Here is a 47,841-nt window from a genome sequence, read left to right on the forward strand (position 1 = left end):
GCGCAACCTCCGCCCACGGCCTCTGCCACGTCTGTCAGCCGCTCAGCGGTCCACGAGCCGGTCGAACTGGGTGGTGGTGTGCCGCAGATGGGCCACCAGCTCGTCGCCGACGTGCGGCTCCGGTGCGTCCGAGGGCACGAACAGGATGGACACCTGCATGTGCGGCGGCTCGGCGAACCAGCGCTGCTTGCCGCCCCAGACGAACGGCGAGAGGTTCCGGTTCACGGTGGCGAGACCGGCCCGGGCGACGCCCTTGGCGCGCGGCATGACGCCGTGCAGGGCCTTGGGGGCCTCCAGGCCGACCCCGTGCGACGTACCGCCCGCCACGACGACCAGAAAGCCGTCGGAGGCGGCCTTCTGCTGCCGGTAGCCGAAGCGGTCCCCCTTGGCGACCTTGGTGACGTCCAGGACGGCGCCGCGGTACTCGGTGGCGTCGTGGTCCCCGAGCCACAGCCGCGTGCCGATCCGGGCCCGGAAGCGGGTCTGCGGGAACTGCTGCTGCAGTCGCGCGAGTTCGTCGGCCTTGAGGTGGCTGACGAACATCGTGTGCAGCGGCAGACGGGCCGCGCGCAGCCGGTCCATCCAGCCGATGACCTCCTCGACGGCGTCGGAGCCGTCCGTGCGGTCCAGCGGCAGGTGGATGGCGAAGCCCTCCAGCCGGACGTTCTCGATGGCCGCGTGCAGCTGCGGCAGGTCCTGCTCGCTGATGCCGTGCCGCTTCATCGACGACATCACCTCGATGACCACACGGGCCCCCACGAGGCCGTACACGCCGTCCACCGACGACACCGAGCGCACGACCCGGTCGGGCAGCGGGACGGGCTCCTCACCGCGCCGGTAGGGCGTCAGCACCAGGAGGTCGCCGCCGAAGAAGTCCTTGATGCGCGCGGCCTCGTACGTCGTGCCGACGGCGAGGACGTCCGAACCCAGCCGGGTGGCCTCCTCCGCCAGCCGGTCGTGCCCGAAGCCGTAGCCGTTGCCCTTGCAGACCGGTACGAGCCCCGGGAACTGCTCCTGCACGTGCTTGTGGTGCGCCCGCCAGCGCGCGGTGTCGACGTAGAGGGTGAGCGCCATGGCCGGACCTGGGACCTTTCTCGGGGCTGCGGTTGTGGGGGAAGTGCGTCAGGGGTGTCGGAGACATGCAAGCACTGGACGGGACGTCAGCGGCGTGACATGTAGATGTCGAGGGCCTTGTGGAGCAGCTTGTTCAGCGGGAAGTCCCACTCGCCGAGGTACTCGGCGGCCTGGCCGCCCGTGCCGACCTTGAACTGGATCAGGCCGAAGAGGTGGTCGGTCTCGTCCAGGGAGTCGGAGATGCCGCGCAGGTCGTAGACGGTGGCGCCGAGCGCGTAGGCGTCGCGCAGCATGCGCCACTGCATGGCGTTCGACGGACGGAACTCGCGGCCGATGTTGTCGGAGGCGCCGTACGAGTACCAGACGTGTCCGCCGACGATCAGCATCGTGGCCGCCGAGAGGTTCACGCCGTTGTGGCGGGCGAAGTACAGCCGCATCCGGTTGGGGTCCTCGGTGTTGAGGGCCGACCACATGCGCTGGAAGTACGACAGCGGGCGCGGCCGGAAGTGGTCGCGCACGGCGGTGATCTCGTACAGCCGCTGCCATTCCTCAAGGTCGTGGTAACCGCCCTGGACGACCTCGACGCCCGCCTTCTCGGCCTTCTTGATGTTGCGGCGCCACAGCTGGTTGAAGTTCTTGTGGACCTCTTCGAGGGAACGGTTCGCCAGCGGCACCTGGTAGACGTAACGCGGCTGGACGTCGCCGAAGCCGGCCCCGCCGTCCTCGCCCTGCTGCCAGCCCATGCGGCGCAGCTTGTCGGCCACCTCGAACGCGCGCGGCTCGATGAAGTCGGCCTCGATGTCGCGCAGCCGCTTCACGTCCGGGCTCTGGATTCCGGCCTTGATGGAAGTGGCCTCCCAGCGGCGGATGATCACCGGCGGGCCCATCTTCACCGAGAACGCGCCCTGTTGCTTGAGGTGCGCCAGCATCGGTTCGAGCCACTCGGTGAGATTCGGCGCGTACCAGTTGATGACCGGGCCCTCGGGCAGATAGGCCAGGTAGCGCTTGATCTTGGGCAGCTGGCGGTAGAGGACGAGACCCGCGCCGACCAGTTCGCCGGTCCGCTCGTCGAACCAGCCGAGGCTCTCCGAACGCCACTCGGCCTTGACGTCGGCCCAGGCCGGAACCTGCATGTGGCTCGCCGACGGCAGGCTCTGGATGTACGCCAGATGCTGCTCGCGGCTGATCGTCCTCAGGGTCAGGCTCATTCGGGGCGCTCCTCGGGCTGGTGTGTCCCCATGGGTTCAGGGGCTCCGGCTCTCGCGCCGAAGCCTACTGCGCCTTTCGAGCGGCCTGACTGGGCGTGGGGAACCTGCGCCCCGGCCCGCGCGCAGCCGGGGCGTTCCGTCTGGGTTCGTGGGTGTTCCGGGTGTCCTACGGGACGCAGGGGACCCGGGGCGCCGCGGCCGGCGGCGCCGGCCGGGTCACCAGAGTCCGCCGAAGAGTCCGCCGTGCGCCATGCCGATGAAGAAGCCGAAGCCCGAGGCGCCGAGACCCAGGATCAGACCGAAGCGTTCACGGGTGGTCTCGGAGACCCACTGCCCGTACGCCCCCGTCAGGATCCCGACCAGTCCGGTCCAGGAGCTGAGCAGATGCAGGCTGTGGAAGAACGACGTGATGAAGGCCGTCAGTCCGAGCACCAGCGTCACCGCGAGCAGCGCGTCCTGGAGCGGATGGGGTCTGCCGTCGGTGGCGAAGAGAGATCCGGCGGTATTGGGTCGCAATGCCTGTGCCATACGGCACCTCCTGCGGAAGGCGGCGCATCGTAGCGCCATACACACCCGACGTGTACAGATTGACGGTCACCCACGCCGGATTTCAACCGGAAGCGCGTGTGCAGGTACTCTGTACCCTCTGCACCGGTGTCTGCCCAGGCCATGCCAGGGAGTCCGCCCAGCTCAGATCGAGGATGTCGCTCGCCGACCCTCGATTGTCAGTGGCGGCCGATACCGTTGCGTACGCATCACAACCCTCCTGCCACGGATCGACCGTGGCCGCTGAGTCCAAAGGAGGTGGGTTCCACATGCGTCACTACGAGGTGATGGTCATCCTCGACCCCGATCTCGAGGAGCGCGCTGTCTCCCCGCTGATCGAGAACTTCCTCTCCGTCGTCCGTGAGGGCAACGGAAAGGTCGAGAAGGTCGACACCTGGGGCCGTCGTCGTCTCTCGTACGAGATCAAGAAGAAGCCCGAGGGCATCTACTCGGTCATCGACCTGCAGGCCGAGCCTGCGGTCGTCAAGGAGCTCGACCGCCAGATGAACCTGAACGAGTCGGTCCTCCGGACCAAGGTCCTCCGCCCCGAGACCCACTGAGCTCACGCTCAGCTGATCTCGGGATTCCGAGTAGCAGCACCAGCAGCCAGCAGCAAACCCGCCGAGAGGTTCCCCCATGGCAGGCGAGACCGTCATCACGGTCGTCGGCAATCTTGTCGACGACCCCGAGCTGCGCTTCACCCCCTCCGGTGCGGCGGTCGCGAAGTTCCGTGTCGCGTCCACTCCCCGCACCTTCGACCGCCAGACGAACGAGTGGAAGGACGGCGAGAGCCTGTTCCTGACCTGCTCCGTCTGGCGTCAGGCGGCGGAGAACGTCGCGGAGTCGCTCCAGCGAGGCATGCGCGTCATCGTGCAGGGCCGGCTGAAGCAGCGGTCCTACGAGGACCGTGAGGGCGTCAAGCGCACGGTCTACGAGCTGGACGTCGAGGAAGTCGGCGCCAGCCTGCGCAGTGCCACGGCCAAGGTCACCAAGGCTTCCGGCCGCAGTGGCCAGGGCGGCCAGGGTGGTTACGGCGGCGGTGGCGGCCAGGGTGGCGGCGGCTGGGGTGGGAACTCCGGCGGCGGCCAGCAGGGCGGCGGCGCTCCCGCCGACGACCCCTGGGCGACCGGCGCTCCCGCCGGCGGCCAGCAGGGCGGCGGCGGTGGCGGTGGCGGCGGCTGGGGTGGAAACTCCGGCGGCTCCAGCGGCGGCGGCTACTCGGACGAACCCCCCTTCTAGACCTTCTGGCCCGGTTGTCCGGGCCGGGTCGAAGGCGGGTCGTATCCCAACTTCTTGATCACACAGGAGAAACACCATGGCGAAGCCGCCTGTGCGCAAGCCTAAGAAAAAGGTCTGCGCTTTTTGCAAGGACAAGGTCACGTACGTGGACTACAAGGACACGAACATGCTGCGGAAGTTCATTTCCGACCGCGGCAAGATCCGTGCCCGTCGCGTGACCGGCAACTGCACGCAGCACCAGCGTGACGTCGCCACGGCCGTGAAGAACAGCCGTGAGATGGCGCTGCTGCCCTACACCGCCCAGGCGCGATAAGGGAAGGGTGACCGACAAATGAAGATCATCCTCACTCACGAGGTCTCCGGCCTCGGCGCCGCGGGCGACGTCGTCGACGTCAAGGACGGCTACGCTCGCAACTACCTGATCCCGCGGAACTTCGCGATCCGTTGGACCAAGGGCGGCGAGAAGGACGTCGAGCAGATCCGTCGTGCTCGCAAGATCCACGAGATCCAGACCATTGAGCAGGCCAACGCGGTGAAGGCCCAGCTCGAGGGTGTCCGGGTTCGTCTGGCCGTTCGCTCCGGCGACGCCGGTCGTCTCTTCGGTTCCGTCACCCCGGCCGACGTCGCCTCGGCGATCAAGGCTTCCGGTGGCCCCGAGGTCGACAAGCGCCGCATCGAGCTCGGCTCGCCGATCAAGACCCTGGGCGCTCACGAGACGTCCGTGCGTCTGCACCCCGAGGTTGCCGCCAAGGTCAACATCGAGGTCGTCGCGGCCTGATCGCGTCGCTCGCCCGGCTCGTAGAGCTGGGAATCGGCTTGAGAGCCGAGAAGGGGCCGTACCCACCGGGTGCGGCCCCTTCCGCTTGCCTGTTTCACGTGAAACGCCTGCTGGGCGACGGTGGTTTCACGTGGAACGGTCAGCGGGTCGCACCGGTGATGACCCAGCGCCCCGAGCGCGCTCGCAGCCAGAGGGTGAGCATCCGCACGGTCATCATCAACGTCATCGCTCCCCAGATCGCGGTGAGACCGCCGCCGAGAACCGGTACGAGCAGTGCCACGGGGATGAAGACGGCCAGCGTGGCCACCATCGCCCAGGCCAGATAGGGGCCGTCTCCCGCACCCATCAGCACACCGTCCAGTACGAAGACGACGCCGCAGAGAGGCTGGGAGAGCGCCACCACGAGCAGAGCGGGCAGAGCGGCGTCCTTCACTGCCTGGTCGCCGGTGAACAGCGGCAGAAACAGCGGCCGGGTGACGACGACCAACAGGCCGAGTGCCACGCCCACGGCGATGCCCCACTCGACCATACGGCGGCAGACGTCCCGAGCGCCCTGGGCGTCATCGGCCCCCAGATACCGCCCGATGATGGCTTGTCCGGCGATGGCGATGGCGTCGAGGGCGAAGGCGAGCAGGCTCCACAGCCCCAGAGCGATCTGATGGGCCGCGATGTCGTCGTCCCCGAGACGGGCGGCCACGGCGGTGGCGATCATCAGAATCGCCCGCAGGGAGAGCGTGCGGACCAGCAAGGGGGCTCCGGCCTGGGCCGACGCCCTGATTCCGGCGGCGTCGGGCCGCAGGGACGCACCATGACGGCGGGCTCCCCGGATCACCACCGCCAGATAGACCACGGCCATGGCCCACTGGGCGACGACGGTGCCCCAGGCGGATCCCGCTATGCCGAGATCCGCACCGTAGACGAGCGCGGCGTTCAGCGCGCCGTTGGCGACGAATCCGCCGACCGCGACGTAGAGGGGTGTCCTTGTGTTCTGAAGCCCGCGCAGAACTCCCGTCGCTGCCAGGACGACGAGCATGGCCGGGATGCCGAGGGCCGAGATGCGCAGATAGGTGGTGGCGTACGGTGCGGCCGTGTCCGATGCGCCGAAGAGGGCCACGAGCGACGGCGCGCCGGGAAGGACGGCGATGATCACGGCGGCGCCCAGGGCCAGCGCCAGCCAGATGCCGTCCATGCCCTGCCGGATGGCGGCCGGGAGGTCACCGGAGCCGACGCGGCGGGCAACGGCGGCGGTGGTGGCGTAGGCGAGGAAGACGAAGACGCTGACGGCGGTCGTCAGGAGCGCGGAGGCGATGCCGAGTCCGGCCAGTTGGGCGGTGCCGAGATGGCCGACGATCGCGCTGTCGGCCATGACGAAGAGCGGCTCGGCGACGAGAGCGCCGAACGCCGGCACGGCCAGTGCGAGGATCTCGCGATCATGCCGTCGTCGGGGAGCCTCGGCGGGCGCGGGAGCCTGTGTCATGAGCACTAATCTAATCGTCCACAGGTAAGAGACGCAACTGCGCTACACCCCTTACTCGGCGTTGCGTCCCACTCCTTCTCGCGCGCCGTTCGAAGGGATCTTGGTCCGACCGGGCAACTTTTTCTTCTGCACAGCCGGTGGATGGGGAAATTGCAGGTCGGAAGGCTTGATCGAGAAAAATCGAGGGCTTGTTCACAGGCCTGTCCACCGGGTCGTGCACAGGTTTGGCGGAGTTCTCCACAGCATCCGGGCCGTCGTCCACACGGCCTGTGGATAACCAGATTGGCTGACGGTGCCCGCGGGCCTACCGTGGTCCGGCGCCCGCTCCGTCCGTCGGCCGGTGAAACCTCACAAAACCGACGCGCCACAACCGGAGTTGGGCCTCTCAATTGTCAGTGTCGTGCCGTAGAACAGATGCACGGCGAGGTCCGCTCGGCGGACGGGAGGAGGTGGCTCGGTGAGCATTTCCGAGCCCTTGGACGACCCGTGGGCCGACAGCGGTCCCAGTGATCGTCTGCCCGCCTCCCGTCGGCGAGACGGGGGCCGTGGCCGCGAGGAGCAGCACGAGCGGGGCCGGGACAGCGGCGACTGGGAGGGCGGCGGGACGCCTTTCGAGCGGGTGCCGCCGCAGGACCTCGACGCCGAGCAGTCCGTGCTCGGCGGCATGCTCCTGTCGAAGGACGCCATCGCGGACGTGGTGGAGGTCCTCAAGGGGCATGACTTCTACAAGCCGGCCCACGAGACGATCTACCAGGCGATCCTCGACGTCTACGCCAAGGGCGAGCCGGCCGACCCGATCACCATCGCGGCCGAGCTCACGAAGCGCGGCGAGATCAACAAGGTCGGCGGGGCCTCCTATCTCCACACCCTCGTCCAGACGGTGCCGACGGCGGCGAACGCGGAGTACTACGCGGAGATCGTCCACGAGCGGGCGGTCCTGCGCCGGCTGGTCGAGGCCGGCACCCGCATCACCCAGATGGGATACGCGGCCGACGACGACGTCGACGAGATCGTCAACCGGGCCCAGGCGGAGATCTACGCCGTCACCGAGCAGCGCACCAGCGAGGACTACCTGCCGCTCGGCGACATCATGGAAGGCGCTCTCGACGAGATCGAGGCGATCGGCTCCCGCAGCGGTGAGATGACGGGCGTGCCCACCGGCTTCACCGACCTCGATTCGCTCACCAACGGTCTGCACCCGGGCCAGATGATCGTCATCGCGGCCCGTCCCGCCATGGGAAAGTCCACGCTCGCGCTGGACTTCGCCCGTGCGGCGTCGATCAAGAACAACCTGCCGAGCGTCATCTTCTCCCTGGAAATGGGACGCAACGAGATCGCGATGCGTCTTCTCTCCGCCGAGGCCCGTGTCGCCCTGCACCACATGCGCTCCGGCACCATGACCGACGACGACTGGACCCGGCTGGCCCGCCGCATGCCCGAGGTCTCCTCCGCCCCGCTCTACATCGACGACTCCCCGAACCTGTCGATGATGGAGATCCGCGCCAAGTGCCGCCGGCTGAAGCAGCGCAGCGACATCAAGCTCGTGATCATCGACTATCTGCAGCTGATGCAGGCCGGTGGCTCGAAGCGTTCCGAGAGCCGTCAGCAGGAGGTCTCGGACATGTCCCGTAACCTCAAGCTGCTCGCCAAGGAGCTGGAGGTGCCGGTGATCGCGCTCTCGCAGCTCAACCGTGGTCCCGAGCAGCGCACGGACAAGAAGCCGATGGTGTCCGACCTGCGTGAGTCCGGCTCCATCGAGCAGGACGCCGACATGGTGATCCTGCTGCACCGCGAGGACGCGTACGAGAAGGAGTCCCCGCGGGCGGGCGAGGCCGACATCATCGTGGGCAAGCACCGTAACGGCCCGACGGCCACGATCACGGTGGCCTTCCAGGGCCACTACTCACGGTTCGTGGACATGGCCCAGACCTGATCCCGCGCCCCAGGGGAAATGAACTCGACGCCGAGGGGTGTTGCGGGTGGACTGGGCCCATGACGACACCTCAGGAAGGCCTGCTGGCCGGCACCCGGCGGGCGCTGCTTCACCGGATCGCCGTGGCCCAGTCGGAAGGCCGGGCCCCGTCGCTCGTCGCCGCGGTCGTAAGGGACGGGCAGACCGTGTGGCACGGGGCGCGGACCTCGGTCGAGGGGCACGCGCCGGACCAGGACGTGCAGTACCGGATCGGCTCGATCACCAAGACCTTCACCGCCGTCCTCGTACTGCGGCTGCGTGACGAGGGCGTGCTCGGCCTCGACGACCCGCTGGAGAAGCACCTGCCCGGCACCGGCGCGGGCGAGACCACCGTGGCCGAACTGCTGTCCCACACCGCCGGGTTGGCCGCCGAATCGCCCGGCCCCTGGTGGGAGCGCACTCCGGGCTCGCTGCGTCCCGGGCTCGCCGACGTCCTGGGCGACCTGACCGCTCCGTGCGCGGCCGGACGGCGGTATCACTACTCGAACGTGGGCTACACGCTCCTGGGCGCCCTGGTGGAAGAGCTCCGCGGGGTGCCCTGGGAAGAGGCGGTGCGCGGTGAGGTGATCGAACCTCTGGGCCTGACGCGCACAGGCGTCCGGCCCCAGGCGCCGGCGGCGGGCGGCTGGGCGGTGCATCCGTGGGCCGACGTCATGCTGCCCGAGCCCGTCGAGGACTTCGGGCGCATGGCCTCCGCGGGACAGCTCTGGTCCACGACCGGCGACCTCGCGCGCTTCGCCGCCTTTCTGGCGCAGGGCGACGAACGCGTGCTCGGCGTGGAGACCCTGCGCGAGATGCAGACGCCGTCCGCGCCCGCCGGGCCGGGGGATCTGGCCGAGGGAGCCACCTACGGTCTCGGGCTGCAGATCCAGCAGCGTGACGGCCGTCTGCTCGTGGGTCATTCCGGGTCGGTGCCGGGCTTCCTGGCGTCTCTCACCATCGGAGTGGCGGACGACGTGGCCGCCGTGGTGCTCGCCAACTGCACCTCCGGCCTCATGGTGTCCCAGGTGGCGTCCGATCTCGTACGCATCGTCGCCGACGCCGAGCCGCGCATCCCCGAGCCGTGGCGCCCGCTGCCGGAAGTCGACGCCGCCGTTCTGGAGTTGGCGGGGCAGTGGTACTGGGGCACGAGCGCTCACGCCTTGCGGGTCACGTCCGACGGCCTCGTCTCCCTGGGGCCGCTGTCGGGCGGCGGTCGGCGTTCCCGGTTCCGGCCGAACGGGGACGGCACCTGGACCGGCTTGGAGGGCTACTACGCCGGAGAGCTCCTGAGGGCCGTACGGCGGCCCGACGGGAGCGTGGACCACCTGGACCTGGGGTCGTTCGTGTTCACGCGCCAGCCGTACGACGAGGGGGCCGCAGTGCCCGGCGGAGTCGACCCCGCGGGATGGCGGGGAATCTCCGCAGCGCGATGAGAGCGGACGCGCCCTGTTTCACGTGAAACAGGGCGCGTCCCCGATGCAGTGTGCGCTTCCCGACGCCGGTCTCAGAGTTGCAGCTTGAAACCGACGTGCGAGGCCGTGAAGCCGAGCCGCTCGTAGAACCGGTGGGCGTCGGTGCGGGTGACGTCCGAGGTCAACTGGACGAGTTGGCAGTTCTCTGCGCGGGACTCCTCGATCGCCCACTCGATGAACCGTGTGCCCAGGCCGCTGCCGCGCTCGTCGGCGTGCACGCGCACCGCTTCGATGATCGACCGGGTCGCTCCGCGCCGGGAGAGGCCCGGAACGATCGTCAACTGCAGCGTGCCGACGACGCGTCCCTCGCGCACGGCGACGACCAGTCGCTGGTTGGGGTCGGCGGTCAACCGTTCCAGAGCGGCCAGATAAGGGCCCAGGTCGTCCGGCGACTCGCGCTGCGCGCCCAGAGGGTCGTCCGCGAGCATGCCGACGATCGCAGGAACGTCCTCAGCGACGGCGGCTCGTATTTCAAGATCTCCCATGGCGCCACCCTAGGACGATGGGGCGGCAGCGGGTGCTCCGAGCGACTCCACGACCCGGACCAGGGGGGCCAGTTCCGGGGTCTCCGCGGCCTCGTCGAGGGCCTCGCGCAAGGCGGCGTCGTTGGTCGGACGGGCTGCGGCGAGCAGCGTCAGGCCGGCTTCGGTGACATTGGTGTAGATGCCCCGGCGGTCGGTGGGGCAGAGGTAACGCTCGAGGAGTCCGCGGTCCTCGAGTCGGGTGACGAGCCGGGTCGTGGCGCTCTGGCTGAGAAGGACCGCGTCGGCCACCTGCTTCATCTGCAGATGCCCTCCGTCACCGTCGTGCTGCCGACTGAGCACGTCGAGCAGGGAGTACTCGCGCACGCTCAGGTCGTGTCCGGCTTGCAGGGCGCGTTCGATGTGGGCCTCGATCCTCCCGTGCAGCAGGGAGAGCGCGCACCAGCCCTGGGCGAGAGCGGTGAGCGCGGGGTCCGTCGCAGTCATGGGCGTTCTCCTCCGTCCCGAGCGGCCGACATCAGGATAGGGCAGTTCCGAGATAGTCGGCGGTTGCATATATCCCGCGTCTGCAACTATTGTGGCCGAGCGTAAAGAGCTTATGCAATCTTCTGGAAGGGGCTGCTCCTCGTGCCTCTCGCGCTTCTGGCTCTCGCGATCGGAGCCTTCGGCATCGGAACGACCGAGTTCGTGATCATGGGCTTGCTGCCCGAGGTCGCCGGCGACTTCGGGGTCGCGATTCCCACCGCGGGTCTCCTGGTGACGGGCTACGCACTCGGCGTCATGTTCGGCGCTCCGCTGATGACCGTCCTCGGCGCCAAGGCGTCCCGCAAACGGATGCTCATGGTGCTGATGGGCCTGTTCGTCGTGGGCAATCTGCTTTCCGCCGCCGCCCCGACCTTCGCCGTGATGCTGATCGGCCGTGTCGTGGCCTCCCTCGCCCACGGGGCGTTCTTCGGCATCGGATCAGTAGTCGCCGCCGCCCTGGTCGCCCCCGACAGGAAGGCCGGGGCCATCGCGATGATGTTCACCGGGCTCACCGTCGCCAACGTGGTCGGCGTCCCGCTGGGCACACTGGTCGGGCAGACGGTCGGCTGGCGGTTCACCTTCGCCGTCGTCGCCGCGCTGGGCGTCGTGGGGCTGGTGGGCATCGCCCGGCTCGTGCCCGAGATGCCGCGGCCCGCAGGCGTACGCCTGCGCCACGAACTGGCCGCCTTCAAGAACGCCCAGGTGCTGCTCGCCATGGCGATGACCGTCCTCGGCTTCGGCGGAGTCTTCGCGGCCATCACCTACATCGCACCGATGATGACCCACGTGGCCGGCTTCGCCGACGGGTCCGTCACCTGGCTGCTGGTCCTCTTCGGACTCGGAATGGTGGGCGGGAACCTCGTCGGCGGCAGGTACGCCGACCGTGCCCTGATGCCCATGCTGTACGTGTCGCTGGGCGCCCTGGCGGTCGTCCTGGCGCTGTTCACGCTGACCGCTCACCACAAGATCCTCGCGGCCGTCACCATCGTCCTCATCGGCGCTCTCGGTTTCGCCACCGTCCCGCCGCTGCAAAAGCGCGTCCTGGACCAGGCGCACGGCGCGCCGACACTCGCTTCGGCGGTGAACATCGGCGCCTTCAACCTGGGCAACGCGCTGTCCGCCTGGCTCGGAGGCATGGTCATCACCGCCGGTCTGGGCTACACGGCGCCGAATTGGGTGGGCGCGGCCCTGGCCGCAGGCGCTCTCCTCCTCGCCGTCGTCTCCGCCGCCCTGGAGCGCCGTGGCGATGTCTCCGGCCGGCCCGGCGTCCTGGTAGCCGAGGGCGCGGGCGACGGACGGCAGGCCGCTCTCCGGCACTGACCACTCGGTGTCCGCCAGCGTTCCTGCTCGCCCGCGCCTCAGCGTCGGTCAACCGGCGTGGTCAGCCGGCGGCCACGGTCAGTGGCGCGAAACGCCGGCGCCAGTCACCTGGCAGTTCCGGGATGCCATAGGTCATCACGGAGTTGAAGGCGACCGACTCCAGTCCCTGTGCCTTCGCCCACGCCAGCAGCTCCTCGTGCCGTACGTCGATGTCCGTGCGCAGCGGCAGGTCGGTACGGGCCGCGAGCGAGGACAGCAGGGCCTGTGCGGTCTTGGTGTCCCTGGCGATCAACGGGCCCACTACCTGTGTGTCCATGTTCGGCCAAGCCGCCGCGTAGCCGATGATCCGGCCGGCCTCCTCGGCGACCCGGAACTGATCGGCGAAGGCGGGCAGACGGGTGATCACGTGCGTACGGTCGGCGCCGAAGACCTCCTCGTCGAGACGCAGGACCGCGGGGAGGTCCTCGGCCGTCGCGGCACGTGTGGCGATGTCGGGTGCAGGGGTGGCAGCGGGGACGCGCGGTGTGAAGTGCCCGCGCAGCATTTCCGCCCGGCCCGTGGTCTTGAAGCCCAGTTCCTCGTAGAGCGGGCGGCCGTTCGGTGTCGCGTGCAGGGTCAGCGGCGTGGCGCCCATCAGGGAGACGATGTGCCGCATCAGGCGTCGGCCCACGCCTTGTCGGGCGTGCCGCGCGGCGACCAGCACCATGCCGACGGCTCCGAAGGAGGGATCGCCGTACGGTCCGTACTCGGTGACGACGCAGGCACTGACGATGCCTCCGTCAGGGTCGTCGATGCCGTAGCCCTTTCCCGCTGACAGAAGGAGGCCCCACTTGTGCTCCTCGCGCGGCCACCCCCGATCCTCGGACAAGTCGGCGCAGGCGGCGAGATCGCGGTGCGTCAGACGGCGGATGGGCAGATCGGCGAGGGAAGGAGTCGGCACGTCGTTCAGGCTGTCCGACCAGCGCTGTCGGCGTCCACTCGTTTCCCCGTGAGTACAGGTGCTTTTGGCCATACCTCATCCGGCTGCTCAGGACGAGCAGGTGTTTCACGTGAAACATGGAACGCGCGTCCAGCAGTACCGGATGCGGACATCAGCCGAGGTCGGGTGCGTGCATGGCGCGGACGCCCTCGATGTTGCCGTCGAGATAGTGCCGCAGTGACAGTGGCACCAGGTGGACGGAGGCGATCCCGACGCGAGTGAACGGCACACGGACGATCTCGTACTCACCCGCCGGTTCCTCGATCTCGGGTCCGTGCCGCTGCGCCGGGTCCATGGACTCCAGACGGCAGACGAAGAAGTGCTGCACCTTCACGCCGGTCGCACCCCCGTCGTCGCCGATGTGCTCAACGGTGTCCACGAAACAGGGCACCACATCCGTGATCTTGGCCCCCAGCTCCTCGTGGACTTCGCGGTGCAGGGCGTCCACGACGGTCGCGTCGTCCGGCTCGACCCCGCCACCGGGCGTGACCCAGTAGGGATCCACACCGGGCTTGGTGCGTTTGATCAGGATCAGGTTGTCGCCGTCAAGCAGTACGGCTCGTGCGGTGCGCTTGACCACGGGTCGGACGGTCATGGGAGAAATGTGGCCCGGCTGGTTCCACGTGAAACATCGTGATGCGTGACCGGACCGAGCCAGGCTGTGACATCGCCCGGAAATGGCGTCAGCGCCACCGGGAAATGCCGTCAGGTCCACCCGGCAGCGGCCGCCAGCAAGCGCTCGTGGGCCCTTGCCACCTGGGGCACTGCGAGTGTTCCGGTGCGCACGACCAGGACGTAGGTGCGCAGGGGAGGAACCGCCGGCTCGTGCAGTGCGACGACCTCACCGCGCTCGAGAGCGGTCGCGCACAGATATCGGGGCAGGACCGCCAGCCCTGCGCCCGCGATCGCGCAGGCGAGCACCGCGCGGAGGTCCGGGACGATGACGGCGCCCGAGGCCGCCGGCCGGGAGTCGAAGACCGCGGCCCAGTAGCGGGAGACCAGGGGAAGCGACTCATGGACCTCGATGACCGGAAGGTTCTCCAGCGCGGACGCGCCCTTGCGGCACAGCTTCCCGGCGTCGATCAGCTCGTCCCACTGGGGGGCGGCCACCAGGACGTGCTCCTCGTCGCACAGCGGGGTGGCCATGAGCAGTCCTCCGCGCGGCCGGACCGTGCTGATGACCAGGTCATGGTGCCCGGCCGCCAGGCCCTCCAGAACCTCTTCCGCGGTACCGAAGGACGCGCGCACGGCGAACCCCTGCCCGTCTTCGGGGGACGGCCCGGTGAGCGCGGGGAGGGCCCGCTCGGCGGTGAACTCAAGAGGCCCGGCAAGGTGCAGGGTGCGCTCGGCGGATTCGTCGTCCAGGCCCGTCTGAGCGATCTCCGCCAGGGCGTCGAGATGCGGGGCGGCCTTGTGGGCGAGTTCGTCGCCGACGCTGGTCGGGGTGACGCCGCGAGCCTGGCGCAGAAACAGCGGGCGACCCACCTGTCGCTCCAGAGTGCGGATCTGAGAGGTCACGGCCGGCTGGGACAGACCCAGCAGAGCGGCGGCGCGGGTGAAGGAGCCGGCCCGGTGCACGGTCACGAACGTGCGTAGCAAGGCCAGATCCATGGCGCCTCCTCCTCTTTCCCGATTCCCTCCCGGCTCTGAGGCAGGGCACAACTATAAATAAGTCGATAGGTCTCTGTCGCTAGAGTGATTGGACACTGACACAGAGTCAACTAGCCTTGTGGACGCGGTTCTTCGCGCGCAGAACCGCGGGCGGTCCGAGCCACGAGGGGGGAGGCTCGGACCGTCCGTCGCGGCCGGGAGAAGCCTGCAGGGGGTGCGCAAAGCGGTCATCGCGCCGATGCCTCCAGCGCACGCAGCACGTCCGCCACCAGGTCCTCGGTGTCCTCGGCCCCCACGGACAACCGGATGAACCCTTCCGGCACCGCGTCCCCGCCCCAGCGGCCCCGCCGCTCCGCGGTGGAGCGGACCCCGCCGAAGCTCGTGGCGTCGTCCACCAGACGCAGGGCCTCGAGGAAACGCTCGGCACGCGCGCGCGTGGGCAGCGTGAAGGAGACGACGCAGCCATAGCGCCGCATCTGCTGCGAGGCGACCTTGTGCGAGGGATCGTCAGGCAGCCCCGGATATCGCAGCCCGCTCACCTCGGGCCTCCCCCGCAGCGCCTCCGCCACGGCCAGCGCGCCGGCGCTCTGCCGGTCGACACGCAGCTGCAGGGTGGCGATCGACCGGTGCGCGAGCCACGCCTCCATGGGCCCCGGAATCGCCCCGACGATCTTGCGCCAGCGTCGTACGGCCGTCATGGGCTCGCCGCCGCGTCCGGTGACGTAGCCGAGGAGTACGTCGCCGTGCCCGGTGAGCTGCTTGGTGCCGCTGGCCACCGAGAAGTCGGCCCCGAGCGCCAGCGGCCGCTGACCGAGAGGGGTGGCGAGCGTGTTGTCGACGGCCACCAGCGCGCCACGCGCGTGTGCCGCCTCGACGAGTCGGCGGATGTCGCACACGTCGAGCCCGGGGTTCGACGGTGACTCGATCCACAGCAGCTTCGCGCCGTCGAGCAGGGCGAGTTGAGCGTCGCCGACGGTGGGCGCGGTGCGCACCTCGATGCCGAACGCCTCCAGCTGGGCGCGTGCCAGGGGCAGTGCCTGGTAGCCGTCGTCGGGCAGCACGACGGCGTCCCCGGCGCGCAGCTGGGAGAAGAGCACCGAGGAGATCGCGGCCATGCCGGAGGCGAAGACGAGCGTCTCGACGTCGTCCTGCCCCGGCGCCTCGAGCTCGCCGATGGCGTGCTCCAGGCGGGTCCACGTCGGGTTCTCGTCGCGTCCGTAGGTGTAGGGCCCGGTGGGCTCGCCCGGCAGGTGGAAATGGGCTGCGAACACCGGGCCCGGGAGGGTCGGCTCGTACTTCACGGGCTCGGGCAGCCCGGCCCGCACCGCGCGGGTGCCTTCGCCGTCGCCTCCCCGAGGGTCCCCGTTCGCAGCAAAATCGTTCATGCCACTCGTCCTTCCATGTTGTCCCGTACGGCGGCGAGCAGGCCGTCGCTCGCCTCCTCCACCATCTCAAGACACTCCTCGAAGCCGTCCCGGCCCCCGTAGTAGGGGTCGGGGACGTCGAGGTCGCCGTCGGCCGGGCCGGAGGAAGCGGACGAATCGGCTCCCCGGCGGCGGACGGCGTCCGGGAGGGCGTAGGACCGCAACAGCCGTACCTTCGCCGCGTCCTCCTGCGTGGGGGCGAGCCGGCGCAGGGCCCCGAGGTGGCCGGAGTCCAGGGCGATCACCAGGTCGAGGCGGACGAACCAGGAGGGCTCGAATCGCCGGGCCGTGTGGTCCAGGGCGTACCCGTGCCCCTCCAGGACGGCGAGGGCGCGCGGATCGGCGCCCTCGCCCTCGTGCCAGTCACCTGTGCCGGCGCTGTCGACCTCGACCAGTGCCTCGAGACCGGCGTCCGTCACCCGCGCGCGGAAGACCGACTCGGCCATGGGCGAGCGGCAGATGTTGCCGGTGCAGACGAAACAGACGCGGTAGGTCATCGACTGGTCAGTCCCCGTCCGGCAGGACGACGTTGAGCGCCCAGGACACGACCGAGATGATCAGGCCGCCCAGGACCGCGGTCCAGAAACCCTCCACGTGGAAACTCAGGTCGAGCGTGTCGGCCAGCCATGAGGTGAGCAGCAGCATCAGCGCGTTGACCACCAGGGTGATCAGACCGAGCGTGAGGATGAACAGAGGGAAGGTCAGCACCTTCACTACCGGCTTGACCAGGGAGTTCACCAGGCCGAAGAGCAGGGCGACGAGTATGAGGGTGCCGATCTTCTTGCCCGTGCTGTCACCGGTCAGGGTGATCTTGTCGAGCAGCCAGACGGCGACCGCCAGGGCGCCTGCGTTGGCGATCGTCTTGACTACGAAATTCTTCATGTGTCTGATCGTGGCAGAGAGATCGGCAACGAGCACCGGACGAGGGCGGACTAGGTCGATGAAGGCATTCCGGTTGGATGAACTGGAGGCGGAGCGCGCCGCCAACGACGGGGCCTACCTGCAGTTCCTGCGCGAACGGAACATGTCGGTCGGGCTGTACGCGCTCGACGCCGGCACGCATGATCCACAGAACCCGCACAATCAGGACGAGGTGTACTTCGTCGTGAGCGGTCGGGCGTCGATCACCGTCGGCCTGGAGACCACGCAGGTGGCGCGCGGCAGCGTGGTGTACGTCCCGGCGGGCGTCGCCCACAAGTTCCATCACATCAGTGAGGACCTGCGGGTCCTCGTCGTGTTCTCGCCGCCGGAGGGCTGACCGTCTCCGCCTCGCAGCCGAGCCCGGGCCTCGGGGTTCCCTAGGGGATCGGTCAGGGGAGGACAAGGGGTGCGAGGCCCCCGCGGGCGCCCCTGCCGGCCCTAGCATCGACGGCAGGACATCGAAATGATCCGGCCCGACAGAGGCGCCGGACGTCGACCGAAGAGGATGAGGACCAGGGCGATGCAAGAGATCTTCTCGGGACTGCCGTGGTGGGTGAAGTGGGTTGCGGTGCCGGTCATCGCCCTCGTGGTGTTCGGCGGGCTGATAGCCAGCGTCGTCGGGTTCGTGATCGGCCTGCTGTTCAAGCTGCTGGTCTTCGTCGCGCTGGTCGGCGGACTGATCTACGTGGTGCGGAAGTTCCTGTCGAGTTCGTCCTCGCGCAGCAACTGGTGAGCGGTGCGGGGCGCGGGAGACCGGCGACCGGTAACACGATTCGCCGGTTCCCTCGCCCGGGGGAAGTTTTCCTGACAGCCCGTCTGCATGCGGTGGCAGCCGGTTAAAGTCCGGAACTCGACGCGGGGACGACCCCCGCGAGCGGCGTACACCCCCACCCGTGTTCCCCGCACGGACCGCCCCCTCGCCCTTCGAGAGTGACCCTTGGCCATGGTTGACACCGCATCCGCAGAGCCGCACGCGCCTCCCGACCAGCCGCGCGCACCGGCGCCTCCCCTTCAACGCCCGCACCCCGGCGTTCCCGAGCAGCCGCATCCGGCGGCCACCCTGATCGGCTCGGTTCAGCGCGCCATGCGGCTGCTGGAATCCGTCGCGGAGCACGCATACGGGGCCCCGGCCAAACAACTGGCCCGGGAGACCGGTCTGGCGCTGCCCACGGCCTACCACCTGCTTCGCACGCTGGTGCACGAGGGCTATCTGCGCCGGGACAAGGGACTGTTCTTCCTCGGCGAGGCCGCCGAGCGGCTCGGCAGCAGCGGAGCAGCGCAGAAACGTCGCAGCACGGTCGCCGACACGCTCGCGCAGTGGCGCGATTCGATCGGTGTGCCGGTGTACTACGCCCGCTACCGCGAGGGCGAGATCGAGATCATGTGCGTCTCGGACACCCCGGGAAACCCGGCGGTGGAGGAGTGGGCCGACTTCCGCGAGACCGCACACGCGCACGCCATCGGCCAGTGCCTCCTGTCCCAGCTCGACGAGGACACCCGCCGCGACCACCTGGGCCGCTATCCGGCGCAGTCGATCACGCCGTACACCGTGCGGGACAACCACACACTGTTGCGGCGCCTGGAACGCATGCGGCGCATGGACCCCGTCGTGGAGCGCCAGGAGTACGCGCTGGGCACGGTCTGCGCCGCGATTCCGATCACCGTGGGCACCACGGCGGCCACCATGGCGATCTCCCTTCCCGCCCATCACGCCGACCGGTTGCTGCCCGCGGCCCGGGAACTGCAGAACGAGGTGGGGCGGCTTCTGGGGTCGCTCGCGATCTCTATCAGTATCTGAAAACTCACTCCTTGTGATCTGTTGTGTACTTTCTGCAAGATGCGTGCAGTGTCAGATGGTCCATTCCCGGCCAGTCGACGGCAAATGACGGGGTAAGGCGATGCGCGAGTCCGTGCAGGCAGTACAGGCAGAGGTCATGATGAGCTTCCTCGTCTCCGAGGAGCTCTCTTTCCGCATCCCCGTGGAGCTGGGGTACGAGTCGTGCGATCCCTATGCCGTGCGGCTCACCTTTCATTTGCCCGGCGACGCCCCGGTGACCTGGGTTTTCGGGCGTGAGCTGCTCATCGACGGGGTCGGCAGGCCGTGCGGGGAGGGAGACGTCCGGGTTTCACCCGTGGAACCCGACATGTTGGGCGAAGTTCTGATCCGGCTTCAGGTCGGCGGCGACCAGGCGCTCTTCCGCTCCTCTGCGGCCCCGCTCGTGGCGTTCCTCGACCGCACCGACAAGGTGGTGCCGCTCGGCCAGGAGGGTGCGCTCGCCGACTTCGACGCTCATCTGGACGAGGCGCTGAACCGCATCCTGGCGGAGGAGCAGAACGCGGGCTGAGGCGACGGTGGCGGGCGGTGCCGGACCGGGGTGCCTCGCTGCGGACGACGTTGCGCAGTAACGGTTCTTCGTCTTCTGGCGGCGCGTGCAGCAGAGCTACGAGCGCCGCCGGTCCGGACGCCGCCGGTGCAGGGGCGGCTCCCGGACCGGCGGTTCGATCAGTGCTTGCGCCGTCGGCCCCGGCCGCCGCGGGCCGGAGCCGAACCGGCGGGCGCCGCCCCCGCCGAAGCCGTCGCCCCTGCTGGAACCGTCGTCGCCGCCGGAGACGCACTCTGAGCCGTCACGGGCGCCGCTCCCGAGGACGGGCGGTCCGCGGCGACCACGAGGGCCGCCAGCGCCGTCGTCACGGGCACGGAGGCGACCAGGCCGATCGAGCCAACCAGCGTCCGCACGATCTCCTCGGCGACCAACTCGCTGTTGGCGACCGTGCCCACGCTGCTCTGCGCGATCGAGAAGAGCAGCAGCAGGGGCAGCGCCGCACCCGCGTAGGCGAGAACGAGCGTGTTCACCACGGACGCGATGTGGTCCCGGCCGATGCGGATGCCGGCGCGGTACAGGGCGCGCCAGCCCATCGAGGGGTTGGCCTCGTGCAGTTCCCAGACCGCCGACGTCTGGGTGACGGTCACGTCGTCGAGGACGCCGAGCGAGCCGATGATGATGCCGGCGAGCAGCAGACCGCTCATGTCGATGGACGGGTACAGGCCGTGGATCAGGCCCGTGTTGTCGTCGGTGTTGCCGGTCAGGAAGGCCCAGTCGATGAACAGCGAGCCGAGGACGCCGATCAGCAGCAGTGAGATGAGCGTGCCGAGCACCGCGACGGAGGTACGGGCCGAGAGGCCGTGACAGAGATACAGCGCGATCAGCATGATGGCGCTCGACCCCACCACCGCCACGATCAGCGGATTGGAGCCCTGCAGGATCGCGGGGAGGACGAAGAAGTTCAGCACCATGAAGCTGATGGCCAGCGCGATCAGCGCCATGACGCCGCGAAGCCGCCCGACGACCACGACGGCGACGGCGAAGATGATGGCCAGCAACGCCATCGGAACACGGCGGTTCACGTCGGCGACCGAGTACTGGAGGTCCTTGGGCGCGGAGGGCTCGTAGGCGACCACGACCTTCTCGCCCTGTTCCAACTGCCGTGACTGGTCCGGCTGGACGATCTCGGTGAACGTGCGTCCCTTGTCGTCGCCGGTGTCCACCCGGATGGTGGCCTTCTTGCAGGTGCCCCTCGCCTGCTGCTGGGCGGAGGATCCCTCGGCCGTGGAGGTGTCCCCGGTGGGGGTGTCGCCGGAGGCGTTCACCGACGCGCAGCTCACGCGCAGCACCTTGGTGACCGTGGCCTGCTGCGTCTGCCGGTCGAAGCCGACGCCGGTGCGCTCGTGCGCGGGGGCGCCGCCGGGCCACAGCACCACGAGGCCCACCAGCACCGCGGCGCCGAACGGGATCAGGATGGCCGCGATGACCTTGCGCAGATGCTGGGAGACGGGGGCGGCCGGACCGTGGCTGTGACTGTGACCGTGCGTGTGCCCGGCTCCAGGCCCGTGTCCGCCGCTCCCGTGTCCGCCGCTTCCCCGGCTGCCGTCGGCGACGGAATCGGCGCCGGTGTCGGCGCCGTGACCGTGGTCGGCGTCGTGACCGTGGCGGGAGGCATGGCCGTGACCGTGGCCGGGCCCTTGAACCTCGCCGTGGCCGTGCCCCTGAGGACCGCCGGGGCTGCGCCCTTGAGCGTCGTCGGGGCGGTGACCGTGGCCGCCGTCGTGCCCCTCGCCGGGACTGTTCCCCCAGCCGCTGTGACGAGGCGCCTCGGCGAACGGGTCTCGGTCGGCGCCGGGATTCTGCCCGTACCCGGGGGGCTGCCCCGGCGGGTTGCCGCGTGCGGAAGGGGCGTGCCCGTAACCCTGCACAGGAGTGCCGCCGGCACCTCGGTCCCGGCCGTCCGGAACCGCACCACGACTCTGGCGACGCAGACCGCTCAGGCCCCCCAGACCGCCGGCGTATCCCGGAGGCCGATCAGGACCGGAGCCGTGGGGCCGCTCGTGAGGGCGACCGCGGTCGGCACCGCTGTCGTCGACACCGCGGTCCCCTCCGGGGCCGCGTCCGAGGCCTGGTTCGAAGCCGTTGCCGGCACCGGCGCCAGGGCCATTGCCGGGACCGTTTCCGGCGGCAGGCCGACGGGGCGGCTCAGACGGCGGGTACGGGGGCTGGTGTGTCGTCACCGCCCGATCATCGCAAGAACGACAGAGGCCCACTGTTCACCGCGCCACATGAGCCGCTAGCGTGGAGCCACCTTTGCACACGCGGGAGCTCGGAGCACCGGGCTGAGAGGACGCTGACCTCCGTCTTCGCGATGTTTCACGTGGAACGTCTCTCGAATCGAGTGATGTTTCCCATGAGCGTCGGGAGACGGTAGCCGCTGCGTCGACCGCCGAACCTGTTACCGGGTAATGCCGGCGTAGGGAGTAGGTCTCATGACCAACAAGGACGCACGCACGCCTGCCTCCACGCAGGACGTCACCAGCGAGAACGCGGTCGACGTCGACGGTGTGGAGGACGGGAGGTCCATCGGCTGGCACAAGGGGTATGTCGAGGGCGATCGCCCCGACCTCCGGGTGCCGGTCCGACAGGTGCACCTCACCAACGGCCGGTCGGTCACGCTGTACGACACCTCCGGCCCGTACACCGATCCGGCCGTCGAGACGGATGTGCGCAGGGGACTGCTCCCGCTGCGCGAGAACTGGATCATCGCTCGTGGCGACACGGAGGAGTACTCAGGCCGTCCCGTCCGTCCGGAGGACGACGGCATCAAGCACACCTCGCCGCGCGGAGGTCTGCGCAACCTCGACGCGGTGTTCCCGGGCCGCCCGCGTCTGCCCCGCCGTGGCCGGGACGGCAAGGCCGTCACTCAGCTCGCGTACGCGCGCCGGGGGGAGATCACGCCCGAGATGGAGTTCGTGGCCATCCGGGAGAACGTCTCGCCCGAGGTGGTGCGCGACGAGATTGCCGCAGGCCGGGCCGTACTGCCGGCCAACGTCAACCACCCGGAGATCGAGCCGATGATCATCGGCAAGCGGTTCCTGGTGAAGGTCAACGCCAACATCGGCAACTCGGCGGTGACGTCCTCCATCGAGGAGGAGGTCGAGAAGATGACCTGGGCGACCCGTTGGGGCGCCGACACGGTCATGGACCTGTCCACCGGACGCAACATCCACACCACGCGCGAGTGGGTGCTGCGCAACTCCCCGGTCCCCATCGGCACGGTGCCGCTGTACCAGGCGCTGGAGAAGGTCGACGGCCGCGCCGAGGAGCTGACCTGGGAGATCTACAAAGACACGGTCATCGAACAGGCCGAGCAGGGCGTGGACTACATGACGGTCCACGCGGGCGTCCGTCTCCCGTACGTCCCGCTCACCGCCAACCGCAAGACGGGCATCGTGTCGCGCGGCGGCTCGATCATGGCCGCCTGGTGCCTCGCCCACCACAAGGAGTCGTTCCTCTACGAGAACTTCGAGGAACTCTGCGAGATCCTCGCCGCTTACGACGTCACCTATTCGCTGGGCGACGGGCTGCGGCCGGGATCCATCGCGGACGCCAACGACGAGGCCCAGTTCGCCGAGTTGAGGACACTCGGGGAACTCAACAGGATCGCCAAGCGTTTTGATGTACAGACGATGATCGAAGGCCCGGGGCATGTCCCGATGCACAAGATCAAGGAGAACATCGACCTTCAGCAGGAGATCTGCGATGAAGCTCCGTTCTATACGCTCGGCCCGCTGACGACGGACGTCGCGCCCGCCTACGACCACATCACCTCCGGCATCGGCGCTGCGATGATCGCCTGGTGGGGGACCGCGATGCTGTGTTACGTCACCCCCAAGGAACACCTCGGTCTGCCCAACCGCGACGACGTGAAGACCGGCGTCATCACCTACAAGATCGCCGCCCATGCCGCCGATCTCGCCAAGGGTCACCCCGGCGCGCAGGAATGGGACGACGCGCTGTCCGACGCCCGTTTCGAATTCCGTTGGGAGGACCAGTTCAATCTCGCCCTCGACCCGGACACGGCACGGGAGTTCCACGATGAGACCCTTCCGGCCGAACCCGCGAAGACGGCGCACTTCTGCTCGATGTGCGGGCCGAAGTTCTGTTCGATGAAGATCTCTCAGGACATTCGTCGGACTCACGGTGGCAGCAGGTCGGAGATCGAGGAGGGCATGGCGCAGAAGTCCAAGGAGTTCGCGGAGAGCGGGAACCGGGTGTATCTGCCCCTCGCCACCTGACGGCGACGGACGACGGACGACTCGGGCTGGCCTGGGGCCCGGGCGCGGTTGACCGACGTTCCCGGTCGGGGAGGCTCGCCCCGGCCGGGGACCGGGGGCGGGCCGCGGTGCTTGACTGTGCTCATGACTGCGCGATCCATGAGCAAGGGCGCCAACCTGGCGGTCGACTCGCCCGCCGTTCGTGTGGAACTCAGCTGGTCCGAGGGGTCCGGGGGGCCGGACGTCGACGCCTCGGCGCTGTTGCTGACCGCCGACGGACGGGTGCGGGGCGACGGTGACTTCGTCTTCTACAACCAGCCCCGCCACGCGTCCGGCGCTGTCCGGCACCTCGGCAAGCAGCGCGCCGGCGGCTTGACGACCGACACCGTGGAGGTGGACTTCGGCGCCCTGGAGAGCGTCATCACGCGGGTGGTGCTGTGCGCGTCCGCCGACGGCGGGGTGTTCGGGCAGGTCACCGGTCTGACACTGCGGGTGCTGGACCGGGACGGGCGATCGGAACTGGCTCGCTTCGCGATGCAGGCCGACACGGAGACGGCGTTCATCGGCGGTGAGCTGTACCTGCGCGAGGGTCGCTGGAAGATCCGGGCGGTCGGGCAGGGGTACGCGTCCGGACTCGCGGGACTGGCCACCGACTTCGGGATCACGGTCGACGAGGAGCAGGAGGAGGCGCCCGCTCGGTCGAGCAGGCCGCCTCATGCCCCGGCCCCGGACGCGCTCGGGGCCGGGAGCCCGGGGACGACGCCAGGGGTCGGGAGCCCGGTCACGCCCCCGACCCTCCCGCAGGCCTCACCGGCGTTCGTGCGCCCGGGCGGGCCGGAGGCGGGAGCGGCTGCTGCCGGGCCGTCGGGTCCCCGCCTGACCAAGGAGGAGGAGCGGCTTCCTGTGGACATGCGCAAGCGTTTGTCGCTGCGCAAGGAGCAGGTCGCCGTGAGCCTGAGCAAGCGAGGGGCGGCCGGGATCACGGCCCGGGTCGTGCTCGTCCTCGACGCCTCCGGTTCCATGGCGTTCCTGTACTCCCGTGGCGTGGTGGCCGACGTCGTGGAGCGGATGGCGGCCGTGGTGGCGCAACTGGACGACGACGGCGAGATGCAGGCCTGGACGTTCGCCAGCGAAGCCGCCCGCCTCCCCGATCTGCGTCTGGGGGACCTGCCCGAGTGGCTGCGGCTGCATGTGCGCGGGGGAGAGATGAGCCTGTTCCGGCGCGGCAAGAAGCCCCGCAAGGGGTTGGAGCCCGGGCAGGTCGACATGCGCTCGGTCGGCATCCAGAACGAGGAGCAGAAAGCGATCGCGCAGGTCAGGTCCTACGTCCGGGAGAATCCGGCGCCCGTTCCGACGCTGGTGCTGTTCTTCTCCGATGGTGGGGTCTATCGGGACGCGGCGATCGAGCGGGAGCTGCGGGCGGCGGTCGAGGAGCCGATCTTCTGGCAGTTCGTGGGCCTCGGCCGGTCCAACTACGGGGTTCTGGAACGGTTCGACACGCTGCCCGGCCGTCGTGTGGACAACGTGGGGTTCTTCGCCGTCGACGACATCGGCAGCGTCCCCGACCAGGAGCTGTACGACCGGCTGCTCTCCGAGTTCCCCAGCTGGATCAGGGCGGCGGGGCAGGCCGGCATTCTCTGACGGCCTTCCCGCCGTCGGACGCCCCCGGACGCGCTCTGGATGCGTCCTGGGTGTCGCCCCGTCGTCGGCACGCGCTCCCGTCGCCGGGCGGCGCACCTGTCGGCGCACCTGTTGGCGCACCTCTCGGCGGGCGGCCGGGTTCGCCAGGGGCGCGGCCGGACTCACTCCTGTCCGGACTCCCTCCTATTCCGGCTGGTGGTCCGGCCCGCCGAAGTCCGGGCTGGTGTAGTCGGGGCTGCTGAAGCTGGGCCGTGAGCCGGCCGAGCGGCCGTCGTCGGGGCTGCTGAAGCCCGGGCGGTCGTAGCCGATCTTCGGGAGACGGCTGACGGGCGCGGGCGGAACCGGGTCGCTGTGCACCGGGGGCACCGCCCCGGGAGTGCTCAGGGCCTCCTGAAGGAACGGCAGGATGCCGCGCTCCAGCAGGGCTTCCCGCCAGGCCTCTCTGGCCTGGTCCACCTCCTCGCTCAGTTCGCCGTACGGTCCGGCTTCCAGGGAAGGCCGGTTGCGCAGGGCGGTGATCAACAGCGCGACGGTGGCGACGAGGATCGCGGCCGCGGCCACGGCCCCGAAGGTCCAACCGGCCGTGAGCATCGTCCGGGCGAAGGCCTGTTGGGGGTCGAGCACGCTGAGGATGTAACCGACGAGGAGGAATATCGCCGCGGCGGTAGCGGCGAGGACGGGGGTGAGGACGGCGGCGACCGCGCCGGCACCCGCGGCTTCGGCGGCCTGGGCCGCCTCCCCCATGCTGGTGGCGAAGCCCATCGCGGTCGCGCCCGGCTCCGCGGGGCCGGTCCCGGCCGCTGACGACGGGCCCGACGGGGTGGCCTGGATCGTCGGCGGCGCGGGATGGCGCAGTTCCTCGCGGATCTTCACGTAGTGCTGGTACTCGGCCGCCGCGGCCACCGTGATGAGCGCGGAGGCGTTGAGGGCCATGGTGCGCAGTTGTTCGGAGTTGAGCCGTTGTCCGACTGTGGACAGTTCCGGGTGGTGTGGGGCGGAGCGCAGCGCCTCGTCGAGGATCCGCTCGTATTCCTGGCGGTCCTCGCTGTGCAGGTGCTGCGGAACGCTGTTCATGTGCATCCCCCGATGCTCCGTAGGGCTTGGGGCTCGCATGCCAACGAGCCGTCGGGCAGAAACGGAGGGGAGCCTGCTACGGATGAACCGATGGTAGAGCGGCGACGGCATGGCGTGACAGGGGGTTTGCCGAAATTGGCCCCTGGCCTGCGGCGCGGACGGCGCGTCGGGAACGGGCCGGGTGACGCACCGCAAGCGGACGGTGACGCTCAGATGCCCAGGGGCAGTTGCTGCACCAGGAGCTTCCCGGCCATCGTCACGCCGCCGTCCATCGCGATGGCCAGCCCGTCGGCGTAGACGTGCGGTCCCTCGACGTGCGGTCCGCGGTTGTCCTCGCCCTCCTCGGAGCCGACTTCGCCGAGCAGATAGGGAATCGGGCTGTGGCCGTGAACGATGCGGGTGCCGCCGTACGTATCGAGGAGGGAGCGCACGGCGTCGGCGCCGCCCTCGTCGCGGAAGGAGAAACGCTTCGTGAACTTGCGGAACAGATCCCACACCTCGTCCGCGTCGTTGCGCGTGATGGTTTCGCGGACGGTGTCGTTGACCGCCTCGATCGAGTCGCCGTAGTCGAGGTAGGCGGTGGTGTCGGAGTGGACGAGCAGATGGCCGTCGACCTCCTCCATGGCGTCCAGACGGGACATCCACTGCAGATGGTGGTCCTGGAGCCGGTCCATGTCGTACTTCTGGCCGCCGTTGAGCAGCCAGGCCGCCTGGAAGGTGGCGGTGCCCGCGCCGGAGTTGACCGGGGTGTCGCCGAACCGCTTGGCGCCGAGCAGCAGCAGCTCGTGGTTGCCCATGAGGGCCTTGCAGTACCCGCCGGCCGCGGCGGCTTCGGCGGACAGCCGCATGACGAGGTCGATGACGCCGATGCCGTCCGGGCCGCGGTCGGTGAAGTCGCCGAGGAACCAGAGGCGGGCGGTGCCCGCGCACCAGTTGCCGGCCGCGTCGACGAGGCCCTTCTCCCGCAGGGCGGCGAGCAGGTCGTCGAGGTAGCCGTGCACGTCGCCGACGACGAACAGCGGGCCCGGGCCGGTCGCGGCGACCGGCGCCTGGACGGCCGCCGGGTCCACGGCCACCTGGAGGGTGTCGCCGCGACGGTTGATGACGGGCAGGTCGCGCTGGGTCGGCGTGTAGCCGTCCGGGTGCTCGAGCGGCTCCTCGAGGGGCGGTGCGGCGTTCCCGGGATGGGTGTCGTGGTCGTACGGACCGGTCTCGTTGACGTACGCGGGCACCCGGAAGTCGCGCAACGTCGCCGTCCGCTCCACCTCGGGTCCCTGACCGGCCCCCTGAGTCATCAGACCCCTCCACCATCGCGCCGCATCTGCACCCTTCGGGCTGCCTGGTCGCAGCGGCCCGGGGTGCCGTGCGCCCATCATAGGAATGCGGATCGCGCCGTGTGATGACCCAGGGGTGGGGAATCGAGGCGGGGCTCCGGTTCGTCGTGGCTTTCGCCCCGATTGGCCCGGGCTTCGGCAGTCCCCGCCCGTCCCGCGCACACCGTGTCCGCACCTGCGCACCGTCGGTGGACTCCCGCCGGTCGGCGGGGTGGGCGCTCGTCGGGGACCGGGGTGAGGGGCGTCGCGCCGGCCGCGACGCGTGTGACTTCGGTGACTGCGGAGGAACCGCAGAGGAACCGCAGAGGACGGGCGCGGGGCGTCGGGGAGTCGCCGGGGTCCGCCGCGACGGCCCGGCCGGGACCGTGGCCGTCGCCCGACGGAGCTCGGGCACTGCGATCGTCCGAGCCGGCCGTCGCCTCGCGGAAAACGCCCATACGTGCTGTTTCCTCAACGGAGTTGACGCGGTGCGGTCTCTCGGCGGGCCGCCCCGCTCACCCCTTCTCCGGCGCCCTGGGCGGGCTGACTGTCGTGCGTGGCGGGCGGCGCTGGGACGAGGTTCGCACCATCAGCTCGGTCGGCACCACCTGCTCGACCGTCTGCTCCGACTCCACGCCCTCGATGGCGTCGATGAGGAGCTGCACGACCGCCGTTCCGATGCGGCGCGGTTTGAGGGAGAGGGTGGTGACGGGCGGCTCGGTGTTGGCGTACACCGTGGACTCGCTGCAGCAGACGATCAGCAGCTCCTCCGGCACGCGCAGCCCGTAGCGGCGTGCGGCGGCGAGGAGGTCGGTGCCGTTGGGGTCGAACAGGCCGTAGACCGCGTCGGGGCGGTCCGGGCGGGCCAGCAGCCGGTCGGCGGCGACGGCGCCCGCGCACGGGTCGTGGGCGGGGTAGGCCTCGTAGACGGGGTCCTGGCCGACCCGCTCGCACCATCGCAGGTACGCGCTGGTGGAGAGGTGGGTGTAGGTGTCGGTGGTGGTGCCCGTGAGCAGGCCGATGCGGCGGGCGCCGGCGTCGGCCAGATGGTCGAGGATGTCGAGGACGGCCGCCTCGTGGTCGTTGTCCACCCACGCGGTGACCGGGAGCGTGCCGGCCGGACGGCCGTCGGAGACGACCGGTAAACCCTGCCGGACCAGCTCGCTGACCACCGGATCCTGGTCGGAGGGGTCGATGACGACCGTGCCGTCCAGGGCGACGTTCGACCACACGTCGTGGCGCGAGGTCGCGGGGAGGATGACGAGCGCGTAGCCGCGGGCCAGCGCGGCCGACGTGGCGGCGCGCGCCATCTCCGCGAAGTACGCGAACTCGGTGAAGGTGAAAGGTTCATCCCCGTACGTGGTCACGGTCAGGCCGATGAGGCCCGACTTGCCGGTACGGAGGGTTCGGGCGGCCGCGGAGGGGCGGTAGCCCAGTCGGTCGGCGACCTCGCGGACATGGCGTCGGGTGGCGTCGGGGAGCCTGCCCTTGCCGTTGAGGGCGTCCGAGACGGTCGTGATGGACACTCCGGCGGCGGCGGCCACGTCCCTGATGCCCGCCCGGCCCGGCCGGCTGCCTCGGCGTGAGGTTTCCGCGCGGCTCACCTGGTGCTTCCCTGCTGCTGTCATGGCGAGCCGATAGTAGGGCTCATTCGATGGGGTAGGGCGGACGCATATGCACACATTGACAGGCACGTTTCTGCAAGGCGTTAGGGGGTCAAGTGCACTAGAAACAAAGTCAGTTGGCGGTTTGAACCCCAGGACGTGGCGTGTCGGCACGGATGAGCCTGCCAACGCACCGATGTTTCGAAGAGGTCTCAACTCACCTGCACGAGGGATGCGCGCCACGGCGCGAGCCACCGGCGCATAGATATATGTGCGGCGCGCCCCTGGGCGTCCGCCCATTCATCCTCCTTTGTCCGCAGAAGTCGCGGACGTCCCCGTGTCCCGAGGCGGCCGGGCGGGGGCCGTCCGCTCCTGCCCCGTCGCCGTCACCGGCTCCTCACCTGTACGCACCGGGGCCGAATCCTCATAAGGTGAGCAGTATTGAAGCCGGTGGTGTCACGAGGAGGACTGCGGTGAGCGAGACGAGCCCCAAGCTGCGCGCCGAGCTGGAGGGTATCCCCACCTACAAGCCGGGCAGGCCGGCTGCGGCGGGCGGTCCCGTGGCCTACAAGCTGTCCTCCAACGAGAACCCCTATCCGCCGCTGCCCGGGGTGATGGAGAGTGTGACGGCCGCGGCCGCCGCCTTCAACCGCTACCCGGACCTGGCCTGCACGGCTCTGGTCAACGAGATCTCCGAGCGCTTCGGCGTCCCCACCGCCCATCTGGCCACCGGCACCGGTTCGGTCGGCGTGGCCCAGCAGCTGGTGCAGGCGACCTCCGGCCCGGGCGACGAGGTGATCTACGCCTGGCGGTCCTTCGAGGCGTACCCGATCATCACGCGGATCAGCGGCGCACGGGCGGTGCAGGTGCCGCTGACGCCGGGGGACGTGCACGACCTGGACGCGATGGCCGACGCGATCACCGACCGGACGCGGCTGATCTTCGTCTGCAACCCCAACAACCCCACGGGCACCGTCGTCAGGCGGGCCGAGCTGGAACGTTTCCTGGACCGGGTGCCGCGGGACGTGCTGGTCGTGCTCGACGAGGCCTATCGCGAGTTCATCCGCGACCCCGAGGTGCCGGACGGCGTCGAGCTCTACCGCAAGCGCCCCAACGTGTGCGTGCTGCGGACCTTCTCCAAGGCCTACGGCCTGGCCGGTCTGCGGGTGGGATTCGCCATCGCCCACGAGCCCGTCGCGGAGGCGCTGCGCAAGACGGCGGTGCCGTTCGGCGTCAGCCAGCTCGCCCAGGAGGCGGCGATCGCCTCGCTGCGCGCCGAGGACGCGCTGCTGGGCCGGGTGGGCTCCCTGGTGTGCGAGCGTCTGCGGGTGGTCGAGGCCCTGCGCGCGCAGGGCTGGACGGTGCCCGAGACGCAGGCCAACTTCGTGTGGCTGCGGCTGGGCGAGCAGACGGCTGCCTTCGCGGGGGCGTGCGAGCAGGCCGGCGTCGTGGTGCGGCCGTTCCCGGGCGAGGGCGTGCGGGTGACGATCGGCGAGAACGAGGCGAACGACATCTTCCTGAAGGCGGCGGAGGGCTTCCGCAAGGAGGTGTAGCCCCGGCCGGGGCGTGCGTTGCCGTTCTCCGTGGCGTATGAGCTGGTCAGGTGGGGTGCGGGGGGTTTCCGTGACAGGGCGGGGACCCCCCTTCTCATGTCGAAAGTCCGTGCGGCATAATGGCTTGTGAATGTGAACGCATTCACAAGCGTGAGTAAGGAGCGGCGACGTGGACCTGGCTTTGGCGCCGGAGACCCTGGCGCGCTGGCAGTTCGGCATCACCACCGTCTACCACTTCCTCTTCGTCCCCCTGACGATCTCCCTGGCGGCCCTGACCGCCGGACTGCAGACCGCCTGGGTGCGCACGGAGAACGAGAAGTACCTCAGGGCGACGAAGTTCTGGGGCAAGCTCTTCCTGATCAACATCGCGATGGGCGTCGTCACCGGCATCGTGCAGGAGTTCCAGTTCGGCATGAACTGGTCCGACTACTCGCGCTTCGTCGGTGACGTCTTCGGCGCCCCGCTCGCCTTCGAGGCCCTGATCGCCTTCTTCTTCGAGTCCACCTTCATCGGTCTGTGGATCTTCGGCTGGGACAAGCTGCCGAAGAAGATCCACCTGGCCTGCATCTGGATGGTCTCGATCGGCACGATCCTGTCCGCCTACTTCATCCTCGCGGCCAACTCGTGGATGCAGCATCCCGTGGGCTACCGGATCAACGAGAAGAAGGGCCGGGCCGAGCTGACCGACTTCTGGGCCGTGCTCACCCAGAACACCGCGCTCGCCCAGGTCTTCCACACGCTGTCGGCGGCCTTCCTGACCGGTGGCGCCTTCATGGTCGGCATCGCCGCCTTCCACCTGTACCGCAGGAAGCACATCCCGGTGATGAAGACCTCACTGCGGCTGGGCCTGGTCACCGTCGTCATCGCCGGTCTGCTCACGGCGGTCAGCGGCGACGTCCTCGGCAAGGTGATGTTCAAGCAGCAGCCGATGAAGATGGCGGCCGCCGAGGCGCTGTGGGACGGCGAGGCGCCCGCTCCCTTCTCCGTCTTCGCCTACGGCGACGTCGAGAAGGGCCACAACACGGTCGCCGTCGAGATCCCGGGTCTGCTGTCCTTCCTCGCGAACGACGACTTCAGCTCCTACGTCCCCGGCATCAACGACGTGAACAAGGCCGAGCAGGAGAAGTTCGGGCCCGGCGACTACCGGCCCAACATCCCCGTCGCCTACTGGGGCTTCCGCTGGATGATCGGCTTCGGCATGGCCTCGTTCACGATCGGACTGGCCGGACTGTGGCTCACCCGCCGCAAGTTCCTGCTGCCGCAGCACCTGAGGGTCGGCGAGGACGAGGTGCCGCACGTGGTGCTGTTCGGGAAGAAGGCGCTCGGCCCCAAGCTCACGAGGCTCTACTGGCTGGTGGCGATCTGGACCCTGGGCTTCCCGCTGATCGCCAACTCCTGGGGCTGGATCTTCACCGAGATGGGCCGCCAGCCCTGGGTCGTCTACGGCGTCCTGCAGACCCGGGACGCGGTCTCCCCCGGAGTCTCCCAGGGCGAGGTCCTCCTCTCGATGACCGTCTTCACCGCGCTGTACGCCGTCCTCGCCGTCGTCGAGGTCAAGCTGCTGGCCAAGTACGTGAAGGCCGGCCCGCCCGAGCTCACCGAGGCCGACCTCAACCCGCCCACGAAGATCGGCGGCGACTCCCAGGACGCCGACAAGCCGATGGCCTTCTCCTACTAGGCCGAGGGAGCTGCACAGTCATGGAACTGCACGACGTCTGGTTCGTCCTCATCGCCGTCCTGTGGACCGGCTACTTCTTCCTGGAGGGCTTCGACTTCGGGGTCGGGATCCTCACCAGGCTGCTCGCCCGCGACCGGCCCGAGCGGCGGGTGCTCATCAACACCATCGGGCCGGTCTGGGACGGCAACGAGGTGTGGCTGCTCACGGCGGGCGGCGCGACGTTCGCCGCCTTCCCCGAGTGGTACGCCACGCTCTTCTCCGGCTTCTATGTGCCCCTGCTGCTCATCCTGGTCTGCCTGATCGTGCGCGGCGTCGCCTTCGAGTACCGGGCCAAGCGGCCCGAGGAGAACTGGCAGCGCAACTGGGAGACCGCGATCTTCTGGACCTCGCTCCTCCCGGCGTTCCTGTGGGGCGTCGCCTTCGGCAACATCGTGGGAGGCGTCAAGATCGACCGGAACTTCGAGTACGTGGGCGGTGTCGGGGACCTGCTCAACCCGTACGCGCTGCTCGGCGGTCTCGTGACGCTGACGCTCTTCACCTTCCACGGGGCGGTGTTCACGGCGCTGAAGACGGTGGGCGACATCCGGGTGCGGGCGCGGAAGCTGGCGTCGAAGGTCGGCGTCGTCACCGCCGTCCTCGCGCTGGTGTTCCTGACCTGGACGCAGATCGACAGCGGTGACGCCAAGAGCCTGGTGGCCCTTGTCGTGGCGGTCGCCGCGCTGATCGCGGCCCTCGTGGCGAACCAGGCAGGACGGGAGGGCTGGTCGTTCGCCCTCTCCGGCGTGACCATCGTGGCCGCCGTGGCGATGCTCTTCCTGTCGCTCTTCCCGAGCGTGATGCCGTCCTCGCTCAACGAGGACTGGAGCCTGACGGTGACCAACGCCTCGTCGAGTCCGTACACCTTGAAGATCATGACCTGGTGCGCGGGCGTCGCCACTCCGCTCGTCCTGCTGTACCAGGGCTGGACGTACTGGGTGTTCCGCAAGCGGATCGGCACGCAGCACCTCGCCGAGCCGGTGCACTGAATCCGGCGTAGCCCGGGAGTAGGCGGTGTTTCACGTGAAACACCACCTATGAGGGAGAGAGGGTGTGTTTCACGTGAAACACACCCGCTGAGAAGAGGGTGTTTCACGTGAAACCGATCGACCCGCGTCTCCTGCGGTACGCCCGGGCCACCCGTGCGTTCCTGGTGGCGGTCGTCGGCCTGGGCGCTGTGGGGGCGGCGCTGGTCATCGCGCAGGCGATGCTGATCGCCGAGGCCGTGGTCGGAGCCTTCCAGCACGGCATGACGGTCACAGAACTGCGCACCCCGCTGGTGCTGTTGGCGGTCGTGGCCATCGGCCGTGCGCTGGTCGCCTGGCTCACCGAACTCGCCGCGCACAGGGCCAGCGCCGCCGTGAAGTCCGAGCTGCGGGGCAGGCTGCTGGAGCGGGCCACCGCCTTGGGGCCCGGCTGGCTCACCGGCCAGCGCACGGGTTCTCTGGTCGCTCTCGCCACGCGTGGTGTGGACGCGCTCGACGACTACTTCTCGCGCTATCTGCCGCAGCTCGGTCTGGCGGTGGTCGTGCCGGTCGCGGTGCTGGCGCGGATCGTGACCGAGGACTGGGTGTCCGCCGCGATCATCGTCGGGACCCTGCCGCTGATCCCGGTCTTCATGATGCTGATCGGCTGGGCCACGCAGTCGCGGATGGACCGTCAGTGGCGGCTGCTGTCCCGGCTGTCGGGACACTTCCTGGACGTCGTCGCCGGCCTGCCCACGCTGAAGGTGTTCGGGCGGGCGAAGGCGCAGGCCGAGTCGATCCGTCGCATCACCGGGGAGTACCGGCAGGCGACCATGCGGACGCTGCGGATCGCCTTCATCTCGTCGTTCGCGCTGGAGTTGCTGTCGACGCTGTCGGTGGCCCTGGTCGCCGTGACGATCGGCATGCGGCTCGTGCACGGCGAGATGGACCTGTACGTCGGGCTGGTGATCCTCGTGCTCGCCCCCGAGGCGTACCTGCCGCTGCGGCAGGTCGGAGCGCAGTACCACGCGGCGGCCGAGGGCCTCGCGGCCGCCGAGGAGATCTTCGAGGTGCTGCAGACGGCGGTGCCGGAGCCGGGCACGGTCGCGGTGGCCGGAGGCGGCCTGGCCTTCGAGGAGGTGACCGTCCGCTACCCCGGACGGACCGCCGACGCCGTCTCGTGCGCCTCATTCGCCGTCCGGCACGGCGAGACCGTCGCGCTGGTCGGGCCGAGCGGTGCGGGCAAGTCGACCCTGCTGAACACGCTGCTGGGCTTCGTTCGGCCGGCCGAGGGCCGGGTGCTGGCAGGGGGGGTCGACCTGGCCGAGGCCGACCTGGAGCAGTGGCGCTCACAGGTCGCGTGGGTGCCCCAGCGTCCGCACCTCTTCGCGGGGACGATCGCCGAGAACGTCCGGCTGGCGCGTCCCGACGCCGACGACGCGGACGTGCGACGGGCGCTGGCGGACGCGGGGGCGCTGGAGTTCGTCGACGGCCTGCCTGCGGGGATCGGCGCCGTGCTCGGTGAGGACGGCGCCGGACTGTCGGCCGGACAGCGTCAGCGGCTCGCGCTGGCCCGGGCGTTCCTCGCGGACCGTCCTGTGCTGCTGCTGGACGAGCCGACGGCCGCGCTCGACGGGGAGACCGAGGCGGGGATCGTGGCAGCCGTGCGGCGACTCGCGGCCGGACGGACGGTGCTGCTGGTCGTGCACCGACCGGCGTTGCTCGCGGTGGCGGACCGCGTGGTGCGGCTGGAGCCGGCCGGGGCCGGGGCCGACACCGAGGTCGGGACCGGGACCGGGATCGACACCGAGGTCGGGACCGGGACCAGGGCCGGGAGCGGGACTGGCATCGGCTTCGGAGCCGGGACGGGCGCGGCGGCCGGGGAGATCGCGCGCGGACGCCCGGAGGCCGCGCCCGACCTGGGCGCGATCGAGCCGCACCGCGACAAGAACGGCGCAAGGAACGGCGACGGGAGCGGCGACGGGGAGGGCGATGACGACGGCGACGGAGTGCTCGCCCGGATCCGTGCCATGGCCCGGGCGAGGCGCGGGCGGCTCTCCCTCGCGCTGCTGCTGGGGAGCCTCGCCCTCGGCAACGCGGTGGGCCTGATGGCCACCTCCGGCTGGCTCATCTCACGGGCCGCACAGCAGCCGCCCGTGCTGTACCTGATGGTGGCTGTGACGGCGACCCGCGCCTTCGGCATCGGACGGGCGGTGTTCCGCTACGCCGAGCGGCTCGTGTCGCACGACGCCGTGCTGCGGATGCTGGCCGACACCCGGGTCGCCGTCTACCGGCGGCTGGAGCGGCTCGCGCCCGCCGGGCTGCGCACGACGCGTCGCGGCGATCTGCTGTCGCGACTCGTCGCCGACGTGGACGCCCTCCAGGACTACTGGCTGCGCTGGCTGCTGCCCGTCGGCGCGGCTGTCGTCGTCTCGACGGGGTCCGTCGCCTTCACGGCGTGGCTGCTGCCCGAGGCCGGTGCGGTGCTCGCCGCCGGGCTGCTGACGGCCGGGGTGGGCGTCCCGCTGGTCACCGGAGCGGTGGCGCGCCGGGCGGAGCGTCGGCTCGCCCCCGCCCGGGGCACGCTGGCCGCCCGCACCGCCGACCTGCTCGCGGGCACCGCCGAACTGACCGTGGCAGGCGCCCTGCTCTCCCGCACCGCCGGGGTGCGTGCGGCGGACTCCGTGCTCACCCGGATCGCCGCACGCACCGCGACCGCCACCGCGCTCGGCGACGGACTGACCGCGCTGGTGTCCGGGCTGACCGTCACGGCCGCGGCACTGGTGGGCGCCGAGGCGGTCGCGGACGGGCGACTGGCCGGCGTGACCATGGCGGTGGTGGTGCTGACGCCGCTGGCCGCCTTCGAGGCCGTCCTCGGACTGCCCGCGGCCGTGCGATACCGCCAGCGGGTGCGCCGCAGCGCGGAGCGGGTGTTCGAGGTGCTGGACTCCCCCGAGCCGGTGCGTGAACCGGAGCGGCCCTGCCGGGCGCCCGCGTCGCCGTTCCCGCTCGTGGTCCAAGGGCTGGCCGCCCGCCACGCAGGGCAGGACCGGGACGCGCTCACCGGTGTCGACCTCACGCTGACACCGGGGCGCCGGATCGCCGTCGTGGGAGTGTCCGGCTCAGGCAAGACCACGCTTGCGCAGGTGCTGCTGCGGTTCCTGGACCCGGGCGCCGGCTCGTACACGCTGGCCGGGGTGGACGCGCGCTCACTGGACGGCGACGACGTGCGCCGGTTCGTCGGGCTGTGCGCCCAGGACGCGCACCTCTTCGACAGCTCGGTCCGGGAGAACCTGCTGCTGGCGCGCAAGGGGGCGAGCGAGGCGGAGCTGAGGGACGCGCTGGCGCGGGCCCGGCTGCTGGAGTGGGCCGACGGCCTGCCCGACGGGCTCGACACCCTGGTGGGCGAGCACGGAGCCCGCCTGTCCGGCGGACAACGGCAGCGGCTGGCGCTGGCCCGGGCGCTGCTCGCCGACTTCCCCGTCCTGGTGCTCGACGAGCCCGCCGAGCATCTCGACCTGCCGACCGCCGACGCGCTCACCCATGACCTGCTGGCCGCCACCGCGGGCCGTACGACCCTGCTCATCACCCATCGGCTGGCCGGCCTCGAGGAGGTCGACGAGGTGGTCGTCCTGGACGAGGGGCGGGTCGTGCAACGCGGCCGGTACGCGGAGCTGACGGCCGTGGCAGGCCCGCTGCGCCGCATGACCGAGCGGGAGGAAGCCGCGGAACTCCTGGCGGCGGCTCGGTGACCGGACGGCTGTGACGCGAGCGGCCCGCGCGGACGGCGCGGCCTGTGCGGGCGGCCTGTGCGGACGGCCCGTTCGTGTCCGTGTGTCCGCCGGCGAGGGCTAGCCCCGCTCGGCGAGCAGCCGCTCGATGACGACCGCGACCCCGTCCTCGTTGTTGGCGACGGTGTGCCCGGAGGCGGCAGCGAGGACGTCCGGGTGGGCGTTGCCCATCGCGTACGACCGGCCGGCCCAGGTGAGCATCTCGACGTCGTTCGGCATGTCCCCGAATGCGACGACCTCCTCGTGGGAGATGCCGCGCTCCGCACAGCACAGGGCGAGCGTGCTGGCCTTGGAGACGTCGGGGCCGCTGATCTCCAGCAGGGCGCTGGGGCTGGAGCGGGTGACGTTGGCCCGGTCGCCGATGGCCAGCCGGGCGACGGTGAGGAAGGCGTCGGGGTCGAGGGTGGGATGGAAAGCGAGGATCTTCAGCACCGGCTCATCGGCGCCCGGCGCGTCCGGGGCGAGCAGCTGTTCGGCCGGAGCGAGGTGGTCGGGGATCTCCATGTGCATCTTGGGGTACTCCGGCTCCTGGTAGAAGCCGTAGGTCTGCTCGACGGCGTACATGGTCCCGGGCGCGGCCTCGCGCAGCAGCCGGACGGCGTCCAGCGCGTTGTCACGTGCCAGCTCGCGCACCTTGACGAACCGGTGGGCGCCGGGGCCGCCGTGCAGGTCGACCACGGCGGCGCCGTTTCCGCAGATCGCGAGGCCGTGCCCGTGGACGTGGTCGCTGACGACGTCCATCCAGCGGGCCGGGCGGCCGGTGACGAAGAAGACCTCGATGCCCGCCTCCTCGGCCGCGGCGAGGGCGGCGACCGTGCGCGGGGACACGGACTGGTCGTCGCGCAGCAGTGTGCCGTCGAGATCGGTGGCGATGAGCCGCGGCGGGAGGGCGGCGGCCGGGGTCTCGGGCTGTCGAGTCGCTGAGGTCACCGGGCCATTCTCCCGTACATGCCCGCACGACCGTGCGAGGGCCCGCCTGGCTGCGGACGGGCGCGCCTGCAGGGCGGGCAGGCCTGCGGAGCCGGTGGGGCGCGGTCGGTCCGATGCCGGGCGTGGGCGCGGTCGCGTCCCCGGGCCTGACCGGGCGGGCGGCTGTGGTGCTGCTGGGGCGGGGCGGGGCGTCTGCGGAGCCGACGTAGGCTCGGGGGTATGAACCTGCGGCTGAGTACCGTGATCCTGCCCGTCGACCGTTGGCACGAGGGAGGCCGGGCCAAGTGGCGGCGTGCCGAGGAGCTCGGCTTCCACGCCGCGTACACCTACGACCACCTGTCCTGGCGTTCCTTCCGGGACGGCCCCTGGTTCGGGGCCCTGCCCACCCTGACCGCCGCCGCCACGGCCACGGACCGTCTGCGCCTGGGCACCCTGGTGACGTCACCCAACTTCCGCCACCCGGTGACCCTGGCCAAGGAGCTGATCTCGCTCGACGACGTCTCGGGCGGCCGGGTCACGCTGGGCATCGGCGCGGGCGGCAACGGCTTCGACGCCGAGGTGCTGGGCCAGGAGGCGTGGACGCCGCGGGAACGCGCGGACCGTTTCGGCGAGTTCCTGCCGCTGCTCGACCGGCTGCTGACGGAGGACGCGGTGAGCCACCGGGGCGTCCACTACTCCGCCGAGGAGGCCCGCAACATCCCCGGCTGCGTCCAGCGGCCCCGGCTGCCCTTCGCGGTGGCCGCGACCGGGCCGCGCGGGCTGAAGCTGGCGGCCCGGTACGGGCAGGCGTGGGTGACGACGGGCGACCCCAAGCTGTACGAGTCGGGCACCCCGGAGCAGTCGGACGCGGCTCTGCTGGGCCAGCTCGACAAGCTCGGCAAGGCGTGCGCCGACGTCGGGCGGGACGTGGCGGAGCTGGACCGGATCCTGCTGACCGGGTTCACGCCGGACCGGGGCAGGCCGCTGGAGTCCGTGGAGGCCTTCGTCGACTTCGCGGGGCGTCACCGCGAGCTCGGCTTCACCGAGATCGTGGTGCACTGGCCGATCGCGGACTCCGACTTCGCCGCCGATCAGGCCGTCTTCGAGAACATCGCTGCCGAGGCGCTCACCCGCCTGGGCTGAGGAAGCGGGCGCCGGGGCGTCGGGACGCCCCCGCGCGCCCCCACGCCCCGCCGTCCCGGCGCTCCCGCTCACGGCGCCCCCGCGCTCCCGCTCACGGTGCTCCTGGCCTCAGTTCAGCCAGCCCTTCTCGAGCGCGATGAGCGCGGCCTCCACGCGGTTGGCGGCGCCGAGCCGGCGCATGATGACCGCAAGATGCTTGCGGTACGTGCGCACGGACACGCCGAGGCGACGCGCCGCCGTCTCGTCCTTGTCGGCTTCTCTGAGCATGACGAGGATCTCGCGTTCGATGTCGGACGGCAGGTCCGTGTCCTCGCCGGGGAGTTCCTCCGCGGCGGCCCACATGCGCTCGAAGAGCGTGACCAGGGTGGCCACCAGGCCGGGCTCGCGCACGAGCAGCGCTCCCACCGCGGTGTGGGCGGGGTCGATGGGGGTCAGCGCGGCCGCCCGGTCGACGATGATCACGCGCTCGATGGGGTGGTGGGAGACCCGCACCTCGGCTCCGTGCGAGACCAGGTCACGCATGTAGCTGAGGGTCGTGTCGTGCTGCAGGATCGCGGACCCCATGATCATGCGCATGCGCACGCCGCGGCGCAGCAACCGCATGTTGATCGGGTGCGACACGGCGATCGACTCCTCGGTGAGGCGTCCCATCGGCTCCGTGGTCAGGTCCTCGGTCCGGGCGAAGAAGGTCAGCTCGTCGATGGCTTCCCGGACCGCCTCGATCCCGTGCAGCTGAGTGATCATCCGGCTGTGGTCGTCGGTGTCCGCGCGGGGCGAGGGAGCGGCGGTCAGGCGCTCCCGGAACAGGGACTCGATGACCGAGTGCCGGGCGGCCTCGCCCTCCAGGTCCTCCCGCAGCCGGCGCAGGCGGCCGTCGATCAGGGCGTCCACGGCCCGGGGCGGCGGGACCGGGCGTATCGCACCGTGGGTGTTCCGGGTGGCGAGCCCCAGTGCGACCAGCCGTTCCAGGGCCGGCTGCTCCGACGACGCGGCCTCGTCCCGACCGGGCTCCTGGGAGCCGGCCGCGGACGCCGACGAGTCGTGACGCAGCAGAGCGCGGTATGACCGCTCCTCCTCGTCGTTCACTCCTAGGAACGCGAGCAGATTGCCCATGTTTTCCCCCTGTTTGATGATCGATCACACCGCGGTCCCTGGAATCCTCAGACCCCCGTACTCGACTGTCAACGAAGGGTTGACGTCAGACGTCCCCCCGGTTGCGTATCGGATGCGCGCTCGGCCCGGGGGCGGGTCCGGCGGGACGGGAGAGCCGCTGCAGCTTGAGGAATCCGAGGGTGCAGCAAGCTGCGCGCAGATGGCCTCCTTCCGCCCCCCGCCAGACGGCAGAGTCGTTCTCGCAAGGAAGCACGAACACCGCAGAACGAACACCGCACAACGAACGCCGCATCGAGCATCCGAGGAGACATCCCGTGAACCGTTCCACGTCCCGCAGCGCGCTGTCGTCCCGTCGTCGTGGACACGTCGTCGCCGGTCTTCTGACCGCGGTGACGATCGCCCTGGCCGGCCAGGGAACGGCCGCCGCCGCCGAGCAGCCGGCGCAGAGCCGGACGGCGACGGAGACCGTGGCGGCGCAGGGGACCGTGGCGGCGCAGGGGACCGGGAACGGGGCGGCGTCCGCCGCCGGCCTCGGCGGGCTGCTCCACATCCTCGGCGGTCTGCTGCCCGGCGGGACGCTGCCGAAGAACAACAACGACTGGCAGTAGTCCGCGGCCGAGGCCGACCCGACCCGACCCGACTCGACTCGACGAGGAGAACCCGAAGCCATGACCGACTACTCCGTGCTCCTCCCCTGCGTCCCCCGCCGTCTGGAGCAGGCGCTCCCCTTCGCCGGACTCGTCCGGTGGACCGGGGCGACCCGTCTCTGGCAGGGACAGGCGATGGTGATGGAGCCTCATCAGACCTTCACCGGTCTGGCCGGGGCCGGGTTCCGGGTCCCGACCGGCTTCGGCGTCACGCTGATGCCGCTGCGCCACCCGTACGAGGCGGCCCTGCAGGCGCGGTCGGTGGCGCTGGCCACCGGGGAGCCGGTGATCGCGGGCTTCGGTCCGGGTTCGACGGCCTTCCAGGAGAACATCCTCGGAGCGCCGTACGAGAAGCCGCTCCAGGCGGCGCGGCAGTACGTGACGGCGGTGCGCCGTCTGCTCGACGGCGAGACGGTCGTCATGGACGGTCCGCAGCTGACCTTCCGCGGGCAGCTGGCTCCCGTCGCGGCCCCCCGGGTCGACGTGGGTCTGGGAGTGCTGAGGCCGGCGATGGCGCGGCTGGCGGGCGAGGTGGCCGACGTGGTGATCACCTGGCTGACGCCGCCCGGATATCTGCGGGACGTCATCCTGCCCGCGGTGGCCGAGGGCGCCGAACGAGCGGGGCGGACGTCACTGCCCCGGGTCGTCGCCATGGTCCCGACGGGACTGGAGAAGGAGGGGCGGGAGGGCGCCGGGCCCGAACGGCTGGCGCTGGCCGGCAACGCGGCGCACATGCAGGCCCCGCACTACCTGGACATGCTCGGCCGGGCGGGAGTCGACGTGGGCTCCGGGCGGCTCGAGGACGTGGCGCGCGGCGTCGTGGAGACCGGCGCGTTCGCGGGCGGCGATCTGCCGCAGGCGGTCAAGGCGCTGCGGGCCTACGAGGACGTGGGGGTGGACGAGATCGTCCTGAACACCACCGCCGTGTGCAAGCTCTTCGGCGCCCAGGAGTCGCTCGCGGACCTGTCGGCGATCCTGCGGGCCGTGTCGGCGCCGCACTGAGCGACCGCTCGCCGTCGGCTGCCCCGGCCGACCCGCCGTTCGGCGTCGGCTGCCCACAGCCGGCCGTCCGTCGGCCGACCGCTCCGTCGACAGGCGTTCGCCGCCGGCCGTCGCCCGGTCGCTCATGACCGGCGCCCCCGCGTCGCCGCACCCGATTCCCTGCTGCTCCGAGGCAGAGGGGGAAGCAGACCAGCAAAGGATTCTCTGGCATGGACATGACTGAACGTGGGCGTCTGAAGCAGCACCTCATCTCCTGGGCCACCGCCTCCCCGCTCGAAGAGCCCTCCGGCGCAGGCGTCGGCACGCTCGTCCTGGCCGACGCGGCGCACATACCCGCCGTCACCGTCGCCGGACTCGTCGGCCCCCGCACCCTCCTCCTGGCGCCCGACGACGGCGCCGGCGACCTCGCCCCCGCCGTCGGCTACCAGGGCAGCCTCACCGAGCCCGGCGACGAGTTCTCCAACGGCCAGGACTTCTTCCTGCAGACCCACGCCTACGCCGCCAGCCCCTTCATGACCGTGTTCGGGCCGACCGTCGTCCGCGTCTTCGACCGACACGACTTCGAGGTCTTCCTCGCCGACGCCGACCGGGCGCTCACGGAGGGCGTGTTCCCCGAGTTCCTGCTCACCTCCTCGGTGCTGCTGGCCGACCCGGCCGCCCTGAGCGGCGCCGACGACCCGGCGGACGGACCGGCCCTGCGTCTGTACGCCGACCGCGACGGACAGGTGTCCACCAGTCCCACGGGAGCGGTGCTCGGCACGGTCGACGACAGCCTCGACGTCCTCGCCGAGCGCTTCGTCCGGGCCGGGAACGGCGCCGCCGCGCTGGACGCGGCACTGCCGGCGCAGACCCGGGCCGAAGCCCTGCGCAGCCGCCCGTTCCTGGCCCGCTACCTCGCGGCGGTCGCCGCGCTGCGCAGCCTCATGGCACGCGGAGCGTTTGGACTGAAGGTCTCCGGGTTCGGTCACCGGCTGACGCCCGGGCTCGCCGTGCGCGGCGACGACCTGGCGGACCCCGCGCTGCCGATCGTGCTCTACGGGGACGAGGACTCCTACGTGGTGGCCGGCAGCCGGCTGTTCGCCGTCGACCGGCGGGCCGCCCGGAGCCTGGAGTGTCTGCTCGCCGCCTCCGGAGCGGTGGGCGACCGCGTCCCCGCCGACCACGTGGAACAGTTGGCAGCCCTGCTCGCCTCGCACGGCCTGGAACTCCCCGTACCGGTGCGCGTCCCGGCGGCCGCCCGATGAGCGCCCCGGCCATGCCCCTCACGACGGCCGAAGGAGGCGTCCTCGCCGCCCGCCGGACGGCGGAGCTCGGCGACAGGGTCCGCGTCTGCGGCCTGTACGACGCCGCCGGCGCGCCGGTCTACCACGACCTCGCCACGTACGACGACCCGGAGACCCGGGCCCTGCTGACCGCCGTGCGGACGACGCCCGGCCCCGTGCTCGACCTCGCGGCCGGCTCGGGACGCTTCACCCTGCCGCTGCTCGCCACCGGCCGGGAGGTCACCGCCCTCGACCTGTCCACCGACATGCTGGCGCTGCTGAGGACCCAGCTGGACCGGGCCCCTGCGTCGATGCGGGCCCGCTGCACCGTGGTGCAGGGCGACATGTCCCGCTTCGACCTGGGACGCAGCTTCCCGCACATCCTGCTCGGCACCACCTCGCTCTCGCTCCTGGACGAGGACGGCCGCGCGGGCCTGTACCGCAGCGTCCTGGCGCACCTGGCCGAAGGCGGCCGGTTCCTGCTGACCGTCCTGGAACGGGGCGACGGCGACGGACCCGACGAGACGGTCGTCCGGGTCACCGGCGCCGGCGGCGACGCCTACGAGCTGTACGAGCACTGGCCCGCCGGCGCCGACAGCCGCACCGTCACCCTGTTCCCCGCCGACCCGCCGCAGGACGACAGCCCCGTCACCGTCTGCACGGACCGCGTGGCCGTCCTCGACCGTCCCCGCATCGAGGAGGAACTCGCCGCGTCCGGCCTGACGGTCGCCTCCCGCCGGCTCCTCTCGCCGCCCGACGAGCGTCACCGCGTGACACTCCTGACCACGGAAGCCTCCCGATGACCGCGCTCTGGCCCTACCTCATACCGCCCTCCAGCCACGGCGACGACAGCCTCTGCGCCGTCGGCGCGGCCGGACACCGCGTCACCTTCGCGGACGGCAGCACCGCCCTCGACGCCGACAGCGGACTGTGGAACGTGAACCTCGGCTACGGCAACGCAAGGATCGCCGAGGCCGTCGCCGAAGCCGCCGCACACGCCTCCTACCTCGGGGCCTTCCGCTTCGAGAACAGCTACGCCCGTCGCGCCGCAGAAGACCTGCTGCGGGTCTGCGGGCCCGACCACTACGCCCGGGTGCTCTTCTCCACCGGCGGCGGCGTCGCCAACGACGCGGTCATGAAGCTGGCGCGGATCTACCACGCCGTGCAGGGCCGGCCCGGACGCAACCTGGTGGTCGCCCTGCGGGGCAGCTTCCACGGACTGACCTTCGGCGGCTTCGCCCTGACCGGCGAGGACCTGGGCCAGCGGGTCTACGGAGTGGACCAGCGGCTGATCCGCCACGTCACCCCGAACGACACGGCCGAACTGGGCCGGCTGATGACCGCCCTCGGCGGCCAGGTCGCCGCCGTCGTGGTGGAACCCGTCGTCGGCACCGGCACCGTCCCGCTCGACGAGACGTACGTGGCCGAACTGGGCCGGCTGCGCGACGAGCACGGCTTCCTCCTGGTCGCCGACGAGGTCGCCACCGGCTTCGGCCGCACCGGAAGCTACTTCGCCTCCGAGAGCTGGCCCGGCCTGCCCGACGTGCTCGTCACGTCCAAGGGCCTGACCAACGGGGCCTGCCCCGCCGCGGCCCTGGTGATGTCCCACCGGGTGACCCGGGCCCTCGTCGAGCACGACACGGTGTTCGCCCACGCCGAGACGCAGGGCGCGACCGCACTCGCCTGCGCCGCGATCAGCGCGACGATCGCCGAGATGGAGCGCCTCGACGCGGTGAACGCGGGCCGCGACGTCGCCGCCTGGCTCGAACAGGGGCTGGCGGAACTGGTCGAGCGGCATCCGCTCGCCACGCACGCCACCGGCGTCGGCTGCTTCCGCACCCTGCATCTGACGCACCCCGACGGCCGCCCCCTGGCCGGCACGGACGTCGCCGACCTCATCACCCGGATCCGGCACGCGGGCGCCCTCGTCCACCCCGGTCCCTCCGGCATCCAGCTCGTGCCCTCCCTGACGTACGGCCGCGCCGAGGTCGCCGAGCTCATGACCTGTGTCGAGGAGGGCCTCGACAGCCTGCTGCCGGCGACCTCCCTGGCCGCGAGGAGCTGACCCGATGCCCGTCTCTCTCGACGCCTACGACCGGATTCCCGGACTGCTGCGGGAACTGCGCCCCACTGGTGTGACCGTCCTGGCCGACCCGGCCGTGGCCGCCCACGCCGTCACCCGGAACGTCACCGCCGAGATCGTCCGCGCCGGGTTCACGCCCACCGTGGCGGTCACCCCGGCGGACGGAGGGATGCGGGCCGTGGAGGCCCACGCCTCCCGGTTCTCTCCCGGTGAGCTGGTCGTCGGCGTCGGCGGGGGCAGCACTCTCGACTTCGCGAAGCTCTCGGCCGCCGTCGGCCGACGTCCCGGACTCCTGCGCTACCTGACCTCCGCGCAGCGCAGCGGACTCGTGGCGCTCCCGCTCTCGGAAGGGGAGCACGCCGAGGTCCTCGCCGTCCCCACCACCCTGGGCACCGGCAGCGAGGCGGGGCCCGTGGCCTGCTTCCCGCACGGGGACGGCAAACGCATCGCGATGGGGGAGTGCCTGCGCCCCCTCGCCGCACTCAGGGTGCCCGAGGCCACCGAGACCCTTCCGGGGCCGCTCGTCCTGGACGGCGTCCTCGAAGCGATCTTCAGGACCGTCATCCCGTACAGCAGCGACACCCTCGACCTTCCGGAACAGGACGCCGCCGTAGAGGAGTTGGCGGGAGAGCTGCTGACGGCCGGTGACGAACTGGCCCGGCGTCTCGCCGCCGGCCGGCCGGCCCCCGCGCCGGAGCGGCTGCGGGTCGCCCGGCTCAGCGCCGAGAGCCAGCGCGGAGCCATCAACGTCGGCCGCAGCCCCTACGCGGTGAAGTGCTGGGCCCTCGCCAACGAGCTCTCCACCACGCTGGGCCTGGCCAAGATGCGCGCGGTCGCCGCCCTGTGGCCGGTCGTGTGGCGGCAGGCCCTGCGCGGAGACGCCCGGTTCGGCAGCGCCGACCGCGTCCACCGCCTGTGGGAGCGCCTCGGGCAGCGGGCCCCGTGGCTCGCGCCGCGGCCCGACGACGGCCTCGAACAGCTGATGCACCGCTGGCGGATCGACCGCACCGTGCACCTCGCCCCGCACCTGCGCCACCACGTCGCGCTGCGCAGCGTGCGCGCCTGGGGCGCGGGACTGCCCACCCTCGCCGGGTTGAGCGCCGACGACGTCGTCGCGCTCCTCGCCGAGGCCACCGAGCCGACCGCCTTCCCGGCCGGCTCCCCCGAACCCCTCCCGGCGGCCTGAGCGCCGACCGGGAGGAGCACAGCACCACCCGCACCACCCGCACCACCCGCACCACCCGCACCGGACAGCGCCCCGGAGAAGCCGGGACGCACCGAACACGAGGAGAACGTCATGACGAAGCACACGCTGGTCGAGCAGGAGCTGCAGGAGCTCGGCACCGAGCTGGAGATGCAGGAGCTCGAGGCCGTGCAGGCCCCGGGCTGGGCCACGAGCGTCGGCGTCAGCGTCGGCATCTCGATCGTCTCCGTCGCCTGGAGCCTCACCTGATCGAGCCGGCTCCGGCCGTCCGGTCCACCGTGCCGTGCCCCGCGCACGGCAGGACACCCCCCGACGGCTGCCGCCCGGCCGCGTAAGGCCGCGTGGCAGCCGGGGGAACCCCGGAACCCCCGGGTCAGCACGCACCACATCCGCCGCAACAGCCGAGAGAGGCCACTGACATGAGCGAGAACCCGGGCACCGTCGAGAGCTTCGACAACGCCGACCTGGTCGAGCTGGAGATGCAGGAGCTGGAGGCGCTGGAGGCGCCGGGCTGGGGCACCATCAGCGCCGTCTTCTCCGCCGGTGTCTCGGTCGGTGTCTCGATCACGCTGACCTGATCCGTTCCGGACCCTTCCGTCCCGTTCCTTTCCGCACCGCACCGACACCCGTCGCACCACCGAGAGAGGCAACCGACATGAACGAGAACCCGGGCACCGTCGAGAACTTCGACAACGCCGACCTGGTCGAGCTGGAGATGCAGGAGCTGGAGGCGCTGGAGGCGCCGGGCTGGGGCACCATCAGCACCGCCTTCTCGGTCGGCGTCTCGGTCGGCGTCTCCGTCACCCTCACCTGAGCCGCATCACCCGCACCACCCGCACCACTCACACCAACCCGTAGAACACCTCTGAGAGGACATCACCATGGCTGAGAACCTGGGCGCCATCGACAACGCCGAGCTCGTCGAGCTGGAGATGCAGGAGCTCGAGACCCTCGAGGCCCCCGGCTTCTGGACCGGCGTCTCCATCGGCACCGCCATCAGCGCCTCCGTCGCCACCTCGATCACCCTCACCTGAGAGCGACACCGGCGAGCGCACTGACGCGGTGGGGGACGGACTGACCGGATCCCTCCCGCACCTCGGAACCCGACTCGGGTGAGACCGAGGATCTGCGGTGGTGGGGGGGCGGGGGGGGGGCGGGCGCCCCCCCCCCCGGGGGCGCGCGGGCGCCCCCCCCCCCCCCCCCCCCCCC

General features: G+C 70.8%; 46 protein-coding genes. 28 read left to right on the forward strand and 18 right to left on the reverse strand.

Going from position 1 to position 47,841, the window contains the following annotated elements; genetic code table 11:
* Positions 1 to 42: 42 nt before the first annotated feature.
* The 3 genes from ABT300_RS16800 to ABT300_RS16810 all read right to left on the reverse strand — a co-directional run bounded on the left by ABT300_RS16800 (position 43) and on the right by ABT300_RS16810 (position 2,810).
* Entirely contained in the window at positions 43 to 1,074 is a 1,032-nt protein-coding gene (locus ABT300_RS16800) for an alanine racemase (RefSeq protein ID WP_306950460.1), read from the reverse strand.
* An 86-nt stretch (positions 1,075 to 1,160) separates the two neighbouring features.
* Positions 1,161 to 2,282 (reverse strand): peptidoglycan bridge formation glycyltransferase FemX, encoded by a 1,122-nt coding sequence (femX, locus tag ABT300_RS16805; RefSeq protein ID WP_351675954.1) that lies wholly within the window; start codon positions 2,280 to 2,282, stop codon positions 1,161 to 1,163.
* A 216-nt stretch (positions 2,283 to 2,498) separates the two neighbouring features.
* Complete coding sequence (locus ABT300_RS16810; RefSeq protein ID WP_351675957.1) at positions 2,499 to 2,810, reverse strand: hypothetical protein; 312 nt, start codon at positions 2,808 to 2,810, stop codon at positions 2,499 to 2,501.
* A gap of 287 nt (positions 2,811 to 3,097) precedes the next feature.
* Here ABT300_RS16810 and rpsF point away from each other — a divergent pair, with 287 nt between their 5' ends.
* The 4 genes from rpsF to rplI all read left to right on the forward strand — a co-directional run bounded on the left by rpsF (position 3,098) and on the right by rplI (position 4,845).
* On the forward strand, positions 3,098 to 3,388 hold the full coding sequence (rpsF, locus tag ABT300_RS16815) for a 30S ribosomal protein S6 (RefSeq protein WP_006604399.1): 291 nt from the start codon (positions 3,098 to 3,100) through the stop codon (positions 3,386 to 3,388).
* Positions 3,389 to 3,464: 76 nt separating this feature from the next.
* Positions 3,465 to 4,067, forward strand: a complete 603-nt coding sequence (locus ABT300_RS16820; RefSeq protein ID WP_351675959.1) for a single-stranded DNA-binding protein — start codon at positions 3,465 to 3,467, stop codon at positions 4,065 to 4,067.
* A 76-nt stretch (positions 4,068 to 4,143) separates the two neighbouring features.
* Positions 4,144 to 4,380 carry a 30S ribosomal protein S18 gene (gene rpsR / locus ABT300_RS16825; protein ID WP_020130672.1) on the forward strand — a complete coding sequence of 79 codons (237 nt, stop codon included), beginning with the start codon at positions 4,144 to 4,146 and terminating at the stop codon, positions 4,378 to 4,380.
* 18 nt (positions 4,381 to 4,398) lie between these two features.
* Complete coding sequence (rplI, locus tag ABT300_RS16830) at positions 4,399 to 4,845, forward strand: 50S ribosomal protein L9 (protein ID WP_107443001.1); 447 nt, start codon at positions 4,399 to 4,401, stop codon at positions 4,843 to 4,845.
* 139 nt (positions 4,846 to 4,984) lie between these two features.
* Here rplI and ABT300_RS16835 read toward each other — a convergent pair whose 3' ends face one another.
* The gene (locus ABT300_RS16835) at positions 4,985 to 6,322 is read right to left on the reverse strand and encodes an MATE family efflux transporter (RefSeq protein WP_351675963.1); all 1,338 of its coding nucleotides are present in this window, start codon (positions 6,320 to 6,322) and stop codon (positions 4,985 to 4,987) included.
* A gap of 457 nt (positions 6,323 to 6,779) precedes the next feature.
* Here ABT300_RS16835 and dnaB point away from each other — a divergent pair, with 457 nt between their 5' ends.
* Positions 6,780 to 8,255, forward strand: a complete 1,476-nt coding sequence (gene dnaB, locus ABT300_RS16840; RefSeq protein WP_351675965.1) for a replicative DNA helicase — start codon at positions 6,780 to 6,782, stop codon at positions 8,253 to 8,255.
* A 59-nt stretch (positions 8,256 to 8,314) separates the two neighbouring features.
* Positions 8,315 to 9,709, forward strand: coding sequence for a serine hydrolase domain-containing protein (locus ABT300_RS16845; RefSeq protein WP_351675968.1), 1,395 nt, complete (start codon positions 8,315 to 8,317; stop codon positions 9,707 to 9,709).
* Positions 9,710 to 9,780: 71 nt separating this feature from the next.
* Here the strand turns inward: ABT300_RS16845 and ABT300_RS16850 are convergent, their stop codons facing one another.
* Positions 9,781 to 10,233, reverse strand: a complete 453-nt coding sequence (locus ABT300_RS16850) for a GNAT family N-acetyltransferase (RefSeq protein ID WP_351675971.1) — start codon at positions 10,231 to 10,233, stop codon at positions 9,781 to 9,783.
* A gap of 9 nt (positions 10,234 to 10,242) precedes the next feature.
* Entirely contained in the window at positions 10,243 to 10,716 is a 474-nt protein-coding gene (locus ABT300_RS16855) for a MarR family winged helix-turn-helix transcriptional regulator (RefSeq protein WP_351675974.1), read from the reverse strand.
* Positions 10,717 to 10,857: 141 nt separating this feature from the next.
* Between ABT300_RS16855 and ABT300_RS16860 the strand changes: the two genes are divergently transcribed.
* Complete coding sequence (locus tag ABT300_RS16860) at positions 10,858 to 12,075, forward strand: MFS transporter (protein ID WP_351675976.1); 1,218 nt, start codon at positions 10,858 to 10,860, stop codon at positions 12,073 to 12,075.
* A 61-nt stretch (positions 12,076 to 12,136) separates the two neighbouring features.
* Here the strand turns inward: ABT300_RS16860 and ABT300_RS16865 are convergent, their stop codons facing one another.
* From ABT300_RS16865 to ABT300_RS16890, 6 genes are all read right to left on the reverse strand, one after another.
* The gene (locus ABT300_RS16865; RefSeq protein WP_351675978.1) at positions 12,137 to 13,015 is read right to left on the reverse strand and encodes a GNAT family N-acetyltransferase; all 879 of its coding nucleotides are present in this window, start codon (positions 13,013 to 13,015) and stop codon (positions 12,137 to 12,139) included.
* A 151-nt stretch (positions 13,016 to 13,166) separates the two neighbouring features.
* Positions 13,167 to 13,649 carry an NUDIX domain-containing protein gene (locus ABT300_RS16870; protein ID WP_020130685.1) on the reverse strand — a complete coding sequence of 161 codons (483 nt, stop codon included), beginning with the start codon at positions 13,647 to 13,649 and terminating at the stop codon, positions 13,167 to 13,169.
* 110 nt (positions 13,650 to 13,759) lie between these two features.
* Complete coding sequence (locus tag ABT300_RS16875) at positions 13,760 to 14,665, reverse strand: LysR family transcriptional regulator (RefSeq protein ID WP_351675982.1); 906 nt, start codon at positions 14,663 to 14,665, stop codon at positions 13,760 to 13,762.
* Positions 14,666 to 14,892: 227 nt separating this feature from the next.
* A complete protein-coding gene (locus ABT300_RS16880; protein ID WP_351675985.1) occupies positions 14,893 to 16,050 on the reverse strand; it encodes a cystathionine gamma-lyase in 1,158 nt (385 codons plus the stop codon).
* Positions 16,047 to 16,586 (reverse strand): low molecular weight protein-tyrosine-phosphatase, encoded by a 540-nt coding sequence (locus ABT300_RS16885; protein WP_351675988.1) that lies wholly within the window; start codon positions 16,584 to 16,586, stop codon positions 16,047 to 16,049. The genes ABT300_RS16880 and ABT300_RS16885 overlap by 4 nt, the downstream gene beginning before the upstream one ends.
* Positions 16,587 to 16,593: 7 nt before the next feature.
* Positions 16,594 to 16,971: a phage holin family protein gene (locus tag ABT300_RS16890; RefSeq protein ID WP_351675991.1), complete on the reverse strand. Its 378-nt coding sequence runs from the start codon at positions 16,969 to 16,971 to the stop codon at positions 16,594 to 16,596.
* Between the two features lie 58 nt (positions 16,972 to 17,029).
* Between ABT300_RS16890 and ABT300_RS16895 the strand changes: the two genes are divergently transcribed.
* The 4 genes from ABT300_RS16895 to ABT300_RS16910 all read left to right on the forward strand — a co-directional run bounded on the left by ABT300_RS16895 (position 17,030) and on the right by ABT300_RS16910 (position 19,355).
* Complete coding sequence (locus ABT300_RS16895; RefSeq protein ID WP_107442990.1) at positions 17,030 to 17,347, forward strand: cupin domain-containing protein; 318 nt, start codon at positions 17,030 to 17,032, stop codon at positions 17,345 to 17,347.
* Positions 17,348 to 17,530: 183 nt separating this feature from the next.
* Positions 17,531 to 17,743 (forward strand): DUF5326 family protein, encoded by a 213-nt coding sequence (locus tag ABT300_RS16900; protein WP_319276942.1) that lies wholly within the window; start codon positions 17,531 to 17,533, stop codon positions 17,741 to 17,743.
* Positions 17,744 to 17,953: 210 nt separating this feature from the next.
* Positions 17,954 to 18,808 carry an IclR family transcriptional regulator gene (locus ABT300_RS16905; protein WP_351675996.1) on the forward strand — a complete coding sequence of 285 codons (855 nt, stop codon included), beginning with the start codon at positions 17,954 to 17,956 and terminating at the stop codon, positions 18,806 to 18,808.
* 100 nt (positions 18,809 to 18,908) lie between these two features.
* Positions 18,909 to 19,355, forward strand: a complete 447-nt coding sequence (locus ABT300_RS16910; RefSeq protein ID WP_351675999.1) for an SsgA family sporulation/cell division regulator — start codon at positions 18,909 to 18,911, stop codon at positions 19,353 to 19,355.
* A 158-nt stretch (positions 19,356 to 19,513) separates the two neighbouring features.
* On the opposite strand, the gene ABT300_RS16915 is transcribed toward ABT300_RS16910, so the two are convergent.
* A complete protein-coding gene (locus tag ABT300_RS16915) occupies positions 19,514 to 21,262 on the reverse strand; it encodes a YibE/F family protein (protein ID WP_351676002.1) in 1,749 nt (582 codons plus the stop codon).
* 564 nt (positions 21,263 to 21,826) lie between these two features.
* Between ABT300_RS16915 and thiC the strand changes: the two genes are divergently transcribed.
* Both thiC and ABT300_RS16925 read left to right on the forward strand, forming a co-directional pair.
* Positions 21,827 to 23,635 (forward strand): phosphomethylpyrimidine synthase ThiC, encoded by a 1,809-nt coding sequence (gene thiC / locus ABT300_RS16920; RefSeq protein ID WP_351676005.1) that lies wholly within the window; start codon positions 21,827 to 21,829, stop codon positions 23,633 to 23,635.
* Positions 23,636 to 23,758: 123 nt separating this feature from the next.
* Complete coding sequence (locus ABT300_RS16925) at positions 23,759 to 25,255, forward strand: VWA domain-containing protein (protein ID WP_351676008.1); 1,497 nt, start codon at positions 23,759 to 23,761, stop codon at positions 25,253 to 25,255.
* Positions 25,256 to 25,438: 183 nt separating this feature from the next.
* On the opposite strand, the gene ABT300_RS16930 is transcribed toward ABT300_RS16925, so the two are convergent.
* From ABT300_RS16930 to ABT300_RS16940, 3 genes are all read right to left on the reverse strand, one after another.
* The gene (locus tag ABT300_RS16930; RefSeq protein WP_351676010.1) at positions 25,439 to 26,335 is read right to left on the reverse strand and encodes a hypothetical protein; all 897 of its coding nucleotides are present in this window, start codon (positions 26,333 to 26,335) and stop codon (positions 25,439 to 25,441) included.
* Between the two features lie 203 nt (positions 26,336 to 26,538).
* Positions 26,539 to 27,624 (reverse strand): metallophosphoesterase, encoded by a 1,086-nt coding sequence (locus ABT300_RS16935; protein WP_351676012.1) that lies wholly within the window; start codon positions 27,622 to 27,624, stop codon positions 26,539 to 26,541.
* Between the two features lie 533 nt (positions 27,625 to 28,157).
* Positions 28,158 to 29,270 carry a LacI family DNA-binding transcriptional regulator gene (locus tag ABT300_RS16940; RefSeq protein ID WP_351676014.1) on the reverse strand — a complete coding sequence of 371 codons (1,113 nt, stop codon included), beginning with the start codon at positions 29,268 to 29,270 and terminating at the stop codon, positions 28,158 to 28,160.
* 449 nt (positions 29,271 to 29,719) lie between these two features.
* On the opposite strand from ABT300_RS16940, the gene hisC reads away from it, so the two are divergent.
* From hisC to cydD, 4 genes are all read left to right on the forward strand, one after another.
* The gene (gene hisC / locus ABT300_RS16945; protein WP_351676016.1) at positions 29,720 to 30,799 is read left to right on the forward strand and encodes a histidinol-phosphate transaminase; all 1,080 of its coding nucleotides are present in this window, start codon (positions 29,720 to 29,722) and stop codon (positions 30,797 to 30,799) included.
* A gap of 169 nt (positions 30,800 to 30,968) precedes the next feature.
* Positions 30,969 to 32,477 carry a cytochrome ubiquinol oxidase subunit I gene (locus tag ABT300_RS16950; protein WP_319276966.1) on the forward strand — a complete coding sequence of 503 codons (1,509 nt, stop codon included), beginning with the start codon at positions 30,969 to 30,971 and terminating at the stop codon, positions 32,475 to 32,477.
* A gap of 20 nt (positions 32,478 to 32,497) precedes the next feature.
* The gene (gene cydB / locus ABT300_RS16955) at positions 32,498 to 33,502 is read left to right on the forward strand and encodes a cytochrome d ubiquinol oxidase subunit II (protein ID WP_351676019.1); all 1,005 of its coding nucleotides are present in this window, start codon (positions 32,498 to 32,500) and stop codon (positions 33,500 to 33,502) included.
* Positions 33,503 to 33,609: 107 nt separating this feature from the next.
* A complete protein-coding gene (cydD, locus tag ABT300_RS16960) occupies positions 33,610 to 37,230 on the forward strand; it encodes a thiol reductant ABC exporter subunit CydD (protein ID WP_351676021.1) in 3,621 nt (1,206 codons plus the stop codon).
* A 99-nt stretch (positions 37,231 to 37,329) separates the two neighbouring features.
* Here the strand turns inward: cydD and ABT300_RS16965 are convergent, their stop codons facing one another.
* Complete coding sequence (locus ABT300_RS16965) at positions 37,330 to 38,199, reverse strand: Cof-type HAD-IIB family hydrolase (protein ID WP_351676024.1); 870 nt, start codon at positions 38,197 to 38,199, stop codon at positions 37,330 to 37,332.
* Between the two features lie 219 nt (positions 38,200 to 38,418).
* Here ABT300_RS16965 and ABT300_RS16970 point away from each other — a divergent pair, with 219 nt between their 5' ends.
* Positions 38,419 to 39,321: an LLM class flavin-dependent oxidoreductase gene (locus ABT300_RS16970; protein ID WP_351676026.1), complete on the forward strand. Its 903-nt coding sequence runs from the start codon at positions 38,419 to 38,421 to the stop codon at positions 39,319 to 39,321.
* A gap of 108 nt (positions 39,322 to 39,429) precedes the next feature.
* Here ABT300_RS16970 and ABT300_RS16975 read toward each other — a convergent pair whose 3' ends face one another.
* Positions 39,430 to 40,434, reverse strand: a complete 1,005-nt coding sequence (locus ABT300_RS16975; RefSeq protein ID WP_351676029.1) for a helix-turn-helix transcriptional regulator — start codon at positions 40,432 to 40,434, stop codon at positions 39,430 to 39,432.
* 314 nt (positions 40,435 to 40,748) lie between these two features.
* Between ABT300_RS16975 and ABT300_RS16980 the strand changes: the two genes are divergently transcribed.
* From ABT300_RS16980 to ABT300_RS17025, 10 genes are all read left to right on the forward strand, one after another.
* Positions 40,749 to 41,042 (forward strand): hypothetical protein, encoded by a 294-nt coding sequence (locus tag ABT300_RS16980; RefSeq protein ID WP_351676032.1) that lies wholly within the window; start codon positions 40,749 to 40,751, stop codon positions 41,040 to 41,042.
* A gap of 60 nt (positions 41,043 to 41,102) precedes the next feature.
* Positions 41,103 to 42,083 (forward strand): LLM class flavin-dependent oxidoreductase, encoded by a 981-nt coding sequence (locus ABT300_RS16985; protein ID WP_351676034.1) that lies wholly within the window; start codon positions 41,103 to 41,105, stop codon positions 42,081 to 42,083.
* Positions 42,084 to 42,292: 209 nt separating this feature from the next.
* Positions 42,293 to 43,327: a daptide biosynthesis RiPP recognition protein gene (gene mpaB / locus ABT300_RS16990; protein ID WP_351676037.1), complete on the forward strand. Its 1,035-nt coding sequence runs from the start codon at positions 42,293 to 42,295 to the stop codon at positions 43,325 to 43,327.
* A gap of 11 nt (positions 43,328 to 43,338) precedes the next feature.
* On the forward strand, positions 43,339 to 44,148 hold the full coding sequence (gene mpaM, locus ABT300_RS16995) for a daptide-type RiPP biosynthesis methyltransferase (RefSeq protein ID WP_351676040.1): 810 nt from the start codon (positions 43,339 to 43,341) through the stop codon (positions 44,146 to 44,148).
* On the forward strand, positions 44,145 to 45,410 hold the full coding sequence (mpaD, locus tag ABT300_RS17000) for a daptide-type RiPP biosynthesis aminotransferase (RefSeq protein ID WP_351676042.1): 1,266 nt from the start codon (positions 44,145 to 44,147) through the stop codon (positions 45,408 to 45,410). The genes mpaM and mpaD overlap by 4 nt, the downstream gene beginning before the upstream one ends.
* Positions 45,411 to 45,414: 4 nt before the next feature.
* Complete coding sequence (gene mpaC / locus ABT300_RS17005; RefSeq protein ID WP_351676045.1) at positions 45,415 to 46,614, forward strand: daptide-type RiPP biosynthesis dehydogenase; 1,200 nt, start codon at positions 45,415 to 45,417, stop codon at positions 46,612 to 46,614.
* A gap of 111 nt (positions 46,615 to 46,725) precedes the next feature.
* Positions 46,726 to 46,881 carry a daptide-type RiPP gene (locus ABT300_RS17010; RefSeq protein WP_199863707.1) on the forward strand — a complete coding sequence of 52 codons (156 nt, stop codon included), beginning with the start codon at positions 46,726 to 46,728 and terminating at the stop codon, positions 46,879 to 46,881.
* Positions 46,882 to 47,051: 170 nt separating this feature from the next.
* A complete protein-coding gene (locus ABT300_RS17015) occupies positions 47,052 to 47,210 on the forward strand; it encodes a daptide-type RiPP (protein WP_266722724.1) in 159 nt (52 codons plus the stop codon).
* Between the two features lie 77 nt (positions 47,211 to 47,287).
* A complete protein-coding gene (locus ABT300_RS17020) occupies positions 47,288 to 47,446 on the forward strand; it encodes a daptide-type RiPP (protein WP_173985608.1) in 159 nt (52 codons plus the stop codon).
* A gap of 67 nt (positions 47,447 to 47,513) precedes the next feature.
* A complete protein-coding gene (locus ABT300_RS17025) occupies positions 47,514 to 47,666 on the forward strand; it encodes a daptide-type RiPP (protein ID WP_351676051.1) in 153 nt (50 codons plus the stop codon).
* The last annotated feature ends 175 nt before the right edge of the window (positions 47,667 to 47,841 follow it).

It is taken from the genome of Streptomyces sp. NPDC001027 (genome assembly GCF_040299045.1).
GTDB lineage: Bacteria > Actinomycetota > Actinomycetes > Streptomycetales > Streptomycetaceae > Streptomyces.

Excerpts from the sequence above, each read along its gene's own strand:
- ABT300_RS16800 (WP_306950460.1), bottom strand. The coding sequence starts at position 1,074 with ATGGCGCTCACCCTCTACGTCGACACCGCGCGCTGGCGGGCGCACCAC.
- femX (WP_351675954.1), bottom strand. The coding sequence starts at position 2,282 with ATGAGCCTGACCCTGAGGACGATCAGCCGCGAGCAGCATCTGGCGTAC.
- ABT300_RS16810 (WP_351675957.1), bottom strand. The coding sequence starts at position 2,810 with ATGGCACAGGCATTGCGACCCAATACCGCCGGATCTCTCTTCGCCACC.
- rpsF (WP_006604399.1), top strand. The coding sequence starts at position 3,098 with ATGCGTCACTACGAGGTGATGGTCATCCTCGACCCCGATCTCGAGGAG.
- ABT300_RS16820 (WP_351675959.1), top strand. The coding sequence starts at position 3,465 with ATGGCAGGCGAGACCGTCATCACGGTCGTCGGCAATCTTGTCGACGAC.
- rpsR (WP_020130672.1), top strand. The coding sequence starts at position 4,144 with ATGGCGAAGCCGCCTGTGCGCAAGCCTAAGAAAAAGGTCTGCGCTTTT.
- rplI (WP_107443001.1), top strand. The coding sequence starts at position 4,399 with ATGAAGATCATCCTCACTCACGAGGTCTCCGGCCTCGGCGCCGCGGGC.
- ABT300_RS16835 (WP_351675963.1), bottom strand. The coding sequence starts at position 6,322 with ATGACACAGGCTCCCGCGCCCGCCGAGGCTCCCCGACGACGGCATGAT.
- ABT300_RS16845 (WP_351675968.1), top strand. The coding sequence starts at position 8,315 with ATGACGACACCTCAGGAAGGCCTGCTGGCCGGCACCCGGCGGGCGCTG.
- ABT300_RS16850 (WP_351675971.1), bottom strand. The coding sequence starts at position 10,233 with ATGGGAGATCTTGAAATACGAGCCGCCGTCGCTGAGGACGTTCCTGCG.
- ABT300_RS16855 (WP_351675974.1), bottom strand. The coding sequence starts at position 10,716 with ATGACTGCGACGGACCCCGCGCTCACCGCTCTCGCCCAGGGCTGGTGC.
- ABT300_RS16870 (WP_020130685.1), bottom strand. The coding sequence starts at position 13,649 with ATGACCGTCCGACCCGTGGTCAAGCGCACCGCACGAGCCGTACTGCTT.
- ABT300_RS16875 (WP_351675982.1), bottom strand. The coding sequence starts at position 14,665 with ATGGATCTGGCCTTGCTACGCACGTTCGTGACCGTGCACCGGGCCGGC.
- ABT300_RS16880 (WP_351675985.1), bottom strand. The coding sequence starts at position 16,050 with ATGAACGATTTTGCTGCGAACGGGGACCCTCGGGGAGGCGACGGCGAA.
- ABT300_RS16885 (WP_351675988.1), bottom strand. The coding sequence starts at position 16,586 with ATGACCTACCGCGTCTGTTTCGTCTGCACCGGCAACATCTGCCGCTCG.
- ABT300_RS16890 (WP_351675991.1), bottom strand. The coding sequence starts at position 16,971 with ATGAAGAATTTCGTAGTCAAGACGATCGCCAACGCAGGCGCCCTGGCG.
- ABT300_RS16895 (WP_107442990.1), top strand. The coding sequence starts at position 17,030 with ATGAAGGCATTCCGGTTGGATGAACTGGAGGCGGAGCGCGCCGCCAAC.
- ABT300_RS16900 (WP_319276942.1), top strand. The coding sequence starts at position 17,531 with ATGCAAGAGATCTTCTCGGGACTGCCGTGGTGGGTGAAGTGGGTTGCG.
- ABT300_RS16905 (WP_351675996.1), top strand. The coding sequence starts at position 17,954 with ATGGTTGACACCGCATCCGCAGAGCCGCACGCGCCTCCCGACCAGCCG.
- ABT300_RS16910 (WP_351675999.1), top strand. The coding sequence starts at position 18,909 with ATGCGCGAGTCCGTGCAGGCAGTACAGGCAGAGGTCATGATGAGCTTC.
- thiC (WP_351676005.1), top strand. The coding sequence starts at position 21,827 with ATGACCAACAAGGACGCACGCACGCCTGCCTCCACGCAGGACGTCACC.
- ABT300_RS16925 (WP_351676008.1), top strand. The coding sequence starts at position 23,759 with ATGACTGCGCGATCCATGAGCAAGGGCGCCAACCTGGCGGTCGACTCG.
- ABT300_RS16930 (WP_351676010.1), bottom strand. The coding sequence starts at position 26,335 with ATGCACATGAACAGCGTTCCGCAGCACCTGCACAGCGAGGACCGCCAG.
- ABT300_RS16935 (WP_351676012.1), bottom strand. The coding sequence starts at position 27,624 with ATGACTCAGGGGGCCGGTCAGGGACCCGAGGTGGAGCGGACGGCGACG.
- ABT300_RS16940 (WP_351676014.1), bottom strand. The coding sequence starts at position 29,270 with ATGACAGCAGCAGGGAAGCACCAGGTGAGCCGCGCGGAAACCTCACGC.
- cydB (WP_351676019.1), top strand. The coding sequence starts at position 32,498 with ATGGAACTGCACGACGTCTGGTTCGTCCTCATCGCCGTCCTGTGGACC.
- ABT300_RS16970 (WP_351676026.1), top strand. The coding sequence starts at position 38,419 with ATGAACCTGCGGCTGAGTACCGTGATCCTGCCCGTCGACCGTTGGCAC.
- ABT300_RS16975 (WP_351676029.1), bottom strand. The coding sequence starts at position 40,434 with ATGGGCAATCTGCTCGCGTTCCTAGGAGTGAACGACGAGGAGGAGCGG.
- ABT300_RS16985 (WP_351676034.1), top strand. The coding sequence starts at position 41,103 with ATGACCGACTACTCCGTGCTCCTCCCCTGCGTCCCCCGCCGTCTGGAG.
- mpaB (WP_351676037.1), top strand. The coding sequence starts at position 42,293 with ATGGACATGACTGAACGTGGGCGTCTGAAGCAGCACCTCATCTCCTGG.
- mpaM (WP_351676040.1), top strand. The coding sequence starts at position 43,339 with ATGCCCCTCACGACGGCCGAAGGAGGCGTCCTCGCCGCCCGCCGGACG.
- mpaD (WP_351676042.1), top strand. The coding sequence starts at position 44,145 with ATGACCGCGCTCTGGCCCTACCTCATACCGCCCTCCAGCCACGGCGAC.
- mpaC (WP_351676045.1), top strand. The coding sequence starts at position 45,415 with ATGCCCGTCTCTCTCGACGCCTACGACCGGATTCCCGGACTGCTGCGG.
- ABT300_RS17010 (WP_199863707.1), top strand. The coding sequence starts at position 46,726 with ATGACGAAGCACACGCTGGTCGAGCAGGAGCTGCAGGAGCTCGGCACC.
- ABT300_RS17015 (WP_266722724.1), top strand. The coding sequence starts at position 47,052 with ATGAGCGAGAACCCGGGCACCGTCGAGAGCTTCGACAACGCCGACCTG.
- ABT300_RS17020 (WP_173985608.1), top strand. The coding sequence starts at position 47,288 with ATGAACGAGAACCCGGGCACCGTCGAGAACTTCGACAACGCCGACCTG.
- ABT300_RS17025 (WP_351676051.1), top strand. The coding sequence starts at position 47,514 with ATGGCTGAGAACCTGGGCGCCATCGACAACGCCGAGCTCGTCGAGCTG.